The 56743-nt window shown below is 64.9% G+C and carries 52 protein-coding genes (1 of these 52 cut by a window edge); 26 read left to right on the top strand and 26 right to left on the bottom strand.

Annotated elements, in window-relative coordinates:
• The 5 genes from U1R88_RS25785 to U1R88_RS25765 form a co-directional block, all read left to right on the top strand.
• A protein-coding gene (locus U1R88_RS25785) for a glutamate-5-semialdehyde dehydrogenase (protein WP_322433831.1) crosses the window boundary here: on the top strand, positions 1–379 show its end. 911 nt of this gene lie to the left of the window's left edge; the window shows 379 of its 1290 coding nt (coding positions 912–1290); its start codon lies off the left edge, out of view; it ends in the stop codon at positions 377–379.
• 93 nt (positions 380–472) lie between these two features.
• Positions 473–994: a transcriptional repressor gene (locus tag U1R88_RS25780; RefSeq protein ID WP_068294352.1), complete on the top strand. Its 522-nt coding sequence runs from the start codon at positions 473–475 to the stop codon at positions 992–994.
• Positions 995–1106: 112 nt separating this feature from the next.
• On the top strand, positions 1107–1850 hold the full coding sequence (locus tag U1R88_RS25775; protein ID WP_322433830.1) for a hypothetical protein: 744 nt from the start codon (positions 1107–1109) through the stop codon (positions 1848–1850).
• 80 nt (positions 1851–1930) lie between these two features.
• Positions 1931–2518: a hypothetical protein gene (locus tag U1R88_RS25770; protein WP_322433829.1), complete on the top strand. Its 588-nt coding sequence runs from the start codon at positions 1931–1933 to the stop codon at positions 2516–2518.
• Positions 2519–2700: 182 nt separating this feature from the next.
• The gene (locus tag U1R88_RS25765) at positions 2701–3624 is read left to right on the top strand and encodes a MerR family transcriptional regulator (protein WP_322433828.1); all 924 of its coding nucleotides are present in this window, start codon (positions 2701–2703) and stop codon (positions 3622–3624) included.
• A gap of 13 nt (positions 3625–3637) precedes the next feature.
• Here the strand turns inward: U1R88_RS25765 and U1R88_RS25760 are convergent, their stop codons facing one another.
• Positions 3638–4543: a LysR family transcriptional regulator gene (locus tag U1R88_RS25760; RefSeq protein WP_322433827.1), complete on the bottom strand. Its 906-nt coding sequence runs from the start codon at positions 4541–4543 to the stop codon at positions 3638–3640.
• Positions 4544–4633: 90 nt separating this feature from the next.
• Here U1R88_RS25760 and U1R88_RS25755 point away from each other — a divergent pair, with 90 nt between their 5' ends.
• The gene (locus tag U1R88_RS25755) at positions 4634–5410 is read left to right on the top strand and encodes an SDR family oxidoreductase (protein ID WP_322433826.1); all 777 of its coding nucleotides are present in this window, start codon (positions 4634–4636) and stop codon (positions 5408–5410) included.
• The gene (locus U1R88_RS25750; RefSeq protein ID WP_322433825.1) at positions 5403–5810 is read left to right on the top strand and encodes a GlcG/HbpS family heme-binding protein; all 408 of its coding nucleotides are present in this window, start codon (positions 5403–5405) and stop codon (positions 5808–5810) included. The genes U1R88_RS25755 and U1R88_RS25750 overlap by 8 nt, the downstream gene beginning before the upstream one ends.
• A gap of 42 nt (positions 5811–5852) precedes the next feature.
• Here the strand turns inward: U1R88_RS25750 and U1R88_RS25745 are convergent, their stop codons facing one another.
• A complete protein-coding gene (locus U1R88_RS25745; RefSeq protein WP_322433824.1) occupies positions 5853–6953 on the bottom strand; it encodes an FUSC family protein in 1101 nt (366 codons plus the stop codon).
• A 146-nt stretch (positions 6954–7099) separates the two neighbouring features.
• Between U1R88_RS25745 and ispG the strand changes: the two genes are divergently transcribed.
• The 3 genes from ispG (at position 7100) to U1R88_RS25730 (ending at position 11037) form a co-directional block, all read left to right on the top strand.
• Positions 7100–8353: a flavodoxin-dependent (E)-4-hydroxy-3-methylbut-2-enyl-diphosphate synthase gene (ispG, locus tag U1R88_RS25740; RefSeq protein WP_068299368.1), complete on the top strand. Its 1254-nt coding sequence runs from the start codon at positions 7100–7102 to the stop codon at positions 8351–8353.
• Between the two features lie 429 nt (positions 8354–8782).
• Positions 8783–9781 (top strand): LysR substrate-binding domain-containing protein, encoded by a 999-nt coding sequence (locus tag U1R88_RS25735; protein WP_322433823.1) that lies wholly within the window; start codon positions 8783–8785, stop codon positions 9779–9781.
• A gap of 374 nt (positions 9782–10155) precedes the next feature.
• Entirely contained in the window at positions 10156–11037 is an 882-nt protein-coding gene (locus tag U1R88_RS25730) for a LysR substrate-binding domain-containing protein (RefSeq protein ID WP_322433822.1), read from the top strand.
• 15 nt (positions 11038–11052) lie between these two features.
• On the opposite strand, the gene U1R88_RS25725 is transcribed toward U1R88_RS25730, so the two are convergent.
• Positions 11053–11808: an RluA family pseudouridine synthase gene (locus U1R88_RS25725; protein WP_322433821.1), complete on the bottom strand. Its 756-nt coding sequence runs from the start codon at positions 11806–11808 to the stop codon at positions 11053–11055.
• Between the two features lie 203 nt (positions 11809–12011).
• On the opposite strand from U1R88_RS25725, the gene ftsY reads away from it, so the two are divergent.
• From ftsY to U1R88_RS25705, 4 genes are all read left to right on the top strand, one after another.
• Complete coding sequence (ftsY, locus tag U1R88_RS25720; RefSeq protein WP_322433820.1) at positions 12012–13283, top strand: signal recognition particle-docking protein FtsY; 1272 nt, start codon at positions 12012–12014, stop codon at positions 13281–13283.
• A gap of 3 nt (positions 13284–13286) precedes the next feature.
• Positions 13287–13958: a septation protein A gene (locus U1R88_RS25715; protein WP_322433819.1), complete on the top strand. Its 672-nt coding sequence runs from the start codon at positions 13287–13289 to the stop codon at positions 13956–13958.
• A gap of 7 nt (positions 13959–13965) precedes the next feature.
• On the top strand, positions 13966–14766 hold the full coding sequence (locus U1R88_RS25710) for a metallophosphoesterase (protein ID WP_322433818.1): 801 nt from the start codon (positions 13966–13968) through the stop codon (positions 14764–14766).
• 146 nt (positions 14767–14912) lie between these two features.
• Positions 14913–15665: an arginase family protein gene (locus tag U1R88_RS25705; RefSeq protein ID WP_322433817.1), complete on the top strand. Its 753-nt coding sequence runs from the start codon at positions 14913–14915 to the stop codon at positions 15663–15665.
• Positions 15666–15792: 127 nt separating this feature from the next.
• Here U1R88_RS25705 and U1R88_RS25700 read toward each other — a convergent pair whose 3' ends face one another.
• Together U1R88_RS25700 and U1R88_RS25695 are read right to left on the bottom strand one after the other, a co-directional pair.
• Positions 15793–16575 (bottom strand): transporter substrate-binding domain-containing protein, encoded by a 783-nt coding sequence (locus U1R88_RS25700; protein ID WP_322433816.1) that lies wholly within the window; start codon positions 16573–16575, stop codon positions 15793–15795.
• 96 nt (positions 16576–16671) lie between these two features.
• Positions 16672–17751, bottom strand: coding sequence for a DUF2125 domain-containing protein (locus U1R88_RS25695; protein ID WP_322433815.1), 1080 nt, complete (start codon positions 17749–17751; stop codon positions 16672–16674).
• A 254-nt stretch (positions 17752–18005) separates the two neighbouring features.
• On the opposite strand from U1R88_RS25695, the gene U1R88_RS25690 reads away from it, so the two are divergent.
• Positions 18006–18290 carry a BolA family protein gene (locus U1R88_RS25690; RefSeq protein WP_068299014.1) on the top strand — a complete coding sequence of 95 codons (285 nt, stop codon included), beginning with the start codon at positions 18006–18008 and terminating at the stop codon, positions 18288–18290.
• 10 nt (positions 18291–18300) lie between these two features.
• On the opposite strand, the gene U1R88_RS25685 is transcribed toward U1R88_RS25690, so the two are convergent.
• From U1R88_RS25685 to U1R88_RS25675, 3 genes are all read right to left on the bottom strand, one after another.
• Positions 18301–19866, bottom strand: coding sequence for a peptidoglycan L,D-endopeptidase MepK (locus U1R88_RS25685; protein WP_322433814.1), 1566 nt, complete (start codon positions 19864–19866; stop codon positions 18301–18303).
• A 345-nt stretch (positions 19867–20211) separates the two neighbouring features.
• Positions 20212–22218 carry a L,D-transpeptidase scaffold domain-containing protein gene (locus U1R88_RS25680; protein WP_322433813.1) on the bottom strand — a complete coding sequence of 669 codons (2007 nt, stop codon included), beginning with the start codon at positions 22216–22218 and terminating at the stop codon, positions 20212–20214.
• Between the two features lie 165 nt (positions 22219–22383).
• The gene (locus U1R88_RS25675; protein WP_322433812.1) at positions 22384–23901 is read right to left on the bottom strand and encodes a sigma-54-dependent transcriptional regulator; all 1518 of its coding nucleotides are present in this window, start codon (positions 23899–23901) and stop codon (positions 22384–22386) included.
• A gap of 426 nt (positions 23902–24327) precedes the next feature.
• Between U1R88_RS25675 and U1R88_RS25670 the strand changes: the two genes are divergently transcribed.
• Positions 24328–26205: a M3 family oligoendopeptidase gene (locus U1R88_RS25670; RefSeq protein ID WP_322433811.1), complete on the top strand. Its 1878-nt coding sequence runs from the start codon at positions 24328–24330 to the stop codon at positions 26203–26205.
• 21 nt (positions 26206–26226) lie between these two features.
• Here U1R88_RS25670 and U1R88_RS25665 read toward each other — a convergent pair whose 3' ends face one another.
• Positions 26227–26613 (bottom strand): RidA family protein, encoded by a 387-nt coding sequence (locus U1R88_RS25665; RefSeq protein WP_322433810.1) that lies wholly within the window; start codon positions 26611–26613, stop codon positions 26227–26229.
• Between the two features lie 67 nt (positions 26614–26680).
• On the opposite strand from U1R88_RS25665, the gene U1R88_RS25660 reads away from it, so the two are divergent.
• The 3 genes from U1R88_RS25660 (at position 26681) to U1R88_RS25650 (ending at position 28978) form a co-directional block, all read left to right on the top strand.
• On the top strand, positions 26681–27211 hold the full coding sequence (locus U1R88_RS25660) for an Lrp/AsnC family transcriptional regulator (protein WP_322433809.1): 531 nt from the start codon (positions 26681–26683) through the stop codon (positions 27209–27211).
• Between the two features lie 81 nt (positions 27212–27292).
• Entirely contained in the window at positions 27293–27976 is a 684-nt protein-coding gene (locus tag U1R88_RS25655; protein WP_322433808.1) for a lysophospholipid acyltransferase family protein, read from the top strand.
• A gap of 138 nt (positions 27977–28114) precedes the next feature.
• Positions 28115–28978 (top strand): DMT family transporter, encoded by an 864-nt coding sequence (locus tag U1R88_RS25650; protein ID WP_322433807.1) that lies wholly within the window; start codon positions 28115–28117, stop codon positions 28976–28978.
• Here U1R88_RS25650 and U1R88_RS25645 read toward each other — a convergent pair.
• Positions 28962–29870: a DMT family transporter gene (locus U1R88_RS25645; protein ID WP_322433806.1), complete on the bottom strand. Its 909-nt coding sequence runs from the start codon at positions 29868–29870 to the stop codon at positions 28962–28964. The genes U1R88_RS25650 and U1R88_RS25645 overlap by 17 nt on opposite strands.
• A gap of 120 nt (positions 29871–29990) precedes the next feature.
• Here U1R88_RS25645 and U1R88_RS25640 point away from each other — a divergent pair, with 120 nt between their 5' ends.
• Positions 29991–30425 (top strand): Lrp/AsnC family transcriptional regulator, encoded by a 435-nt coding sequence (locus U1R88_RS25640; protein ID WP_322433805.1) that lies wholly within the window; start codon positions 29991–29993, stop codon positions 30423–30425.
• Between the two features lie 23 nt (positions 30426–30448).
• Here the strand turns inward: U1R88_RS25640 and U1R88_RS25635 are convergent, their stop codons facing one another.
• From U1R88_RS25635 to acnA, 3 genes are all read right to left on the bottom strand, one after another.
• Positions 30449–30721 (bottom strand): hypothetical protein, encoded by a 273-nt coding sequence (locus tag U1R88_RS25635; protein ID WP_322433804.1) that lies wholly within the window; start codon positions 30719–30721, stop codon positions 30449–30451.
• 273 nt (positions 30722–30994) lie between these two features.
• The gene (locus U1R88_RS25630; RefSeq protein WP_311935778.1) at positions 30995–31663 is read right to left on the bottom strand and encodes a carbonic anhydrase; all 669 of its coding nucleotides are present in this window, start codon (positions 31661–31663) and stop codon (positions 30995–30997) included.
• A gap of 161 nt (positions 31664–31824) precedes the next feature.
• Positions 31825–34506 (bottom strand): aconitate hydratase AcnA, encoded by a 2682-nt coding sequence (gene acnA / locus U1R88_RS25625; RefSeq protein ID WP_322433803.1) that lies wholly within the window; start codon positions 34504–34506, stop codon positions 31825–31827.
• A gap of 384 nt (positions 34507–34890) precedes the next feature.
• Between acnA and U1R88_RS25620 the strand changes: the two genes are divergently transcribed.
• Positions 34891–35178, top strand: a complete 288-nt coding sequence (locus U1R88_RS25620) for a hypothetical protein (RefSeq protein ID WP_322433802.1) — start codon at positions 34891–34893, stop codon at positions 35176–35178.
• Between the two features lie 40 nt (positions 35179–35218).
• Here the strand turns inward: U1R88_RS25620 and U1R88_RS25615 are convergent, their stop codons facing one another.
• Positions 35219–36121, bottom strand: a complete 903-nt coding sequence (locus U1R88_RS25615) for a LysR family transcriptional regulator (protein ID WP_322433801.1) — start codon at positions 36119–36121, stop codon at positions 35219–35221.
• A 112-nt stretch (positions 36122–36233) separates the two neighbouring features.
• Here U1R88_RS25615 and U1R88_RS25610 point away from each other — a divergent pair, with 112 nt between their 5' ends.
• Positions 36234–36956 (top strand): SDR family NAD(P)-dependent oxidoreductase, encoded by a 723-nt coding sequence (locus U1R88_RS25610; protein ID WP_322433800.1) that lies wholly within the window; start codon positions 36234–36236, stop codon positions 36954–36956.
• Positions 36950–37447: a RidA family protein gene (locus U1R88_RS25605; RefSeq protein ID WP_322433799.1), complete on the top strand. Its 498-nt coding sequence runs from the start codon at positions 36950–36952 to the stop codon at positions 37445–37447. Before U1R88_RS25610 ends, U1R88_RS25605 begins: the two co-directional genes overlap by 7 nt.
• 108 nt (positions 37448–37555) lie before the next feature.
• On the opposite strand, the gene U1R88_RS25600 is transcribed toward U1R88_RS25605, so the two are convergent.
• The 7 genes from U1R88_RS25600 to U1R88_RS25570 all read right to left on the bottom strand — a co-directional run bounded on the left by U1R88_RS25600 (position 37556) and on the right by U1R88_RS25570 (position 43616).
• Positions 37556–38950 (bottom strand): amidohydrolase family protein, encoded by a 1395-nt coding sequence (locus U1R88_RS25600; RefSeq protein WP_322433798.1) that lies wholly within the window; start codon positions 38948–38950, stop codon positions 37556–37558.
• Positions 38951–39139: 189 nt separating this feature from the next.
• Entirely contained in the window at positions 39140–39997 is an 858-nt protein-coding gene (locus U1R88_RS25595) for a LysR family transcriptional regulator (protein ID WP_322433797.1), read from the bottom strand.
• Positions 39998–40150: 153 nt separating this feature from the next.
• Positions 40151–40660: an iron response transcriptional regulator IrrA gene (gene irrA, locus U1R88_RS25590; protein WP_082980194.1), complete on the bottom strand. Its 510-nt coding sequence runs from the start codon at positions 40658–40660 to the stop codon at positions 40151–40153.
• Positions 40661–40775: 115 nt separating this feature from the next.
• The gene (locus tag U1R88_RS25585) at positions 40776–41963 is read right to left on the bottom strand and encodes a lytic murein transglycosylase (protein ID WP_322433796.1); all 1188 of its coding nucleotides are present in this window, start codon (positions 41961–41963) and stop codon (positions 40776–40778) included.
• 143 nt (positions 41964–42106) lie between these two features.
• Positions 42107–42691, bottom strand: coding sequence for a cob(I)yrinic acid a,c-diamide adenosyltransferase (locus U1R88_RS25580; RefSeq protein WP_322433795.1), 585 nt, complete (start codon positions 42689–42691; stop codon positions 42107–42109).
• 298 nt (positions 42692–42989) lie between these two features.
• Complete coding sequence (locus U1R88_RS25575; protein WP_322433794.1) at positions 42990–43319, bottom strand: hypothetical protein; 330 nt, start codon at positions 43317–43319, stop codon at positions 42990–42992.
• A 105-nt stretch (positions 43320–43424) separates the two neighbouring features.
• Positions 43425–43616, bottom strand: coding sequence for a twin transmembrane helix small protein (locus U1R88_RS25570; RefSeq protein ID WP_322433793.1), 192 nt, complete (start codon positions 43614–43616; stop codon positions 43425–43427).
• Positions 43617–43814: 198 nt separating this feature from the next.
• Here U1R88_RS25570 and U1R88_RS25565 point away from each other — a divergent pair, with 198 nt between their 5' ends.
• Together U1R88_RS25565 and eda are read left to right on the top strand one after the other, a co-directional pair.
• A complete protein-coding gene (locus U1R88_RS25565) occupies positions 43815–44753 on the top strand; it encodes a PfkB family carbohydrate kinase (RefSeq protein ID WP_322433792.1) in 939 nt (312 codons plus the stop codon).
• Between the two features lie 106 nt (positions 44754–44859).
• Complete coding sequence (gene eda, locus U1R88_RS25560; protein ID WP_322433791.1) at positions 44860–45501, top strand: bifunctional 4-hydroxy-2-oxoglutarate aldolase/2-dehydro-3-deoxy-phosphogluconate aldolase; 642 nt, start codon at positions 44860–44862, stop codon at positions 45499–45501.
• A 118-nt stretch (positions 45502–45619) separates the two neighbouring features.
• On the opposite strand, the gene U1R88_RS25555 is transcribed toward eda, so the two are convergent.
• Complete coding sequence (locus tag U1R88_RS25555; RefSeq protein ID WP_322433790.1) at positions 45620–46393, bottom strand: transporter substrate-binding domain-containing protein; 774 nt, start codon at positions 46391–46393, stop codon at positions 45620–45622.
• A 124-nt stretch (positions 46394–46517) separates the two neighbouring features.
• Positions 46518–49568, bottom strand: a complete 3051-nt coding sequence (locus U1R88_RS25550; RefSeq protein WP_322433789.1) for an aminotransferase class III-fold pyridoxal phosphate-dependent enzyme — start codon at positions 49566–49568, stop codon at positions 46518–46520.
• A 138-nt stretch (positions 49569–49706) separates the two neighbouring features.
• On the opposite strand from U1R88_RS25550, the gene U1R88_RS25545 reads away from it, so the two are divergent.
• A complete protein-coding gene (locus U1R88_RS25545; protein ID WP_322433788.1) occupies positions 49707–50144 on the top strand; it encodes an Lrp/AsnC family transcriptional regulator in 438 nt (145 codons plus the stop codon).
• Between the two features lie 106 nt (positions 50145–50250).
• On the opposite strand, the gene U1R88_RS25540 is transcribed toward U1R88_RS25545, so the two are convergent.
• From U1R88_RS25540 to U1R88_RS25530, 3 genes are all read right to left on the bottom strand, one after another.
• On the bottom strand, positions 50251–51360 hold the full coding sequence (locus U1R88_RS25540) for a DNA translocase FtsK (protein WP_322433787.1): 1110 nt from the start codon (positions 51358–51360) through the stop codon (positions 50251–50253).
• A gap of 211 nt (positions 51361–51571) precedes the next feature.
• Entirely contained in the window at positions 51572–54367 is a 2796-nt protein-coding gene (locus U1R88_RS25535; RefSeq protein ID WP_322433786.1) for a DNA translocase FtsK, read from the bottom strand.
• Positions 54368–54782: 415 nt separating this feature from the next.
• Complete coding sequence (locus U1R88_RS25530; RefSeq protein WP_322433785.1) at positions 54783–56327, bottom strand: OpgD/OpgG family glucan biosynthesis protein; 1545 nt, start codon at positions 56325–56327, stop codon at positions 54783–54785.
• Positions 56328–56743: the final 416 nt, after the last annotated feature.

The following is a 56743-nucleotide window of genomic DNA, read 5'->3' as shown; positions in this document are numbered from 1 at the left end:
GCGCACCCTCTCCGTCGATCCCCATGTGAAGCCGGCCGATGACACCGACTGGGCCACCGAATATCTCGATGCCATCATCTCGGTGAAGGTGGTCTCAGGCCTCGACGCGGCGCTCGCCCATATCGAGCGCTACGGTTCACACCATACCGATGCCATCGTCACCGACGACGAGGCCGCCGCCCAGCGCTTCCTCGCCGAGGTCGATTCGGCCATCGTGCTGCACAATGCCTCCACCCAGTTCGCCGACGGCGGCGAATTCGGCTTCGGCGGCGAAATCGGCATCGCCACCGGCCGCATGCATGCCCGCGGCCCGGTCGGCGCCGAGCAGCTCTGCTCGTTCAAATACCGGGTGAAGGGCCAGGGCACGGTGCGGCCTTAATCCGGGATCGCGGGCATCTCAGGGAATGACTGTATTCCCCCGGAAGCTGGCAAAACCGGCCTGCCATTGCTACATATCGGGCGAGAGGTTTCCATGGCCCACCGCCACGCCCACGATCACGAGCCAGCCCCGGTCTTCGCCGAGCCGGGCCATGACCACAGCCATTGCAGTTCGACTGTGCTGGCGCGGGCGGAGAGTCTTTCGGCCGAGCGCGGCGTCCGGCTGACCCAGATCCGCCGGCAGGTACTGGAAGCGCTGGCCGCCACCCATCAGCCAATCGGCGCCTATGAGCTGATCGAAAAGCTCGAGGATGGCGAGGGCAAGCGTCCGGCTCCGATCACGGTCTACCGCGCTCTCGATTTCCTGCTCGAACAGGGCTTTGCCCATCGCATCGAAAGCCGCAACGCCTTCATCGCCTGCGCCCATGACCACAAGGATGGCAGCGTGGTGATGTTCCTGATCTGCGAGAGCTGCGGCACCGTGGGCGAAGCGGAATCCGATGCCGTGGGCAAGGCCCTCGCGACCGCCGCCGGCGCCATCGGCTTTACCCCGCGCGGCCAGGTTATCGAGCTCGCCGGCATCTGCCGCCACTGCCGGGCCAAGGCGGCGGGCTGAGGCGCGACATCCGGCCTCCCCAGCAGGCCCCTGCCCGCATAAGACCCTGTACCCTCTTGCAAAATCCTCGTCGGCAAGTGCATCTTCGGCGGACTGGCGGCATAAGGGTGTCATGGCTGTGCGCATGGGGTTCGGCCTGGTGGGCTGCGGGGTCACGCCGTTCAACGGTGGACCAGAACCATTGGTCAAGTTTGACCTCTCCCGCAGCCGGACCGTGCTTCTCCTCCTGCTTTTCACCCTGATCATCGACGTCCTGGCAACATATGCCCTTGCGGCACAAACCGTGTCGGCCGCGGGACCGCGAGAAACCGTGACGCAGGCCATTCGGGCCTGCTGGCCCCAGGCGCAACCTGTCGACAAACCTCTATGGATCAAGCTGTCCTTGAAGGTCGACGGCAGCCTCGCCGGCAAGCCGCAAGTGATCGATCCGATGGGTGCGGTCGCGGACGGCGCCGCCGAAGGCCTTGTCCTGCGCGCCATCCAGCATTGCGCGCCTTTCAAAGGTCTCAAGGCCTTCAAGGCCAATTTCCGCGACTGGCGCGAGACCACGGTCGAGATTGCGCCGACCGCACGAACCGTTGCTGCCGCTGCCGGCCCGACGGTCCCAGTCGCCACCCCCGCCGCCACGACGGATGCCGGCGTCGAACCCGGCCTGGTCGCCTCGGCGGCGATCGCCGTCATGCTCATCTTCCAGATGCTCTCCGACGCCGGCTTTGCCTTCCAAAGCTGGCGCCGGCATCGCCAGGCCGGCCAGCCCGGCCCCTGGCAAACCGCCCAGGCCCTGCCGTCCCGGCCCGTCAAGCACCTTTCCCGGCCGCTCGATCCGGTGAGCGACCCCAAGAACTGGCGGGAATGACATCGCCCATCGCACGACGATCTCAGTAGCATCCTCAAGCGTTCCGACTTCATCGTCATCGCCTTGAAAGGTCGCCCCTCATGCCTCGCCGTGCCGCATCGGCCTTGCTGCTGGCCCTCACCCTTGTCTTTGGTACCGCGACCGCCCCTGCATCGGCGAAGGACAAGAACCCGTCATTCGGCAGCTTCGGTATCTTTGCCGAAAACGCATGGGGCAGCTTTCGCTTGTGGTTGTCGGCGGATGGCGACAGCTTTATTCAAAAGTACCGACTGGGAACCTACAGAAGCGCCACCGGAACGTCCCAGGGGAACGACGCGCTCTATGTGCGCTATCGCTTTCATCTCTCTCCCGATGAAGTGGCTCGGTTCAGCGCCTTTTTGAGGCAAACCCCGCCTTGGCGCACGGATTGCCGAGAAAAGAACATCGTCTACGATGCCACCACCACGACGATCTGGCAGCAACAGGGTGGAAAATTGCACGCGGTCTGCCAACCTCCAGAGCCGCTGCATCGCAGCGCGGCCTTCTGGGCGGTGTACAAATTCGCCGACAAGCTCGACGGTGCCGGGCCCTCGATCGAGATCTATCGGGGCGGTGTCGACGAATGGTCTCCTCCCGGCTTCCCGACGGATACCGAAATCCGCCAGGCCATGCGGAATAGAGGCGGGTGAGGACAGGAACCCGATGCACTCAAGCATTCTGACGTAGCCGCACAACCGGCGTTGCCGCTTGTCGCGACGGCCGCGTTCCCTTTCCTGCAAGCACGACGTTTCCAGGAGCGGACGAGACGTCCGCGCACCCGGAATCATGGCCGCTTGACTCTCCACTTGGCGGAGCCCGTACAACTCGCCCCATGAGCGAGAAAACCTACACCATCGGCGAGCTCTCCAGGCTGAGCGGCATCGCCGTCCGGCGCATCCGCTTCTATTCCGACAAGGGACTCCTCCCGCCCGCCGCACGGGCCGAGAGCGGGTACCGCGTCTATTCGGAGGCGGACCGGGCCAGGCTCGATCTCATCCTCGCTCTGCGCGATGCCGGCGTGAAGCTCGGCGACATCGCGCGCCTCATCGCCCGCCGCCTCGGCCTCACCGACGTCCTGGCTCTGCGCCTGGAAGCCATCGAGGCCGAGATTTCCGCCAAGCGCCGCATCGCCGCCGCCTTGCGCGCCACGCTGAAGCTCGCCGATCCCACCCCGCAAGATTTGAGGAGACTGTGGACCGTGACCGCCCTTTCCCAGAACCAGTTCCGCACGACCATCGAGAATTTCTATGACGAGGTCGGCGCCGGCGCCCGGATGGATCCGGCCTGGCGCGCCAGGATGATCGAGGCCTCCACCCCGGATCTGCCCGACGATCCCAGCCCCGAACAGATCGACGCCTGGACGGAGCTCAACGGCATCCTGACCGACAAGGCCTATATCGGCGAGATGCGGGCCAGCATGCAGCAATTGTGGCATGACGGCTTCGACCCTGCCGCCTATCGCCAGATTTCAGACGAGACCTTCGCCGAGGTGCGGGAGGCGATGGCCAAGGGCATCGCGCCGAATTCGGACACCGGCAGGGCCATTGCCGAGGCATGGCTGCAGAAGTCGGCGCAGGCGATGAACAAGGAACCGGACCAGGCTTTCCTCGACTGGCAGCTCGAACAATACCGCAAGCACCATGCCCGCTCGCGGCGCTATCTGGAACTGATGGCGATCCTGCGCGGCGACCCGCCCGGCCAGCTCGCGGCCAGCGAATGGGGCTGGATCGTCGAGGCCCTGTCGAACCGGCTGTGAACCGGCCGCGCCGTCATCTTGCGCGAATGGCGGCAATCAGGGCGCGCAACCCGGCCGAAACATGGCGGTGCCCGGGATAATAGAGGCACAGGCCCGGAAAGGCCGGGCACCAGTCGTCGAGGACGCGTTCGAGACGCCCGTCGGCCAGGGCATCGATGACGAGATGGTCGGGCACGAAGGCGATGCCGATGCCCAGGATCGCCGCCTCGACCATCAGGGGCTGGTCGGTCAATGTGAGCGGACCTGTGACATTGATCGTCTCCGTCATGCCGTGACGCTCGAATTCCCAACGATAGATCGCACCGCTGTCGAAACGGAAGCGGATGCAGGCATGGCGATGCAGGTCCTGCGGCACCGCCGGCCGGCCGTGGGTCGCGAAATAACCCGGCGACGCCACCGCGGCAAAGCGCGCGGTTTCGGTGAGGCGCACCGCGATCATGTCCTGCGGCACCGCCTCGGCCAGCCGGATGCCGGCATCGAAGCCGTCGGCAACGACGTCGCTCAGCCTGCCGTCGCTGACGATGTCGAGATGGACCTGGGGATAGTCGCGCGCGAAGCGTGCCAGCACCGGCAGCAGGACGAGGCGGATCGCGCCTTCGCTGGAATTGATCCGTACCGTTCCGCTCGGCGTCTCACGGAAATCGTCGACCACCTGCAGCGCCTCGGCCATCGAGGATACCGCCGGCCGGAGCTTGGCGGCGAGACGTTCCCCCGCATCGGTAAGGGAGACACTGCGGGTCGTCCGGTTGAACAGCCGAACGTCGAGGCGCTGTTCCAGGCTCTTGACCGAATGGCTGACCGCAGAGGGCGTGACGTCGAGTTCAACCGCCGCCGCACGGAAGCTGCGATGGGCGGCAACCGAGAGGAACACGGTGAGCGCGAAGAGGTCTGCGCTCTTTAATTGATGAATATTTCTCATCTCTACATCAAGAATTGGAGAGATTGTTGCAGCAGTCAAGGCTCCGTAGGGTAGCGCCCGGATCTCGATCATCGAGAACGGAGGAAAACCATGTCCAAGAAAATCCTGATTACCGGCGCCAGCTCCGGCTTCGGCCGCGGGGCGGCGATCGAGCTCGCCCGCCAGGGGCACGCCGTCGTCGCGACCGCCGAATCCTGGCCCCTGGTGCGCAGCCTGCGCGCCGACGCCGCGGGTGCCGGCGTCAAGCTCGAAGTCATCAAACTGAACCTTCTCGACGACATCGATATCGCGCATGCCGCGGGCTACGACCCCGACATCCTCGTGCTCAATGCCGGCTTGATGGAAAGCGGCTCCGTCGTCGACATCCCGATGCAACGCGTGCGCGAGTCGTTCGAGATCAACGTCTTCGGCCATCTCAAGCTGGCGCAGGCCATCGTGCCGAAGATGGTGGCGCGCAAATCCGGCAAGGTGGTGTGGACCTCCTCGATGGGCGGCATCCTCGTCATTCCCTTCGTCGGCATCTATTGCGCCACCAAGCACGCCATCGAGGCCATCGCCGGTTCGATGAGGGCCGAATTGGCGCCCTTCGGCGTCAAGGTCGCCACCGTGAATCCGGGCGTGTTCGGCACCGGTTTCAACGACACCGGCGCGGAGAGCCACACCCAATGGTATGAGGCCGGCCGCGCCGTCGTGCCCATGCCGGACTTCACCGGCGCCCTCGCGGACCAGAACGATCCGCAGGAGATGATCGATGCCATGGTCGAGATCATTCCGGCCGAGGAACATCTCTATCGCACCATGCGTCCCCTCGACACCATCAAGGCCGCCAGGCAGTGGCAGGAGACGGAGTGGACCCAGAATGCCTGAAATCACGCTCGACCATGCCCATCATATCCTGGCTCGGGGCCGTGCCGCCGCGAAGGAGGCCGGCATGAAGGCGGTCTTCGCGATCCTCGACAAGGGCGCGAACCTGGTGGCTTTCTCCCGCATGGACGGCGCCTGGCTGGCATCGAACGAGCTTGCCCTTGCCAAGGCGCGCACCTCGGTGATGTTCCAGGCTCCCACCGAAACCCTGAATGCACCGTTGCAGATCGGCCAGCCGGTTGCGCATTTCGACCACATCCACACTGGTGGCCTGCTCCTCATGGGAGGCGGCGTACCTCTGTTCGACGCCGAGGGAGCCTTGATCGGCGGGCTGGGGGTGTCCGGTGGCAGCCCCGAACAGGACGCTGCTCTTGCCCGGGTGGCATCGGCGCGACCAAGCTGACGCCAACGCACCGGTGCCTGCCTGCTAAGCAGGGCCGGCGCCCTATTCCCGCGCCAGGTCGGAGCTGCGCTCGACCAGGTCCTTGATGTCCTGGCCGAGTTGCTCGAAGCCGAAGCGCAGGGCGTAGAGGCGGCCGACCTCCTCGCTCTGCAGTTCGCGCAGCACGCCGGCACCGCGCAGCTTGTCCATGGCGGCGACATAGGCGGACAGGCTGGCATCGAAGCCCGCGGCATCCGGCCCGAGAAAGCCGCGCCGCAGGGCTTCGGCGATGCCGCGCAGCAGGCCGACGGTGGCATCCCGCATCGCCTCCAGAGGCTCGGTCAGGGTCGGCGCCACCCGCTCCGGCAAGGCGCGCGCACAGACGCGGGCAATGATGACGAGATCGTGCCGGACCCGGTAGAGCGTGCGCGCCATCGGCTCGGGATCGATGGCATGGCTGAGATGGGCGCTGCGCTCGCGCACCGTCTCCTCCACCGCCGCATCGATCTGGCGCAGGGCGGCGCGGATGTGCTTGTTGATGCCGGCCAGCTCCGGCCGGCCCTTGCCGTCGAGGAGGCTGCCGGTCAGGGCAAGCAGGAGCTCGGCGTTGAGATCGGCCACGCGCGCGGCCGCAGCGGCAAGCGCGCCCTGCGCCCGCGCCGGCAGCACGAAGAGGGCGACGCCGACCCCGACGATAATGCCGAGCGCAATCTCCGCCACGCGCTCGGCCGCATAGGCATAGGGCGGCAACAGCGTGCCTCCCGCCGGAATCAGCACGATCAGCGCGGTGATGGGCGCCACCCGGAAGCTCGGTCTGAGAGCCGAAGCCACCGCCATCGGCGCCACGGCGGTCAATACCGCCAGGCCGAGCGCGACATTGCCCTCATAGTGCGGCAGCACCACCGACACCACCGCGCCCCACAGAGCCCCGAGCAGCGTGCCGGCCATCCGGTCCATCGCCGCCTTGACCGAGCCGCCGAGGCTTGCCTGCATGACGATGATGGAGGTGATCACCGCCCAGCTCGACTGGGAAAGATCCACCAGCTTGACCGCGACGAAAGTCAGGCCCGCCGCCACCGTGACGCGCACGGCCAGGGCCAGTTCCATGCGCTTGGCCGCGAACCATTTGAACAGGCGTGCCGTGGCACCAGCGCCGATCATCATCAACCCATCACATCATTTGCAAGATGCGATGGTAGAAAGGTTCGGGCGGAGCGCAACCTCTGCGTTTTCCAATCCACGGTGTGCCGAACCTTGACGTGCCTGCCGGTGAGGTCCATGTCATCCCCAAACGAAACCAGCGGTGCCCGATGATCCCGTCCTATGCGCGCTTTGGCCTGATGTCCCGTCGCCCTACCGTCCCCGTCGATGTCGGTGGCGTCCTGGTCGGCGGCGGCGCGCCCATCGTGGTGCAGTCGATGACCAATACCGACACCGCCGATATCGACGGCACCGTGCGGCAGGTCGCGGCGCTGGCCCGAGCCGGCTCCGAAATGGTGCGCATCACGGTCGATCGCGACGAAGCCGCCGCGGCGGTGCCGCGCATCAAGGAAAGGCTGATGCGCATCGGCGTGACCACGCCGATCATCGGGGATTTCCATTATATCGGCCACAAGCTGCTGGCCGACCATCCCGCCTGTGCGCAGGCGCTCGACAAATATCGCATCAATCCCGGCAATGTCGGCTTCAAGGACAAGCGCGACCGCCAGTTCGGTGCCATCATCGAGATGGCGATGCGCCATGACAAGCCGGTGCGCATCGGTGCGAACTGGGGCTCGCTCGACCAGGAACTGCTCACCCACCTGATGGACGCGAACGCCAGGAGCGAAGCGCCGGTCGATGCCCGCACCGTGACCTGGGAAGCGCTGGTGCAATCGGCCCTGCTCTCCGCAGACCGCGCGGTGGAGATGGGCCTGCCCAAGTCCCGCATCATCATCTCGGCCAAGGTCTCGGCGGTGCAGGATCTCATCGCCGTCTACAATGAGATGGCCAGCCGTTCCGACTATGCCCTCCATCTCGGCCTCACCGAGGCCGGCATGGGCTCGAAAGGCATCGTCGCCTCGGCCGCCGCGCTCTCGCCGCTGCTACAGGCCGGCATCGGCGATACCATCCGCGTCTCGCTCACGCCCGAACCCGGCGGCGACCGCACCCAGGAGGTCAAGGTCTCCCAGGAGATCCTGCAGGTGATGGGCATCCGCACCTTCGTGCCGCTGGTGGCCGCCTGCCCCGGCTGCGGACGCACCACGTCCACTGTGTTCCAGGAACTCGCCCAGAGCATCCAGGGCTTCATCGTCGACTCGATGCCTGACTGGAAGACGCGCTACCCGGGCGTCGAGACGCTGAAGGTCGCGGTGATGGGCTGCATCGTCAACGGCCCCGGCGAGAGCAAGCATGCCGATATCGGCATCTCGCTCCCCGGCACCGGTGAGACGCCGACGGCGCCGGTGTTCATCGACGGCCAGAAGGCCGCGACCTTGCGTGGCCCCGGCATCGCCGACGAATTCAAGCAGATGGTGATCGATTATATCGAGAACCGCTACGGGGTCAGGCCGGCGGCGGAGTAATCGCTGGGAGCGCGGACGTCCTCGTCCGCTCTTCCTTTCCTGCGGCCGCAGCGTTTCCAAGAGCGGACGAGGACGTCCGCGCTCCCAGGCTTACCGGTACCGGTCGATCAGGTCCCGCCCCGACGATGCGACCTCCCTCCCGTCGTCCCGACCAGTGCTGCCATCGAGCACGCCGATATCCCGCAACAGATGATCCGAGAGATCGTAGAGACCGACGAAACGGGGCCGTACGAACGTCTCGCTTCGCTTTGCCGGGCGCTCTCTATCCGCTTGGCTGCAATAAGACTGCCCTATGCGATTGAATTGAACGGCCGTCATGGCCAAATCTCCTGTGCGGCAATTAGCAATATCTGACAGAGATATTCCCATTCCGTGCGGGGTGTGGCTAATTGAAGCTCGATTTGGAGCCATAAAACAGGCTTATCGCAAATGCCCCTTCCGCTTCCGCCCCTCACCGCCATCCGGGTGTTCGAAGCCGTGGCGCGGCACCAGAGCTTCACGCGTGCCGCCAACGAACTCGGCATGACCCAGGCCGCCGTCTCCTATCAAATCAAGCTGCTGGAAGAGCGCTTCGGCGCACCGCTTTTCCTGCGTCGCCCGAAACAGGTCGAGCTCACGGAAGCCGGCCAGCGCCTGGCACCGGCGGTGAGCGAAGCCTTCTCCCTGCTCGCCCAAGCCTATGCCTCGGCGCGCGGCGATGCGGAGGGGGTGCTCACGGTCACGGCCTCGATCACCTTCGCTACGACCTGGCTGGCCCGCCATGTCGGCGCCTTCCAGATCCGCTACCCTTCCCTGGCCGTGCGGATCGACGCCATCAATCAAGCGGTCGACTTTGCGCGCAGCGACATCGATCTCGCCATCCGCCATGGCGACGGCAACTGGCCGGGTTTGTGCAGCCACCGCCTGCTGTCGGGTGAGTATTCCCCCATGCTCAGCCCGAAGCTCGCCGCCACCATCGGCGGCGTGAAGCAGCCAGCCGATCTCCTGCGCCTGCCACTGCTCGATCCTGGCGACACGTGGTGGGACGATTGGTTCGATCTCGTCAAGGTCGCCCGCCTTCCCAGGGCCCCGGCACGCGGCGAAGTGCGGGCCACGCCGGCGATCACGCGCGGGCAGGATCGCTTCGGCGGCGTCCATCGCGGCCCAGTGGAGATCCCGTGCATCGGCTCGCAGGCCTTCGTCGGAACCGCTGCGCTGGACGGCCAGGGCGTCGCCATCCTCTCCTGCGCCCTGTGGGCCCAGGACCTGGCGGAAGGGAGGCTGATCCAACCGTTCCATCAGGTCGCCGGCGAACATTCCTTCTACCTGGTCTATCCCGAAGCCCGCCGCAACCTGCCGAAGATCCGCGTCTTCCGCGACTGGATCCTGGAGGAGGTCGGCAGAACCGCCAGCATCGGCAACCGTGGCGAAGAGGCCATGGCCTCATAAGACCATCGGGAAGCCGGCCCCCTTCCGTGCTTCTCTATCGATAGCGATCGATCAGATCGCGAGCGCTGGCTGCAGGCTCGGGCCGATCGCCCTTCGCATGGCCATCGATAACCCCGATATCCCGCAGCAGGTGATCGGGGAGCTCGCGTAGCGCCACCTTCCGCAAGGCCGCCCGACCAGCCGGCTGCGTTTCATCATGCACCGCATCGGCCCTGTATGAATAAGCTTGCCCTATAGGTTCAATCCGCGCCACTATCATGGCTAAATCTCCAGATCGGCCTCGCTTTTGGCCGTTTCAACTGCAGATTTTTCATGAATTTCGGACGCTGACGAATTGAAGCTCAAGCAGTGCCCATAAAGAGAGCTGATGCATCGTGAGCACTGTGCTGCCGCCGCTGGCCGCCATCCGGGTCTTCGAGGCCGTGGCGCGGCATCTGAGCTTCACGCGCGCAGCGGCCGAACTCGGCATGACCCAGGCTGCCGTCTCCTACCAGATCAAGCTCCTGGAAGAGCGCTTCGGCGGTCCGCTCTTCCTGCGCAAGCCGCGCCAGATCGAGCTCAGCGCGGCCGGCCAGCGCCTGGCACCGGCGATTACGGACGCCTTCGCCCTGATGACGGAAGCCTATGCGGCGGCGCGTGGCGGCATCGAGGGGGTGCTGACCGTCTGCGCCCGGGTAAGCTTCGCTACAAGTTGGCTGGCGCGCCATATCGGCGCTTTCCAGCTCGCCCATCCCGCACTGGCGGTGCGCATCGAGGCGACCGACCGCGCCATCGACTTCACGCGCGAAGAAACCGACATCGCGGTCTTCTTCGGCACCGGCGACTGGCCCGGCCTGCAGGCGCATCATTTGCTGCATGCCGATTTCACCCCGATGCTGAATCGCGACCTCGCCGCTCGCCTGGGACCGGCCTGCATACCCGCCGATCTGCTAAAACTGCCGATCCTCGATCCGGGCGATCGTTGGTGGGGCGAATGGTTCCGGGCTGCCGGCGCCAGCTACGAGATGCCGGCGAATGCCTACAATCTCAGCACCCAGGCCATGATCAGCGTGGCGGCCAAGGCCGGCCAGGGGGTCGCCATTCTCTCGACCGCCCTCTATGACGACGACCTCGCCGAGGGACGCCTGATCCAGCCTTTCGACCTCGTGCTGCCGAGCGACCGGGCCTTCTACCTCGTCTATCCCCAAACGCGCCGCAACCAGCCCAAGATCCGCGCCTTCCGCGACTGGATCCTGGCGGAGCTGGCGGGCGGGTAAGAAGGGTGGTTGCGCCTATTTCGGCCTGAGACCGCGGCGGCGCACCGGCTCGACTGCCGGCTTCACCAGTTCGAGTGGTGTCGGGCTGACAGGTCCCTGATAGCCGAGGGTCGCAAGGTGCTCGCCCATATGGTCCGGCGGCGCTGCTTCCGCCGTGACGGCCGGCTTCTTGGGCAGGATCGGGACGCTTACGCCCCGGGCGTGCAGATGCAGGACAGGACCGCCCTCGCGCGGCGCGCTGCCATAGATCGGATCGCCGACGATCGGAAAGCCGGAGGCTGCGCAATGCAGGCGCAGCTGATGGGTACGGCCGGTGCGCGGCTTCAGCTCCAACCAGGCAAGGCCTTCGGCCCGCCCCAGCACACGGAAATCGGTCTGCGCCGGCAAGCCATCCTCGGCCGGCTTCATCCACCAGCCTCGCTCGGGCGAACGCCGGGCGATCGGCATGTCGATCAGGCCGCTGTCCTCCGCTGGGCCACCCTCGACCACCGCCCAATAGGTCTTCTCGACGCCACCCTTGGCGAAGAGGTCGTTGAGGGTGCGCAGGGGCCTGGCATGCCGCCCGAGCACCAGGCAGCCGGACGTATCCTTGTCGAGCCGGTGCGCCAGTTCCGGATTGCGGGGCAGGCCGAAGCGCAGTTGCTCCAGCATGGCCGTGAGATTGGGCCCTCCCTTCGGCCCGGCATGCACGGGCAGGCCGGCAGGCTTGTCGAGGATCAGGATCAGGGCGTCGCGGTGGATGAGCCGCGTAGTCAAATCGAGCGATATCATCGCTTAGCGCTATCGTGATCGGGCATTGTCGGCTAGAGGTTCCTTCAACATGAGACCATTTTTCGGTGGCAGGCTGGCCACCCAAGAGCAAAACGCGTCGACGACCGAGCGCATTTTGCTCTAACTTCTTGTTTTGACGCGTCTTTGCGATTCTAGGCGATTCCGCCTGATCGCAAAACGCTTTTGGGATTCAGAACGTTTCGATGACTGAGAGCGACAAGCAAAAGCCCGGATTCTTTTCACGGCTGTTCGGGCGAGGCGCCACGACGCCCGAGACCGAAACCAGGCTTGAGACCGAGACCAGGCCCGAGCCGACCGCCGAGCAGGCGCCGCCCGTTCCCGCCGAGGAGCCGCATACTCCCGAACAGGTGGCAGACATACCGCTCGAAGCCCTGGTCGAACCTGTGCCCCTGGCCGCGGCCGAACTGATCGTTCCCCTGGCGCCTGAATCGCTCGCCCCACCGCCCCCTGCGCCGGCACCGCCTTCCACACCGGAGCCGTCTCCGGCTCCCCGCGCCAGCGAGCCGGCCCCGCCCCCCCCGCCGGCTCCCGTCGAGAAGAAATCCTGGTGGCGCCGGCTGCGCGACGGCCTGTCACGCTCCTCCAGCGCCATCAGCCGCGGCATCACCGACATCGTCACCAAGCGCAAGCTCGACGCCACCACGCTCGAGGAGCTGGAGGACGTCCTGATCCAGGCCGATCTCGGCGTCGATGTCTCCACCCGCATCGCCGCCGCGATCGGCAAGGGACGCTTCGATCGCCAGATCTCGCCCGAGGAAGTCCACCAGGTCCTGGCCAGCGAGGTCGAGACCATCCTCACCCCCGTGGCCAAGCCCCTGGAAATCGACCGTTCCCGCAAGCCCTTCGTGCTCCTGATGGTCGGTGTCAACGGCTCGGGCAAGACCACCACCATCGGCAAGCTCGCCGCCAAGTTCAGCGCCGACGGCCTCAAGGTGATGCTGGCCGCCGGCGACACCTTCCGCGCTGCCGCCATCGAGCAGCTCAAGGTCTGGGCCGAGCGCACCCGCTCGCCGATCGTGGCGCGTGAGCAGGGCGCTGATTCCGCCGGCCTTGCCTTCGACGCCCTCAAGGCGGCCCAGGAAAACGGCTCGGACGTGCTCCTGATCGACACTGCCGGGCGACTGCAGAACAAGGCGCAGCTGATGGACGAGCTCGCCAAGGTGGTTCGCGTCATCAAGAAGATCGACGAGAGCGCACCGCATGCGGTGCTGCTGGTGCTCGACGCCACCGTCGGCCAGAACGCCATCTCGCAGACCGAGATCTTCGGCAAGACAGCCGGCGTCACCGGCCTGGTGATGACCAAGCTCGACGGCACGGCGCGCGGCGGCATCCTAGTGGCGCTGGCCGACAAGTTCGGCCTACCGGTGCACTATATCGGCGTCGGCGAGGGCATCGACGACCTCGAACCCTTCTCCGCCCGGGACTTCTCCCGCGCCATTGCCGGGATGGAGTGAGCCATGACCATTGAAGCCACCGCCAAACCGCGCCAGAAGGTCAATCCCGTCCTCAAGCTCGTCCTGGAAATGGGACCGCTGGTCCTGTTCTTCCTCGCCAACTACAAGCCGGAATTGTTCAAGCCCCTGGTCGAGCGCTTCATGGCGCCGGCCCTGTTCGAGGGGCCGAGCGGCAACATCTTCACGGCCACCGCCGTGTTCATCCCGGCCACGGTGATCGCGCTCATCGCCGGCCTCGTGCTCACCCGGCACATTCCGGTGATGCCGCTGGTCTCTGGCATCTTCGTGCTGGTCTTCGGCATCCTGACGCTCTGGCTGCAGGACAAGACCTTCATCAAGCTGAAGCCGACCATCGTCAACACGCTGTTCGGCCTGATCCTCTTGGGCGGGCTGGCCTTCGGCAAGCCCCTGATCCGCATCGTCCTCGACGCCGCCTTCGACCTCAAGCCCGAAGGCTGGCGCAAGCTCACCCTGAACTGGGGCCTGTTCTTCCTGTTCCTGGCGGTGCTCAACGAGATCGTCTGGCGCAATTTCTCGGATAATTTCTGGACCAATTTCAAGGTCTTCGGCACCATGCCGATCACGCTGATCTTCGCCGCCACCCAAGTGCCGATCCTGATGAAATATGAGGTGAAGCCAGACAGCCCGGACGCAACCGAGCAAAACAAGACCTAGGTCGATCATGCGTCTTTGGGTCTTGTCGGATCTCCACGTCGATAACAGCCCCTATACGCTTGCTCCAACACCGATCGGGGCCGATGCCGTCATCATTGCCGGCGATGTCTGCAACCGCCTGCATGACCGGGCCCTGCCTTGGCTCGCGCAGCATGTCCTGCCCCGTGGCCTGCCGTTGATCTATGTCCCCGGCAATCACGACTTCTATCGGGAGAACGTGGAAACGGAACTGCGCAAGGCCCGCGATCGGGCGCGGCTGGAAGGCATTCACCTGCTCGCTGAAGGGGAGACTCTCACCGCCGGCGGGGTGCGCTTCATCGGCGCCACGCTGTGGACCGACTATGCTGTCGGCGGCAGCTCCTTCCTGGGGCAGGTCGCGGCCGGCATGCAGATGAACGACCACAAGCTGATCCGGACAGGGCCCAACTATCGGCGCTGGCAGACCAGGGACGCCTTGCTCAGCCATGGCCGCCACCGTTCCGCGATTGCCAACACCCTCGCCCAGCCTTTCGACGGGCCCAGCGTCGTGATCAGCCACCATGCGCCGCATCCCCATTCGCTATGGAACAATGCAGTCACCGAGCCGATCGACGCCGCCTATGCCAGCGACCTGACGTCCCTGATCGCCGAATACAGGCCTCGGCTGTGGGTCCATGGCCATATTCACGCAAGCCGTGACTATCGCGTGCACGAAACCCGCATCGTCAGCAATCCGCGGGGCAATATCTATGCCTATCGCAGGGGCAAGCAATCCATCATCGAGGTGGAGAACCCTGACCATGATCCGAGCCTGACCGTCGAAGTTTGAGCCAAAGCAACGCTGCCGGCCTTGAAACTGGACGAATACGCCCGATACGATGGCAGACCCGCCTCCAATCCGGGATGACAACAGTGACCAGACAGTTTGCATATACGGTATTTCAAGGCCGGGCCGGCGATCACAACGATCTGGCCATGCCGGGAGCCCAGGCGATCGGCGAAGCCTTGGCGCGGCGGACGGGCATCGCGCCTTTCGTGGTCGGCAGGCCGGAACCTGCCCTGAATACCGGCTGGCGCGAGGAACTGGACGTCGCGCTGCCGGCACTTAAACAGCTGCAGGCCCGCTTCGACGACGTGCTGGCGAGCGGGGCCGTTTCCATTGCGGCGACCAGCCGCTGCGCGGTCTCGCTTGCGACACTGCCGGCCGTTGCCAGGCATCGTCCCGATGCCTGCATCGTCTGGTTCGATGCCCATGGCGATCTCAATACGCCGGAGGCCTCGACATCGGGCTTTCTTGGCGGTCTCGCCATTTCCGGTCCCGCCGGACTGTGGGACTCGGGTCTGGGAGCGGGCTTGAGCCTCGACCAGCTCGTTCTCGTGGGCCAGCGCGATCTCGACCCCTTCGAGCAGGATTTGATCGACAGGCGCGGCATTCCGCTCGTTGAGGCACGCGGCGACCTGGCCGCCGAATTGCGCAAGGCAATTGCCGGCCGTCCAGTCTATGTGCATCTGGATTGCGACGTGCTGAATCCGGGCGTCGTGCCGACCGACTATGCCTGCGAAGGCGGCCTGTCGCTCGCCAATCTCCGTGCCTGCTGCGAGGTGATCGCCGAGCAGGCCTTCGTAGGCATCGAGATCGCCGAGTTTCAATATGCCTGGGAATCGGGAGGGGAAGCCTTTTCCCCAGACCCGCTCCTCGATGCCCTGGCGCCGATCCTGGCGCAGTAACCCGATCCGGCCTATCGGGACACCCGGCCGCAGAAAGACTGCCCTGCCATCCCCTTTGCGCCGCCTGCGGCGGCCCCGGGAATGACAGCTCCCTTTTGCCGGCATACGTCAAACATTGTGCGGCCTGCTACTTGAACCACTTGTCGTAGATCTTCTGGTAGGCCCCCGTCTCGATCGATTGGTGCAGCCACTGATCGACGAACCCCTTCAGACCGATGTCGCGCTGCAGCCAATAGGCCTTCTCGGCAAAATTGAAGGGCTTGTCGGGGTGCACGGCGCACAGCACGCCCGGATGCAGCTTTTCCTGATAGAGGGTCTCGGAGGCATCGGTCATCATCAGGTCGGCCCGCCCCGCAGCCACCTCGTCGAAGATCTTGGTGTTGTCGGGAAAGATCACGATCTTGGCCTGCTTCAGGCTGGCGCGGGCGAATTTCTCGTTGGTACCGCCCGGATTGGCGACCACCGTCACCCCCGGCTTGTCGATATCCTGAAGCGTCTGGAACTTGCCCTTGTCGGCGCAGCGGGCGATCGGCGTCTTGCCTTCGCGCATATAGGGGCTGGAGAACAGGCCCTTCTTCTGGCGATCGAAGGTCACCGATACGCCGCCCATGGCGACGTCGAACTTGCCGGCCTCGAAATCCGCCGACAGGTTGGACCAAGTCGTCGGCACGATCTCCAGCTTCACCCCCAGCGTCTCCGCAAGGCTCTTGGCCTGATCGATGTCGAAGCCGGAGAACTCGCCGCTGGCGGGGTCCTTGTAGCTGAAGGGACGATAGTCGCCGGTGGACCCTACCCTGAGCACGCCGGCAGCCAGCACGGCATCAAGCCCCGGCGCCGACGGCGCCTCCCGTGCGATGGCGGCCGGTGCAAGGCAAAGCAGGCCGAGACAGACGACAAGCGGACGAAGCATGTGATTCCCCCAAATGGTTTGTTGCGCGCAGCATAGGGCTGCGAGCCCATCATTCAACCCATTGGGAGGGATCCGTCGTCGCCCCTGCCCTCGCCGCTATTCCGGCACGAACAGGCGCGGCAGCTTGAGGCCGGGCAGGAAGGCACCGGCGCGGACCTTGCCGTCGGCGATGGTCAGGGGCACTTCGACCGCCGCCTTGCCATCGATGTTGGTGGGCTTGCCGAGGACGGGCAGGCCGACGGTGAGGGTCGTCGCCACCATATCAGGCACCCGGCCCGATTGCTTGAGCGTCTGGGCGAGCTCCGGCACGCCGGCGAGGGCCACCGTCAGATCGCCGGAGGGAAAGCCGCTGGTTTCCAGTCCGACCGTGCCGGTCGCCTTGACGACGCTCGGGCCGCGTTCGACCTGGGCCTGGGTGATGGTCAGCGTGCCGCCGGCGGCAGCCCAGTCGCGCAGGCGCTCGGGCATCGGCATGGGCCTGAGGTCGATCTTGGTGATCAACCCGCGAAAGGTCCCCTTCATCGGCGAGGGAGCACCGAGGAAGTCATCGAGCGGCGCGATCGCCTTGGCATCGACATCGGCGGCCAGATCATAGGCACCCGGCGCGGCGTTGGTGCCCTCGGCCAGGCGGATATGGACCTCGACATTGCCTTCCTCGACGAGATTGATGGCTTGGTCACCGCGCTTGACGGTACCGCTGAGGCCCTTGATCACCACCGCGGCATTCTGCGGCCCGGAGGTCCAGATCGACATGCTGGCCTCGGCGCTCTTCCAATCGGCTGTCAGGGTTGCGCCGGCATCGCTCTTGTCGACCAGCGTCACCGGTCCCTTGGCCTGGAGCAGCACCTTGTTGGGCTGGTAGACCTGGGCCACCGCATTCACCTCGGCAAGTGCGGCACTGAAGGGCCTGTTGGCCTTGGCGCTCTCGACCGTTGCCTGGCCGCAATGCATTTCCAGGCGGAAGGGATAGCCGCCGATGGTCTGCTCGCCGCATTGGATCTGGCGTCCGAGCTCGGCCTGCTTGGTCAGGAAACGGTCCCATTCGGCTTCGAGCCGCGTGGAGGCGTACCACCAGAAGCCCGACCAGGCGATCGCGATCAGGGCGAACAGAATGGTCGGCAGATAGATGCGGCGGGAGGAGCGGCGCGGTGCGGGATTGATCAGGTCGGTCGGCACGAAAAGGTCTCGCTAGAGCGTTTTGCGATTTGACGGGATCACCACGAATCGCAAAGACACGTTGAAACAAAGAGCTAGAGCAAATGAGCCTTCACACTTGAACGCGTTTTTGCTCTAGGATTGGCCAGGTCACCGATAGATGCATCGGCCTCTTGAATCAGCCTTGTTTTAGCGCAGGAATAACGTGATTCGAGACGAGGCCCCTCTATCGCGGAGAATTGGGCCGAAGTCAGGGCAATAGGAAACCTGCGAACGTGACATCATCCATTCAAGATCTGATCGAAACCAGTCTCCAGTCGGCACTCGCACCCGACCGTCTGATCGTGCTGGACGAATCGGCTGCCCATGCCGGCCATGCCGGCCATCGCGAGGGCGGCGAGAGCCATTTCCGGGTGAGGATCGTCTCACCGCATTTCAGCGGACGCAGCCGTGTCGATCGCCATCGCCTGGTCAACGAAGCCCTGAAGCCTGCCTTCGCGCGCGGCGTTCATGCCCTGGCGATCGAAGCCAGCGCACCGGGCGAACCGGTGCGCTGGTAAAAGCTCAGGCCTAGTTGGAGGCGATCGAGCCGGTGAAGATATCCGGCATCGGCGCGAAGCTGGCGACGCGCAGGGGCTTCACCGCGGCGCCGGTGAACTTGTCGGCCCGCAGATCCTGATAGGCGGCCACGCCGAAGCGCACCACCACCGTCTTGGCAGGCGCGGCGATCAGCGATGCCGTGGTGCGCAGGTCCGGCTTGACCAAGGTCGCCTGCTGCTTGTTGCGGGCAGCGGAAACCGGTGCCGACAGCGAAGCAAAGTTCTGCTTCTCGAAGCGCGTCGCGATCAAAGCCGGCCGTGGCGGCCGGGCCGTGTTGGTCACGGGCGCCGGATCGGCGAAGCCGAGGGCACGCTGCGACTGGCGGTTGGCACTACGCTTCATGAAGCCTTCGCTGCCCTGCGAAAGATCTGCGAAGATCGGAGGCTTGGGATCGAGCACCGGCCGCGTCGCCGGCACCGCCGGCGGGGCATCCAGGGAAGCGAGCTGTACGGGAGCCGCCTGGCTCTCTTCGGCTGCCGTGCCCGGACGCAGCGGCGGCAACGGCACATTGGCAGCCATCTCGCCACCCGCACCAGTCGCTCCGGTCTGCCAGATCATGCGCGGACCGGTATCGGCGGAGGCGAGTTGCGCGGTCGCAGCATCGGCAGCCTGTGCGGCGTCGATGTCGTTGGGACGGCGCTCGGGCAGCGGCACGGGAGCCATGCGACGCGGCGATGTCGCCAGTTCATCGGCCATCGCCATCTGCTGCATCGCCGGAGGAGCCACTGGGGCCGCCGGCTGCGGCGCCACGGCCGGTATGCGGGCACTGCTGCGCGTCGTCGGCGCATAGGCCTGGGCCACTTCGACCGGCGGGGCGCTGGTGGTCGTATTGCTGCGCGAGCCGAACAGCGCCGCGAAGAAGCCGCCGCCACTGGTCTCGGCGACATCATCCTCGCCGGCGCCACCGCCAGCCGAGCCGCCATTGCGGCGAATTTCGTTCATCGCCAGCTGATAGCCGGGCATCGGGCGCCCGTCCGAGGGTACCAGCACCGTCTTGCCATCGGGGAAGACGGAAGCGAGTTCGCTGCGCGACATGCGCGGCCACATGCGCACGCCGCCGGAATCCATATGGACGAAGGGCGAGCCGGACGAGGGATAGTAACCCACGCCGCCACGCTGCAGGCGCAGGCCGGCGACCCGCAGCTTCGACAGCGACACGCCGGGGATGAAATAATCGATCGCCTTGCCGAGCGTGTGCTGGCTGAATTTGGCGACGCCGCGCGAACGCCGGCGCAGCATGCCGTTGGTGCCGGGCGAGCGATAGCCGCAGACGATGTTGATCGGCTGGGAAGCGCCAACCTGGCGATAGACCAGCCACAGCGTATCAAGCGTGCGCGGATCCATGCGCACGGCCTGGTTCTGGCGCCAGTCGCGCATGAACCAGTCGATCTTTTTCAGCGCGGCGGAATCATAGGAGCCGTTGCGCTTATAGGTGATGTTGATGGTCTCGCCCGTATGCAGGTGGCGCATATAGAGCGAGCGGGTATCGCCATTGGCAATCGCGTCCTGCGTCGGCCCGACCAGAACCGTCGTCATCACGGTGGATGCGAGGGAAATGGCCAGAATGCGACCGGTACGCGAAACTTTGATCCGGGGCAAAAGGCTGAGTGGGTTCTGCACGATTAGCACTCTCGGCAAATAGGCGAAGGAACCAGAGCCGAGCGTATTTCCACAAATGGGACGCTCGGCACCAGGTCCGGATTGCCGGAGTCTTGCCGAGATTGGTTAAAGCACCGTTGATGCACCGTTCGACCCCTAATATCTAGCCGTTGAAACCGGCCTTGGGAGTGGCCTTTTGCTTGGGAAACGTGGCAAAAAGACGAACGCGGGTTGGCGAACGCCAACCCTTACCAAACATGGTAAATCGTTGCATAACAGATTTCAGCCGGGAAGGCCAAGCGCCGAAATCACCTTCCGGTCATATCCGTAGATGTCGTTGAGGCGCTGCAATTCGCCGTCACCGTCCACATAGGCGGTGAAATAGGCGATGTGGACCGGAATTTTCCTCTCCAAATCAATGCGCTGTTCGTTCCCGCCCTGCAGGCCGCGGACGCTGTCCTCGGTCCAGCCATTGCCCATCACCAGCTCGGCAAATTTATAGGGGTTATCCACACGCACGCAGCCATGGCTGAAGGCCCGTTCGTCACGCGAGAACAGGTTGCGCTGCGGCGTGTCGTGCAGATAGACCGAGAAATTGTTCGGGAACATGAACTTGATGAAGCCGAGCGCATTGCGTTCGCCCGGCGGCTGGCGCACCTGCATCTGGCCGCCGACATAGCTCACCTCGTAGCCCCGGCGCTCGAGATAGCCGGGGTCCTGGGCGAGCTTGGGCATATATTCCTTCTTGATGATCGACTGCGGCACGTTCCAGGACGGATTGACCACCACGAAGCTCATCTGGTCGGAGAAGATCGGGGTCGGCGTGTTGGCCTTGCCGACCACCACGCGCGCCTCATAGCTCAGCACACCGTCCTTAGTGAACCAGACCTTGTATTCGGGCACGTTCACGAAGACGTTGGTCAGTCCCATGTCGTGCGGCAGCCAACGCCAGCGCTCCATATTGGCGATGATCTCGCTCTCGGTATTGACGCGCGGCTGGCGCAGGGCCGCATTGAGGGCGACCACCGTGGCGGGCCCCAGCGTACCGCTGGCCTTGAGATTGCGGGCGGCCTGGAAATCGCGCACCGCCGCCTGCAAGGCATCGTCATAGACATCGCTGTCGGCATCGCTGGCCGTCAGGCCGAGGCGCGTGCGCAGCACCGCCACGCGGGTGTCCGTCATGCCCACCTTCAGCGTGGGACCAGCAGGAACCTCCGGCAGGGTGGCTTCGGCGGCAGCGGCATTGGCGGCCCTGACGTCGGCCAGCTTCTGCTTCAGCGCCAGATATTGCGGTGAGGCCGGATTGTAGCCGTCAAGCACCACGACGGGATCGGAGGCGATCGCCACCGAAGCGAGCGCCGCCACCGGGTCGGGCATGTTGGGAGCCTTGGCGATGTCGCGGCTGATCTGCCTGGTGTCGACCCGGCCCGAGGAAGCCTGGCGGACATAGGTAAGGATAGCAGCGCTCAGCGCGATCTCGGCATCCGCCTGGGCATCGGCGCTCGCGCCGCTCAGGGCGTCGAGCCCGGCAACGCGGAAGGCCGAGGCGTCAAGGCCATCCTCGCCGGCGCGGTTCATGCGATCGACCAGGGCCTTGGCCACGGGCGTGAGCGCACCATTGTCGATCCAGAGCGGCGCCGCGCCGCGCAGCGCGTAGAAATCGCTGATGGCCTGCGCGTCGGTGCCGCGCTTGGCGACGTAATCGGCAAGCCTGGCAGCGAGGTTCATGGTGACGGCGGCAGGAGCAACCGATGGCCCGGGAGCAGGCGTGCTGGCCTCAGCCGGCGGCACGGGCTCAGCCTTGGGCTCGACCCTGGGGGCCTGCGTCTCAGCCGGAACGGCGGCGGGGATTTCCGGGGTCGGTGCCGCGCTGGGAGCGGGTTGCCCGGCGGGCGAAGCGGCAGCCACGGACTGGGCGCCCGTCGGCGCGGCCTCGTCCTTGGGGGCCGTTGCGGAGATCGAGGACGGCGTATCCGGGGCCACCGCCGTCTCGGTCGGCTTCGGCGCCATTTCGACGGGAGCCGGCACCGGAACGGGGCCAACCGGCGCAGGTGCAAGGGTCGCGGTCGAAGCCGGTGCGGAGTCCGGCTTGACATGCTGCACGCTCACCCGCTCCTGCGGCGAAGCGGCGGCGGGCGCCGTCTGCGGCACCGCCGGGGCGAAGGCGCTCTGCTTTTCACCGGCACTCAGGCCAGGAACCGACGGCGCGACAGGCGCGGCAGCATCGGGCGTTTGGCTGGTGGGCGTACCGCTGTCTTGGGCATAGGCCGGGAGCAATGTGGCGCTCAAGCTCAAAGCCAGAGCGACCGAACTCAACAAATTAGCGCGGTAACTCATAAGATTCCTCAATCTCCGGCGCCCAATGTCCCAACGCCGCCTGCAATTGTGTCGATAGTGACAAGTACCATGCCAGATTCAAGACAAATTCTGGTGTGCAAACGATCACATAACCGTTCACGCCGCCTGGTGAGACTCGCCCGTTTCTCCGGCTCTCACGCCGATCGACGCTTCGTCAAGCCCAAGTTCCTTGAGCTTGCGATAAAGCGTGGATCGTCCGATGCCGAGCTTGCGCGCGACCTCGGTCATCTGCCCGCGATGATGGCGGATGGCGAATTTCAGCATGTCCGTTTCCAGTGATTCCAGCGTGCGGACATCCCCTCGCGCATCGAGCATGGTCATGGTGTGGGGTTCGCGCACCGTGATGATCTCGCGCAGCGGCGCCCCGGTGATCATGGCCGGGCCGGTGTGGACCGGCTTGGGCGGCAACAGCGGTGCGGAGGGGATGCGCACGTCGAACCCATCCACGCGGGCGGCGATCTGCGGCAGGTCCGGCACGCCGATCTCGTCGCCTTCGGTAAGGATCACGGCACGATACATCGCATTTTCGAGCTGGCGCACATTGCCGGGCCAGTCATAGGCCGCGAGCAGCGCCTGAGCCTCGGCGCTGATGCTGCGCACCGCCTTGCCTTCCTCGGCCCCGAAGCGGGCGAGAAAATGCCAGGCAAGGTCGGTGATATCCTCACGCCTCACCCGCAGCGCCGGCAGCATGATCGGGAAGACATGGAGACGATAATAGAGATCTTCGCGAAACTGCCCTGCCTTGACCAGATCGATCAGGTTGCGGCTGGTGGAGGAGATCAGGCGGAAATCCGTACGCACAGCCCGCCGGGCACCGAGCGGTTCGATCTCGCCGCTACGCAGCGCGTCGAGCAGCTTGACCTGCAGCGTGGGCGACAATTCGCCGACATTGTCGAGGAAGAGCGTGCCACCATGGGCCTCCGCCAGCTTGCCGGCCTGCTTGTCGACGGCGCCGGCTGCGTTCTTGTCCTGACCGAACAGAATACGTTCGGCTTCGGCCTCCGGCAGAGTACCGCAATTGACGGCCACGAAGGGGCGGCCGCGACGTTCGCCGCCACCATGGATCGCCTGCGCCACCATCTGCTTGCCGGTACCCGTCTCACCCTCGATCAGCACGGGAATGGTCGACCCCGCCGCTTTCTCGGCCAGGCGAACCACCCGCTCCATTTCGGGGCCGCGGGCGACCAGATCCTTGAGGCCGAGCTGGCCCGTGACGCGCTTGGCGAGCACGGCTACTTCGCGTTCCAGAGCGCGATGCTTGAGAGCATTGCGGATCGAGGCTTGCAGGCGCTCGGCGCCGACGGGCTTGACCACGAAATCGGCTGCGCCCGCCTTCATCGCCGAGATCACGGCATCGATCGAGCCGTGGGCCGTCTGCACGATCACCGGAACCTGCAGGCCGCGGGCCCGCATGCGACCGAGCACGCCCATGCCGTCGAGATCAGGCATCACCAGATCCAGGACGAGAAGATCGACCTTGCCGCCTTCGAGTTCGCGCAGCGCCGCTTCGCCACTGTCCACGAGGCGGGCATGATAGCCAAAACGCCTCACCATGGCCTCGAGAAGCCGGCATTGCACCGGATCATCGTCGGCGATCAGAACAGTCGAGCCCATCAATCCCCCGTCCCATTTCATCCGACGCAGCGATCGGATGCCGATCCCTGCGGAAACCCGGCATCACCGCGCCAGCACGAGGCCGCCCTCCGGAGAGGCGCCACGATTTCACCCGGGCGAAGCGCCCTGTGTGCCGTTTCGGATCATCTAGGAGGAGAAGCGTGAAGGACTGCTTAACGACGTTTCATCAAAGTCACATTCCGCTGAGATGGTTGAAACCGCAGCCGCGAACGGCGATATGTGTGACCATCATGGGGCCGCATCGCCGGCCCGGCTTTGTTGCAAACACCGAGTGTCAGCTTCCGGCTGACGTCTTGTCTGCCGGCGAATGCCTGGTTTTCAAGCTGCGAGCCGGAGGCTGACACGCTGGAATGCCGTTCGAAAGACAACCGCAATCGTAGTGCCAAGCGGTCTCAAGGAGTTTTCATGGCCGGCCAATCTTTTTCCGCATCCTCCGGTTCCTCCGCATCCGAGGCATCCAAGGCTGATTCGCCGGAGACCAGGGCCGACCGAAAGGGCAGCGAACTCGGCCGACTGCCGGAATGGAATCTTGCCGATCTCTACCCGGGCCTCGATTCGCCCGAGATTACCGCCGATCTCGACAGAGGCCTGACCGACTGTCTGGCCTTCGAGGAGGCCCATAAGGGCAAGCTCGCCGAGATTCTGGCCGGCAAGGAGGGCGCCCACCGTCTCGCAGCCATCATCAAGACCTATGAGGGCCTCGAGGACAGGCTCGGGCGAATCGCCTCCTTCGCTGGCCTCGTCTATGCCGGCGACACCACGGATCCCGTCCGCGCCAAATTCTATGGCGACGTGCAGGACAAGCTGACCACGGCGTCCTCGCACCTCCTGTTCTTCACGCTGGAGCTCAACCGCATCGACGACACGGCCTTGGCCGAGGCGGTCAAGGACGGGGCGCTCTCTCATTGGAAGCCCTGGCTCGACGATATCCGCATCGAGAAGCCCTACCAGCTCGAGGATCGCGTCGAGCAATTGTTCCACGACAAGTCGGTCACCGGGCGTGGCGCCTGGAACCGCCTGTTCGACGAGACGATCTCGGGCCTGCGCTTCCGGGTGGAGGATAGTCAGGAACTGACGCTGGAGCCGACGCTGAACCTGCTTCAGGACCCCTCCCCGGCCAAGCGCGAGAAAGCCGCTTATGCCCTCGCCCGCACCTTCAAGGACAATCTCAGGCTGTTCACCCTGATCACCAACACGCTGGCCAAGGACAAGGAGATCTCCGACCGCTGGCGCGGCTTCGAGGATGTCGCCGATTCCAGGCATCTGTCGAACCGGGTCGAACGCGAGGTGGTGGACGCCCTGGTCTCGGCGGTGCAGGAAGCCTATCCGCGCCTATCGCATCGCTACTATCGCCTCAAGGCGAAGTGGTTCGGGCTCGACCAGCTCAACCATTGGGATCGCAATGCGCCGCTGCCCAAGGTGGAGAGCACGCCGATCAAGTGGGAAGATGCGCGCGGCACCGTGCTGGAGGCCTATGCCGGCTTCTCGCCGCGCATGGCCGGCATCGCCCAGCGTTTCTTCGACGAGAACTGGATCGACGCGCCCGTCCGTCCGGGCAAGGCCCCTGGCGCCTTCGCCCACCCGACCGTGCCCTCGGCCCATCCCTATGTGCTGCTCAACTACCAGGGCAAGACGCGCGACGTGATGACGCTGGCCCACGAGCTCGGCCACGGCGTCCACCAGGTGCTGGCGGGCCATAACGGTGCCCTGATGGCGCCGACGCCGCTGACCCTGGCCGAAACAGCCTCGGTGTTCGGTGAGATGCTGACTTTCCGCGCCTTGCTGGCGCAGGCCTCAAGCCCGGCACAGAAGAAGGCTATGCTCTCCGCCAAGGTGGAGGACATGATCAACACGGTGGTGCGCCAGATCGCCTTCTATTCCTTCGAGCGCAAGGTACATGTCGAGCGCCGCCAGGGCGAGTTGACCGCCGATCGCCTCGGCGAAATCTGGCTGTCGGTCCAGGAGGAAAGCCTCGGGCCGGCCATCAAGATCGGGCCGGGCTATGAGACCTTCTGGACCTATATCCCGCACTTCATCCATTCGCCGTTCTACGTCTATGCCTATGCTTTCGGCGATTGCCTGGTAAACTCACTCTATGCCGTCTATGAGAAGGCGCATGATGGCTTTGCCGAACGCTATCTCGCGATGCTTGCAGCCGGCGGCACCAAGCACCATTCCGAGTTGCTCGCCCCCTTCGGCCTCGACGCGCGCGATCCCGCCTTCTGGCAGATCGGGCTCAATCTGATCGAGAGCATGACCGTGGAGCTCGAAGGGATGGAGTGAAGCGGGCGGGACCGCAACCCCTTATCCCGCGGCGATCGCCTCCAGCTCCACCAGCCAACCCGGTTCGAGCGTCCCGACCACGATGGCCGTGGTCGGGATGCGGCGGCTGCCGAGAGCCTTGAGCCGCGCCGCCTGATTGGCTTCGACATAAGCTGCGTCGCGCAAATAGCTGGTGACGCGCACCAGATTGTCCACGCCCATGCCGGCCTCGGCGAGGATGCGCCGGATATTGGACCACACACAGTCGAGCTGCTCCGCCAGGCTGGTGGGCGCCCTCCCCGCCGGATCGAGCCCCATGGTGCCGCTGAAGAAAAGCAGGCGCTGAGGCTTCACCACTTCCATAGCATGAACATAGTCTGATGTGGCGGCATAGATACCATTGCTGGGATTTCGTACTATCATCTGCATGTTCCGGCCTCTCGTTTCCACGTCAACCTGCTCAGAAACATCTTCGCCAGAAAGAGATTTTTGCCGAATGAAATCAAAAACGAAGGATGTTCGGCCCGGCAGCCGGGCTGAGCGCCAACTCGACGATTTCGACCGAAAGATCTTAACCGCCCTGAGCGCCGATGCCCGCCAGACCTATGCCGAAATCGGCCAGAGCGCGGGGCTATCCGCGCCGGCCGTGCATGAACGTGTCAAGCGGCTGCGCGAATCCGGTGTGCTCAAGGGCTCGACGGCCGTTATCGACGCCCAGGCCATCGGCAAGCCCTTCCTGGCCTTCGTGCATGTCGACACAGAGGGCTGGGGCAAGAGCGAGCGCATGATGACGCTGCGCCGTTTCCCCGAGGTGGAGGAAATGCATTCGGTGGCCGGCGATACCGGCGTGGTGATGAAGGTCCGCACCCGAAACGCCCGGGCCATGGAGCATTTCCTCTCCCAGCTTTATGTCCTGCCGGGCGTCAGGGGCACCAAGAGCTATGTGGTGCTCTCCACCTATCTGGAGCGGGCGATCCAGCCCGCCGCCACCGAAGATTGGCCCGACATCCCGCTGCCACAGAGCTAGGTTCGGCATCCCGCGTCAGCCTGCCCGCAATGCCCGCGCAATCCGCCCTCCCTAGGTTGCGCCCGCATTCGGGAGCCGACGATGATCCGCAGGAAGCAATGGGCCGCCAAGGCGGCCGGCTATGGGCTGCACGCCTATATCAGTGGCGTGATGCGTACCACGCGCTTCGCCCCTGAGCCGGGCGAGCTGCCTCCCTGGGAGCGGACGGAGGGTTCCTTCATCGCACTGACCTGGCATGGCCAGCAGATGCTGAGCGTCGCAGCCTTGCGCGGCGCGCCGCGAACCAGCGTGCTGGTCTCGCTGCATTTCGACGGCACGGTGATCGCCACGGCGCTGGCGCGGGCCGGCTACGGCACCATTCGCGGCTCCGGCACCCAGACCCGCGCCAAGATCCGGGGCAAATGCGGCATCTCCGCCTTCCTGGCGATGCGCCAGGCGCTGGAAACCGGCACCAATGTGCTGATGACGGCCGACGTGCCCAAAGTCGCGCGTGTCGCCGGCAAGGGCGCGGTGCAACTGGCCCGTGCCACCGGCCGGCCGATCTTCCTGTTCGCGGCGGTGACCAGCGCCCGCATCGACCTCGACAACTGGGACAAAGCCAGCCTGGTCTTGCCCTTCGGGCGCGGCTGCGTGCTCTGGTCGGAAGCCCTCACCGTAGCCGGCAATGCCGATGCAGCGGAGATCGACGCGGTCAGCCGCCGCATCACGACCGGGCTCGATGACCTGCATGCCGAAGCCCATCGGCGACTACGTTCCGGGACCTGACGGCGCCAATGCGCGTTTTGGCTGGATATTGCCGCGCTTTGGCGTGGCTCTGCGTTCCGAGGAGGCAAGGGCCGCAGCTAAGAGGGACGAAGCCTGAAGGATGTACGTTCCCCTCACGGCCGAACAGCGGATGCAAACATGGCAATTCTTCTCGGCCTGGCGGCCGCCCTGTGCTGGGGCGGCACGGATTTTCTCGGCGGTGCGGCGGCGCGAGCGCTCGGGGTGCGCCGGTCCCTGTTCTTCAGCCAGGCCATCGGCTTTGCCGGCCTGTCGCTGCTGGTCCTGTTCCTGCCCGCCATCCACGGCCATATGGCGTCGGCCCTGCCGGAGGCCTGGCTGTGGGGCCTCGCCGCCGCCCTCTGCAATTTCCTGGGCATGCTGGCCCTGCTGTCGGCCCTGGCCCGCGGCAAAGCCGCCCTGGTGGCGCCCCTCACCGCCACCTATGGCGTGATCACCACCTTGCTCTCGCTGGCGACCGGCGAGGTGTTGGGCTGGTGGGCCCTGGCGGGCCTGGCGCTCTGTTTCATCGGGGTGCCCTGTACGGTCTATGCCCCGGACGACGGCGGGGCCCCGGCGAGTTCGAGGGCTTCGCTGCGCCTGGCGCTGGCGGCGGCCCTGTTCTTCGGCGTCGGCTTCTGGCTGCAAGGGCACCTGGCCCTGCCCGGGCTCGGCACCACCGCGACGCTGTGGCTGCTCTATGCCACCAATTTGGTCTGTCTTGCCGGCATGCTCGCGGCGCGGCCGGCCGAATTCCGGCCACCGCCTTCATCGCTCTGGCTCCTCATCACCGCCATCGGCCTGCTCAGCCTGTGCGGCTTCGGCACGTTGGCCTTGGGGGCGCTTACCGGGGCCGTTGCGGTGGTCACCGTGCTGAGCACGCTGTCCGGTGCCGTCACCGCCGCCCTCGGCGTGGTGCTGCGCGGCGAAAGGCTGTCGCCTCTGCAATGGTTCGGCATCGCCGACGCCCTTCTTGGCGTCCTCCTGCTCAGGATCGGGGGCTAGCCGGTGTCCCCGGCACCGCTGCCTCGTTCCGGCGCAAGGGCGACCAGCCGAGCGTCATGCCGGCGGCCGCGATCAGGATGGCACCGGCGCCGATCATCTGCAGCCAGTCCAGGCGGTGGCCGAAGGCGACGAGGTCGACCAGGATCGCCACCACCGGATAGATGAAGGAGAGCGCGCCGGTGAGGCTGGTCGGCAGCTTCTGGATGGCGCCGTAGAGCAGGATATACATCAGCCCGGTATGGACGATGCCGAGCGTGCCCAGGATGGCCCAGGTCTGTTCGCCGGCGGGTGGATGGGATAGGCTGGCGAGCGGGGCCAGCATCAGGGTGCCCACGATCACCTGGATCAGCGCGATCAGGTGTGGCGGCACGCCCTTGAGCTTCTTGGCGACCAGAGCGGCGATGGCATAGAAGAAGGCGGCGCCGAGCGCCAGGCCGATGCCGACCAGATAATCGGTCCCGGCAGCCCCGCTTTTGGCCTGCACGATGCCGAGCATGCCGGCGAAGGCGAGGCCGAGCCAGAACAGCTTTGAGGCGGTCAGCTTCTCGGCGAAGAACAGCACGCCGAAGCCCACCAGCATGAAGGGCTGGGTGTTGTACACGGCGGTGGCGATCGAGATCGAGGCGCGCGGATAGGCGGCAAACAACATCAGCCAGTTCGCCACGATGGCGATGCCGCCGACCACGGCGAGGCCGATCTGACGCGCTGTGATAACGTCGCGCCTGAAAAGGCCGAGCCCCAGGCAGATCAAGGCGAGCGTGCCCGCCCCGAACAGGCAGCGCCAGAACACCACGTCGATGACGGGCTGGCCGGACAGGATGACGAACCAGCCGATCGTGCCGGATATGATCATGGCCGCTGTCATCTCGGCCGTTCCGCGGAGCTTGTCCATGGCATTCACCTCTCAAAGGAGGCTGAATTCTATTCGGGTGTCGCGCAATTTTACATGGATAGGATAAGGCTAGATATGGCATAATCCTAAATTACGAAGGAAAAATCGCGGATTTTCATCATGCTTGATGAAGTGGACAAGGGCATCGTCGACATCCTGGTCGAGAACGCCCGCATCTCCCTGAAGGAACTGGCGGGCCGGGTGAACCTGTCCTCCCCCTCGACCTCGGAACGTCTCAGGCGCCTGGAGGAGCGCGGCGTGATCCGCGCCTTCACCGTGGACGTCGATCCGCAGGCTCTCGGCTATACGCTGCAAGCGATCGTGCGTATCCGCCCTTTGCCCGGCCAACTGCCCCGGGTGCAGCGGCTGATCGAGGAAATCCCGGAATTCTCAGAATGCGACAAGGTCACGGGCGACGACTGCTTCGTCGCCCGGTTGCATCTGCGCTCGATCGAACAGCTCGACGAGATCCTCGACCGCCTCATCGACAAGGCCGAGACCAACACCGCCATCGTCAAGTCGCAGCCGGTGAAGCGCCGCCTGCCGCCGTTGTGAGGGGGCGCTTCGCCGAGACCAGATCAGCGCAGGAACAACAACGCCCCCATTGCCACCAGCAGCAGCCAGGCGATGCCGTCCCATTCCGTCAGCGAGGAAGATGGCGCCCGGCGACGTGCACTGAATGCGGCCATCGCCTGCAGCACGGCGAACAGGGAGAGCAGTGCGGCGAAGGTCGGGCCAAAGGCCTTCGATCCGCAGGCTGCCAGCAAGGCGGCGAAGAGGACTTCGGCAGCAAAGACGTGAATGGTTACCCTGGAGACGATGTCCAGTTTTCTCGGAACTGAATGCGACATGGTGAAAGTGGTTCTGAAAATGCCTTGTTCTCACGCCGGCCCACGAAAGCATTCGGTCGGACGAGGGAAAGAAAGGACGTCATCCTACCCTGCCGCAATTGTTCGGCGGGCTGACATCGAAGGCATTTTACGAAATGGCAAGTCCATTACACAAATAAATATTGTGTATTATTTCAAGCATGGTGCGTAAGCAGGATATAAGGACACCGGCCCTGCTTTAGGCGGGCGGTGCAATATTCCGGGGTCGCAGGCGTCTCGCCTGCGACGTCCTCCTCAGTCGCAGCGCAGCAGGGAAGGCGGCGTGCCAATGTCGGCAACCACTGCCTCGAAGCGGCGGGTCTCGGGATCGCGCACCAAGAGATGGCCGGAAGCGATGCCGAAATAAGCGCCGTGGAGCTGCAATTCGCCGGCATCGACGCGGCGGCGCACGCTGCCGAAGGTCATCAAATTGGCGAGGCTCTGTTCCACGGCGGCCAAAGCAAGACGGGTGATATAGTCTTCCGACGGCGTCTCGCCGGGATCCTCGAGCGTATCAACCGCGGGGGCTATGATCGACATCCATTTGCCGATGAAGTCGCCGGAGGAGAGCGGCGCCCGCTTCTCCGCGAAGGAGCGGATGCCGCCGCAGCTGGCATGGCCCATGATGACGATATGCTTGACCTTGAGCGCCTCGACCGCGAATTCCAGTGCGGCGCTGGTGCCGTGGAACTGGCCGCCCGCTTCGTAGGGCGGCACGATATTGGCGACGTTGCGCACCACGAACAGCTCGCCCGGCCCGGCATCGAAAATCACTTCGGGCGAGACCCGCGAATCACAGCAGCCGATCACGAGCACTTCAGGGCTCTGCCCCGTGGTTCCCAACGTCTCGTAGCGCTGGCTTTCCCGGGAGAAGCGATCACCGAGGAAGGACTTGTAGCCGGCGATGAGACTGTCTGGGAACATGGGATCTCCTCGGAGCGCGGACACCCTGTCCGCTCTTGAAACGACAACGGTCGAGAAGAGAGCGGGGCGGTGATCTCAAAAGACACCACCACGCATGGATACCAGAAAAGGCGGATACCGCGACATGCAAACATGCCGTTGAGAGGTCCGCCCTCCCGGGATTATGCCGCCAGGTTGCGCAGCACGAACTGCAGGATGCCGCCGTTCTTGAAGTAGTCGAGCTCATCCAGCGTATCGATGCGGCAGAGCAGCGGCACCTTGACCACCTTGCCATCGGCGAAGGTGATCTCGGCCTCGATGGTGGCGCGCGGCTTGATCGTCTCGATACCCTCGATCGTCACCATCTCGTCGCCCTTCAGGCCCAGCGTCTGCCAGGAGGTGCCTTCGGCAAAGGTGAAGGGTACCACGCCCATGCCGACCAGGTTGGAGCGGTGGATACGCTCGAAGCTCTGGGCGATCACGGCGCGCACGCCGAGCAGCTTGGTGCCCTTGGCCGCCCAGTCACGCGAGGAACCGGTGCCGTATTCCTTGCCGGCGAACACGACCAGGGGCACGCCCTCGGCCTTGTAGCGCATGGCGACATCATAGATCGGGGCTTCCACGCCATCGGGATAATGGATGGACAGGCCGCCTTCGATACCCGGCAGCATCTGGTTCTTGATGCGGATATTGGCGAAGGTGCCGCGCATCATCACCTGGTGGTTGCCGCGGCGGGTGCCGTACTGGTTGAAGTCCACCGGGCGGACCTGATGGTCGCGCAGATATTCGCCCGCCGGGCTCGCCGCTTTGATCGAACCGGCCGGGGAGATGTGGTCGGTGGTGATCGAGTCGAGGAAGAGGCCGAGGACACGGGCCTTGTGCACATCCGTCGGCGGCACAGGCGTCTTGGTCATGCCTTCGAAATAAGGCGGGTTCTGCACATAGGTCGAACGCTCATCCCAGGCATAGGTCTGCCCTGCCGGAGCCGAGATCTTCTGCCAGTTCTCGTCGCCCTTGAAGACGTCGGCATATTTGGACTTGAACATCGCCTGGGTGACGTATTCGTCGATCACCGCCTGGATCTCGGCGCCATCGGGCCAGATGTCGGAGAGAAAGACGGGCTTGCCGTCGCTGCCGGTGCCGAGCGGCTCCAGCGTCACGTCGACCTGGAGGGAGCCGGCCAGCGCATAGGCGACCACCAGCGGGGGCGAAGCGAGGTAGTTGGCCTTGACGTCCGGATTGACGCGGCCCTCGAAGTTGCGGTTGCCCGAGAGCACGGCGGCGGCGACGATGTCACCCTTGTTGACGGCTTCCGAGATCGGCTCCGGCAGTGGGCCGGAATTGCCGATGCAGGTGGTGCAGCCGAAGCCGACCAGGTTGAAGCCGAGGGCGTCGAGATCCTTCTGCAGGCCGGACTGGCTGAGATAGGCTTCCACCACCTGCGATCCCGGTGCGAGCGAGGTCTTGACCCAGGGCTTGGACTTCAGGCCCTTGGCCGCCGCCTTGCGGGCGAGCAGGCCGGCCGCGACCAGCACCGAGGGGTTGGAGGTATTGGTGCAGGAGGTGATGGCGGCAATGGTCACCGCGCCATGGCCGATGGCATAGTCGGTGCCGGCAACGGCCTGGGCCTTGCCAGCCTCGCCGGGCTTCTTGAACTCGCCTTCCAGGGCGGCTAGGAAGCCGGCCTTGGCGTCGGAGAGCAGAACGCGGTCCTGCGGGCGCTTGGGGCCTGCGAGCGAGGGCAGCACGGTGGCGAGGTCGAGCTCGAGGATGTCGGTGAACACCGGATCGAAGCTCGCCGAGGTCCGGAACATGCCCTGTTCCTTGGAATAGGCTTCGACAAGAGCGATGCGGTCGGTTTCGCGGCCCGACTTGTCGAGATAGCGCAGCGTCTCGGCATCGACAGGGAAGAAGCCGCAGGTCGCGCCATATTCCGGTGCCATGTTGGCAATGGTGGCCTTGTCTTCCAGCGTCATGGCGTCGAGGCCCTGGCCGAAGAACTCCACGAACTTGCCGACGACGCCCTTCTTGCGCAGCATCTGGGTGACCGTAAGCACCAGGTCGGTGGCGGTGACGCCGGCCGGCAGCTTGCCGGTGAGGCGGAAGCCGATCACTTCGGGGATCAGCATCGAATTGGGCTGGCCGAGCATGGAGGCCTCGGCCTCGATGCCGCCGACGCCCCAGCCGAGCACGCCCAGGCCATTGACCATGGTGGTGTGGCTATCGGTGCCCACCAACGTGTCGGGATAGGCGACGGTGACGCCGTCCTCTTCCTTGGTCCAGACCGTCTGAGCCAGATATTCGAGATTGACCTGGTGGCAGATGCCGGTACCCGGCGGCACCACGCGGAAATTGTCGAAGGCCGACTGGCCCCATTTCAGGAAGCGGTAGCGTTCCTGGTTCTGCTCATATTCGCGGGCAACGTTGTTCTTGAAGGCGTCGTTGTTGCCGAAATAGTCGACAACGACGGAGTGGTCGATGACCAGATCGACCGGCACCAGCGGGTTGATCAGGGTGGGATCGCCACCCAGGGCCTTCATGGCGTCGCGCATGGCGGCGAGATCGACTACGGCCGGCACGCCGGTGAAGTCCTGCATCAGCACGCGGGCGGGGCGGAAGGCGATTTCGCGCTCGGCTTTGCCGCGATTGGTGAGGAAGGCGGCGATGGCTTCGATATCACCCTTGGAAACGCTGCGGCCATCCTCGAAACGCAGGAGGTTCTCGAGCAGGACCTTCATGGAGACCGGCAGGGCGGAAATGCCGGGAAGACCGTTCGCTTCCGCTGCTTTCAAGGAATAATAGGTGTAGGTCTTCGAGCCCACCTGAAGTGTCTTGCGGGCTTTGAAGCTATCGAGAGAGGCCATGGCAGGTTCCCTGAAAAAGGCCGGGGAACGCCCCCAAGCCTATGATACGTCAGCGGAATTCGCGCTCACGAGGCGGTTTGTGCGGCGCGGTATGGTGCGTTTATAGAAGGATTCCAGTCAGGCCGCTACTGCCTATTTGGCGACGTCTGCCATGCCCGGATCGCGGGGTCCGCCACCGGACGGGTAGGAGGCGGCAGCAGCAGAAAAATCGGTCCGATTTTTACTCGTTGTTAAGGCTGTCGACCGATTCCGGGGCAGAACACCGCGTTTCCTCTCTATTTCCGCGGTGTGACCATCGACACGGCACGCTGGCGCCGCAATCGGCATCTACTCCGCCAGCTTCAGCTTTCAGAACGCCGCCGAACGTTTGCTCTTGAGGATATCATGCAGCCATTTGCCCCCTTGCTCGCCAAGCTTCGCACCGAGTTCCGGCATGCCTGGTTCCCGACCCTGCTGATCTGCTCGATGGTGATCCTGCATGACCTGGCCACCGGCATCCAGCATGGCGCCCTGGTGGTGGCATTGCTGATCGCCGCCTTCGTCCTGGCGCGCCCCGCCTTGCTCCGCCAGCGCTCGCCGCTGCAGAGCTGGCGCCACAGCCTGATCTATGCCGGCACCATCCTGGTTGCGACCCTGGTCTCCCTGGGCACGCTCGACTGGCTGAAGCTCTGAAAAACCCCGCCGATGACGATCGGGCGTGCGGTAGCCGGCGTCAGCGCAGCATGATCCAAAGCGGGCTCTTCCAGGCCTTCAGGGCATCCAGGAAGACCTGCAGCTTGGCAGGCAGGAAACGCCGCGTCTGATAGACGGCGTGCACGAAGATCTCGGGCGAAGACCAATCCGGCAGGAGGCGCTCGAGTTCACCGCTCTCGATGCGCTGGTCGCAATAGGTCGAGGGCAAGAGGCCGATGCCGTGGCCCTTGTAGGTGAAGGCGCTCACGGCCTGAAAATCGCGACTAGCGATCGGCCCGGAGACCTGGACCTTCGCTTCTCTGCGACCACTGACCAGGTGCCATTCGGCTTCGTTGTTGCGCCCGTTCATCAGCACACAGCGATGGCGAGCCAGATCCTCCGGCTTGGCCGGCCTGTCACGCCCCTTGAGATAGCCCGGCGTCGCCACGACATAGCGCACGCTCTTGCCGATACGCTGGGCGATGATGCTGGAATCCTGGAGTTCCCCGAAGCGGATGGCCACGTCGACATTCTCGGCGATCAGATCGAGAAAGACATTGGTGACGACGAGATCGACCTGGATGTGCGGATAGGACGTCAGGAAGGACGAGATGAAGTCGTAGAAGGGCTGCTGTCCCATGATCACTGGCACGGAGACCCGAAGCAGGCCCTCCGGCCTTCTTTGCGCCTGGACGAGTACCCGTTCGGCATCCTGGAGTTGGCCGAGCGGTTCGCTGCATTGATGATAATAGGCGCGTCCCTGGGCCGTGAGTGTCAATTTGCGCGTCGTGCGCTGCAACAGCGTCACGCCCAATTGTTCCTCGAGCGCACTCACCTTGCGACTGACGGTGGAGACCGGCATGCCGAGTGCGTGGGCGGCACGACTGAAGCTTTCGAACTGCGCCACCTTTGCAAAAACGGCGATGTCATTGAGATCGGCCATGCGGTATTTTTGCATAAATGGAAAATTGATTCCATATATTTCCATCTAATCAAAAGACGAGTGGCGATGCAGATTCCGTCCACGAGAGCAAACCAACTCGTGGAGAACTCAAATGACAAACAAGGTCGTCATCGTCACCGGCGCATCACAGGGCATCGGTGCAGGCCTCGCCAATACCTTCCTGGATCGTGGCTACGCCGTGGTCGCGACATCGCGGCGGGTTTCCGAGACGGATGAGATCGGTGCCTCCGACAGGCTCGCCCGCGTCGACGGGGACATTGCCGACCCCGCCACGGCAGAACGCGTGGTCGAAACCGCACTCGCCCGCTTCGGGCGGATCGATGCTCTGGTCAACAACGCGGGCATCTTCTTCACCAAGCCGTTCGTCGACTACACGCTGGAGGATTACCGGCGGCTCGCTGCCACCAATGTGGAAGGCTTCCTGCATCTCACCCAGGCGGTAGTGCGCCAGATGCTGGCACAAAAGAGCGGCGGCAGCATCGTCAGCATCACGACGCCCCTGGCCGACCATCCGATCGCCGGCGTCAACGCTTCGGTCGCCATGGCCACCAAAGGCGGCATCGAGGCCCTCTCCAGGAACATCGCCATGGAATATGCGAGGGACGGCATCCGCGTGAACACGGTGGCGCCCGGTGTCGTCGACACGCCGCTCCACAAGGACAGCCCGCGTGACTTCATCAATGGCTTATCACCTATGCTCGGCATTTCGGCTGTCGAGGAAATCGTCGAGGCCGTTCTCTTCCTGACCGAGGCGCCGCGCGTAACCGGGGAGGTGCTGCACGTCGATGGCGGCGCACATCTGGGCAAATGGTAAATCCACGCAACCCTCCCAGCGCAAAAGGGCCCGGCGTGGAACAGAGGCTCAAGGAGTTCAGCATTGCGCTTCCCCCGCCTCCCACGCCGTTCGGCGCCTATGTCGAGGCGGCCAGGGTCGGCCGGCTGCTCTTCCTCAGCGGAATGCTGCCGGTGATCGACCGGAAGCCGCAATTCATCGGACGCCTCGGCGGCGAACTTACCGTCGAGGAGGGCTACCAGGCGGCCGAACTGGCCGTCCGCAGCGCCCTCGCCGCCATCAGGCAGGAACTCGGTTCGCTCGACAAGGTGACCGGCGTCGCCAAACTTGGCGTCTATATCGCCACGCAAGGCGATTTCCGGGAGCATCCGAAAGTTGCCGACGGCGCCTCCGAACTTCTTCTCAAGGTCTTCGGCGCCGACATGCTGTCGGGCCGGGTCGTGCTCGGGGTCGCCAGCCTGCCTCTCGGCCTGCCGGTCGAGGTCGAACTGGTGGTCGAAGTCGCCGATTGAACCGGCTCGCAGCGGAGCGGCGCCCTCAGGTGCCGCTCGCGCCAAAGCTCGCTTGCGCCATGTCGAGAAAGGCCGACAGGAGGCAAGCGAGGTCAAGCATCACAACCATCAGGCATGCCCCACGCTGCCATAGACCATGCGGCCCTGGTGAAAGGTGGCCGTGCGCGCCGGCATGCGGGCCACCGCCTCGGCCGAGCAACTGGCGGGAACCAGAGTGAACCCCGCTTCGTCGCCCACCTTCGGCCAAGCGCGCTTGCCGCTGCCGTCCAGCGGCAGCACGCCGCCGGTAGCGATCGACAGGGCGCGAGAGAGGTGGAACTCGTCCGAGCCGTCATAGAGCTGGGCGTAGAGATTGGCCTTTTCCAGCATGTCGCCGCTGCCGAAGGGCGACCAATGATCGATCACGCTGTCCGTGCCGGTCATCACGAAGACGCCCTTCTCGCTGAGCTGCGGCAGCGGCATCACAAAGCTGCCGATCGGCACCGTCGAGGCGACGGCGATACCCTGCGCGGCAAACCGGGTGGCGAGTTCGGACAGTGCCTGCGGCGAGAGCGTGCTAAGCGCGAAGGCGTGGCTGATGGTGACCTTGCCCTTGAGCGCCGGATTCTTCTCCACCGTATCGACCATGTACTCGATCGCCGCCACGCCGGCAGGGCTGATCTCATGCAGGTGGATGTCCACGCCCTTGCCGGTATCGAGAGCGATCTGGAACATGGCGTCGAGGGATTTTTCCATGGCGCCATCGACATTGGTCGGGTCGAGCCCTCCGACATAGGCGGCACCCATGGTCATCGCCTCGCGCAACAGCCCCTCGACCCTGGAATGCAACAGGCCGTGCTGGGGGAAGGCGACGATCTCGCAGGAGAAGTCCTCGCGGTGGTTCTCCAGCGCCAGCTGCACATGCTCCAGGGCCTTCAAGCCGCTGATCGGGTCGACGTTGCAATGGCCACGCGCCACCGTGCTGCCCTTGGACTGCAACAGGGCGATGAGCCCCTCGGCACGCTGCTGCGAGATGGGCAGCAGCGCGGGCAGCAATGTCTGCTCCCGCGCGATCATGTCCATGATGGTCTTGCCCTGGCGCGGGCGCGGGGCCTGCCAGGGCCCGCCATAAAAGGTCTTGTCGAGATGGATGTGCATGTCCCGCATCGCCGGCAGCATGAGCTGGCCATGTGCTTGGTAGCAGGGCAGGCCGTCTGCCAGCTCGGTGCCGGCCGCATGCAGGGCCGCGATCTTGCCGTCCTCGATCTCCAGCGTGTAGAGCGCGCTGCGGGTGCCGATCACCGTCTCGCCATCATACTCGAAACCTTCCTCGAGCCGCACGTCACGGAGATAATAGTGGCGATCGCCCAGCGTCGTGATGCCGGTTTCATCGGCCGGGCGGCTGGTGCTGGCGGTCGCAGCCACGGCACTGCCGCTGGCCGTCCCCATGACCGCCGGCGGCGTGGTAAGTGTTTCTCTGCGGCCGGGAAACGCCCTGCGGTTCGGTTGCTGGTGGTTTTCCACGGTGGTTTCCTGCCCTCGATCGGTTGCCTGTACTCCCAATTTACGGGAGGGCGGATTTCTATGGCAGCGACATTTGCCAATGCTGATCATTCGATCCGACAATGATGGGGGCTATCCACAGAGCGCGAATGAATAGCCAACTTTTCATGCACAGGGAGGGCGGAGATTTCCACGCCCAAAGACTTTGCCCTAGGCCTGCAGCCCGCAGAAGGTGATCAGCCGCTCCGCCAGGGTAATGACGGCATCGACGGCGCCATCGCGAAAATACAGCGCCAGCTCGAAATCGGTCACCGGCTGCAATCCCTCGGCCTCCCCCAATATGCGATGGCTCGGCAGCCGGCAGCCCGCAGGCAGCAGGGTGATGCCGAGGCCGGCAGCCGACGCCGCCATGAGCGCCCCCAGGCTGGCGCTGCTATAACCGACCCGCCAGCGCCGGCCGAGATCGTCGAGGGCTCGGCACAACTCCTCGCGATAGAGCCCGTTGGGCGGGAACACCGCCAGCGGCACCGGGGCCTGCTCGATGGCCGGATGGGCTAGACTGTCCAGCCATAGCAGGGGTTCGGGCCTGGCGGCGCGCGGCGGCTGGCTGCGCCGTTGCTTGACCAGGATGAGGTCGAGTTCCTCGCGGCCGTAGGCGGCATGCAGATCCGCGCTCAGGCCGCTGGTGACGTCGAGCCGTAGATGCGGGTGCTCCCGGCTGAAGACCGCGAGCAGGTCGGCGGTGGGTACGGTATAATCCTCGGGCATGCCCAGCCGGAGCACGCCATCGCGCCACAGTCCCGTCAGCGCATCATGTGCCTCCTCGTTGAGGGCGATGATGCGCCGGGCATAGCCCAATAGCTTCACCCCCTCCTCGGTGAGCTGCACCTGATGCGAGGAACGTTCGAACAGCGGCTTGCCGAGCATCTCCTCCAGGCGACGGATCTGCTGGCTGACGGTGGACTGCGACAGGGACACGCGTTCCGCCGCACGGGTGAAGCTCATGGTGTCGCACACCGACACGAAGCTGTTCAGCAGCTGCGGATTGAACATCGGATAGCGATTCATGCGCCCACCGCCGGCACCTCTCGGTTCGATCGCCCGACAATAGACCACAGCGGGCTCGATTGCTCGGAACGAAGACGTGCATGACCAAGGCATGCGCAAAAGAAAACGGCGCGGCCGAGCCGCGCCGTTTCATCAAACTCGATGGAGAATGCCTCAGTCCTTGCGGCGCAGGCGCACGATCACGTCGACGCGCGCAACTTCGTAGCCCGCCGGCACCTGCGGCATCTCGGCCATGTTGACCTCGCCGGGGATGTCGAGCACCTCATTGTCGCCTTCGACGAAATAATGATGGTGCTCATGCACATTGGTGTCGAAATAGGTCTTCGACCCGTCCACGGCGAATTCGCGCAGCAGGCCGACTTCGGTGAACTGGTGCAGCGTGTTGTAGACGGTGGCGAGCGAGACCGGCACCCGGGCCTTGGAGGCCTCGTCATGCAGCATCTCGGCGGTGATGTGCCGATCGCCCTTCTGGAACAGCAGCCAGCCCAGCGCCAGGCGCTGGCGGGTGGGCCTCAGGCCGACGTCGCGCAGCATCGAACGCACGTCATGGAACGGGCAGCCCGTGCGCTGGTGGTCGCGGGAGGAAAGCTCGCGCGAGGGCGATGCATCCGGCGTGGCCGCCTTGGCGGAACGATCGAAGTGAATGACTGTGGTCGCTGACATGGTGCGGTTCTACAACTTTTCTCGGCGACATTCTAGGGCAAGTGATGCCGCAGGCGCAATCATCATAATGGCTGATACCAACTAGCCCTTGGAAAAATGGCGCTTTTTTTTGCGATCAGCCTCGCTTCAGGGCCGTCAGGACCTTCAACCCAGGGTGACCGGTGACCGGCAGGCCGAGCCGGCGCTGCACGTCGCGGATGGCCTGGATGGTCTTGGCGCCGATCGAGCCGTCGGGCGTACCGATATCATAGCCCCTGCGTGCCAGCAGAGCCTGCAATTCCTTGCGCTGCGCCCGCGACAGGCCGGGATCATCGGTCGGCCAGGGCGTCGCAAAGGGGCTGCCGCCCCGGATGCGGTCCGACAGGTGGGCGATCGCCAGGGCATAGGATTCGGCGGCGTTGTAGGAATAGATCGCATCGAAATTGCGGAAGACCACGAAGGCCGGCCCCTGCGGCCCGGCCGGCAGCAGGATGGCGGCCCGGGCGTTACCGCCCTGCAGCGGAGCACCGTCGATGCGGGTCACGCCCATCGCGGCCCAGGAACCGAGCGGGCGCTTCTTGGTGCGGCCGGCCAGCCCCGCCTTGAAGCCGGGCGGCAGGCGCACCTCATAGCCCCAGCGCGTGCCGGGGGTCCAGCCGGAGCGGGCCAGGTAATTGGCGGTGGAAGCGAGCGCATCGGGCACGGAATCGACCACGTCGCGGCGACCGTCGCCGTCGCCGTCCACGGCCAGGCGCAGGAAGGTCGAGGGCATGAACTGGGTATTGCCGAAGGCGCCTGCCCAGGAGCCGACCAGATGATCGGGATTGACGTCGCCGCGCTGGATGATCTTCAGCGTGGCGATGAGCTCACCCTGGAAATAGGCCTGGCGGCGGCCGGCATAGCAGGACAGCGTGGCCAGCGACTGCACCAGCGGGCGTGTGCCCTTGCTCTCGCCATAGTTGGACTCGACGCCCCACACCGCCACCACCACGGCCGGGTCGACGCCGTAGCGCCGCTGCACGCCGGAGAGCACCGAGCCATATCGGGCCAGCATCTGCTTGCCGTCGGCCACGCGTTGCGCATCGACCAGCGAGGCCATGTAGTCCCAGATCGGCGTCTTGAACTCGGGCTGCTTGTTCATCGCGTCGATCACGGTCATGTCCGGCTGCAGGCCGCTGAACTGCCGGTTGATCACCGATGACGACACCCCCGCCGCACCGGCACGCGCGCCGATGGCGGAAAGGCACTGTTGGAAGGAGGCGGCCGACGCCGGCAGAGCGGAGAGGGCGAGCAGCGCAAGGGCAGGCAGGACTGTCTTTTTCATGGCCATGATCATGATTCATCAAGGTAAATGAAAGATGGCCAAACCGGCCGAAACGGGATGGGCCCGGATTAATTGCGCGCAATGATTGCGCGGACATGACGGGAAATGGCGCCAGTGCCTTCTGCCCTACGGGCGCAGGACGCTCAACGGTTCGCGCCGGGCACCCAGAGCACGTCGCCGCTGGCCTTGTGGTTGAGGTAGCGGCTCGCCACGAACAGGTGGTCGGAGAGGCGATTCACATAGGCGAGCGCCTCGGCGGAGACCAGTTCGCCCACCGATTGCGACAGCGCCACCATCACGCGCTCGGCCCGGCGGCTGACGGTACGCGCCAGATGCAGCTGGCTGGCGCAGGGCGTGCCGCCCGGCAGCACGAAGCTCTTCAGCGGCGCAAGATCGGCATTCATGGCATCGATCTCCTGCTCCAGCCGGTCGACCTGGGCCAGCACGATACGCAGCGGCTTCCAGGTGATCTCCTTCTCGCCGCCCTCGGGCGTGCACAGATCCGCGCCGAGATCGAACAGATCGTTCTGGATGCGGGCGAGCATGGCATCGATATCAGCATCCTCGCGGGCGCTATACTGGCGGGCGAGACCGATCACCGCATTGGCCTCGTCGACCGTGCCATAGGCCTCGACCCTCAGATCGGCCTTCGAACGGCGCTCACCGGTACCGAGCCCGGTCGAACCGTCATCGCCGGTACGGGTGTAGATCTTGTTGAGACGAACCATGGCGCTTGCCCCGCATTGTTTGGGTTTCGGGGATCATTGTCATTGCCGGGGCAGCGACGCAATCCAGGGGGCCGGCAAGCACGAAGGCAAATGCCTTGAGCGGCCCGGCCAGGAGAGCATCCGGCCGGGCCTTGTGCCGGCACCACGTTATCCCCAACAGGTACCGGACGGGCGGACCCTAGGGGCCGGATGTAACTCAAACGTAAACGCGGGACGGTTTATGGCACCGACGGCGCGATGCCAGTGACCGGCACAGGTCACGCGGCGGCTCGCCAGGCCGCCGCACTGCCTTATGGGATCATTGGCTCAGAGCGCCGCCGAGAAGGGCGCCGAGGGCGAACGCCGCCACGGGATACCACATGCCGTCACGGTGGCGACGATAGCCCGGCCGGTAATCGCGATAGCCGCGATAGCCGTGGTAGTAGCCGGCACCATTCGGCCTGCGATTTGGTCCCCAGCCCCTGGGATAACGGTCAGGTCCCCGGTGTTGCCCACCCCAGCTGCCGGGACGATGATCTCTCCAGTCGCGCTGGTGTTGTTCACGTGGAAAGAAATTTTGGGCCTGAGCACTTGCCAATGGGGCAGAGATTACCAATGAAGCCAATGCAATCTTCAAAAAATTCCGCATGAATCGTTCCTCGGTTAATACGCAGACCGAGGTTACGCAACGAAATCTGAATACACGATGAAGCTTATATTCAAGAAATTGTAGAACTGGGAGAATTTTCGTCACTTATTTGTGAGCGAAATAAATCGCCGCCATGATGATGATGATCGCCACGGCCTGCAACAGGACGCGCATCTGCATCAGCCGCTGGGAGCGCCAGCCATCGCCACCCTTGAGCATGTTGTGCAGGCCCAAGCCGAGCACGATGGCGACCGCCAGAATGGCGAAGGGCACGAGAATATAGAAGAACTTGGCCATCCCGCGGTTCTATGCCTTCGCTTAGCCGGCGTCGAGGCCGATATGGCATCCGGTCGAAAAAGTCGCGGCCGCCGGTGGGGCGGCGCCCTTCCACCGCCGGTGCGGGCAATGCTATGACAAATGCGATCATCCGCTCGAATACCGCGCCGCGGCCCCCTTCGTTCGATGACATTGTTTTCATCGCAGAGGGAGAGAGCGGTGCCCGAGTCAGCCGGCAAGATCGTGCATGTGGTGTGCTGCGGCGCCTCTTCCTTCGATTCGATCTTCCAGCTCGATAGCCTGCCGAGCGGTCCCGGCAAGGTCCTGCCCAGCCGGGTAACGGAGGTGGCCCATGGCATGGCCGCCAGTGCCGCTGCCGCGATCGCCCGGCTGGGCGGGCGCAGCACCCTGCTCTCGCGCGTCGGGGATGACGCGATCGGCGAGCGTGTCGTTGCCGACCTGACGGCAGCCGGCATCGACTGCCGCTTCATCCGTCGGGCCCGGGGTGCGCGCTCGCCGATCTCGACCGTGCTGGTCGACCGCCATGGCGAGAGGCTGGTGGTGCCCTATTACGATCCGGCGCTCGGCCAGGACCCGTCCTGGCTGCCGCTCGAACTGGTCGCCCGTGCCGACGCCGCGCTCGTCGACATACGCTGGCCCGAGGGTGCAGCCGCCGTGCTGAAGGCGGCGCGCGCCGCCGGCCGCCCCGCCGTGCTCGATGCCGATACCGGCCCGGCCGGCGTGACAATGGCACTTGCCGCGCTGGCGAGCCATGTCGTCTTCTCCGAACCGGCGGCGCTGGCGCTGAGCGGCACCTCCAGCCCAGGCAAGGCGCTGCGTGTGTTGGCCGGTCGTTTCGCCGGTTTCCTCGCCGTCACGGCCGGGCCGGAAGGCTGCTTCTGGCTCGACCGTGAAACGGACCGGATCGAGCAGTTGCGCCCGCCCGCGGTCGAGGCTGTCGACACGCTGGCGGCGGGCGACGTCTTCCACGGTGCCTTCACCCTCGCCATCGCCGAAGAGGCCCCCATCCCGCAGGCCATCGCCTTCGCCAATGTCGCCGCGGCCCTCAAATGCCGCAGCTTCGGCGGGCGGCTGGGCACGCCCGACCGGGCCGAGGTGGAGGCGACGCTGTCTAGAGCAAAACGCGTTCAGGCGTGAACGCCTATTTGTTCCAACTCTTTGTTCCGACGCGTCTTTGCGATTCGAGATGACTCCGTCAAATCGCAAAACGCTATAGTTTGGAAAGAACAGGTCTGGAGGAAAAATGACAAATATTGCCGAATTGCGGGCCCGCCTCGCCGAAACGCCGATCCTGCCAGTGATGGCGATCAAGGATCCAGACGAGGGTCTAAGCGATATCGACGGCCTTGTGGCAGCGGGAGCCCCCGTGGTCGAGATCCTCTTCCGCACGCCCGAGGCGCCGGCGGTGCTGAAGGCTGCCAAGGCGCGCCATCCCGGCTGCCTGTTCGGCGCCGGCACCATGCTGCTGGCGAACCATGTGCGCCAGGCCCTCGACGCCGGCGCGGACTTCACGGTCAGCCCCGGCCTCACGCCCGCGCTGCAGGCGCTGGTCGCCGCCAGCGGTCTGCCCCATATCCCCGGCGTGCAGACGGCCTCGGAGACGATGCAGGCCTGCGAATATGGCTATACGCTGATGAAATACTACCCTTCGGAGGCCTCCAACGGCCCCGCAGTGCTGGCGGATTACGCCAACATCTTCGAAGGCGTCGGCTTCGTCACCACGGGCGGCATCGAGACGACGCTGCTGCCGGCCTATGGCGCAGTGCGCAACATCGTCGCCGTCGGCGGCTCCTGGATGCTGCCCTCGCGCCACACGCCCGGCTCGCCCTGCCTGCTGCGGCAGGCCGAGATCTTCAAGGCGGCGCGCGCAGCGGCAGGGGGATAAGGGCAAGCGGAATTCCCGGGTGCGCGGACGTCTCGTCCGCATCTTTCTCACCCCAAGCGCGGCGTTTCCAAGAGCGGACGAGACGTCCGCGCACCCGGGAGAAACGTCCTTTTCTAGCTCACTTCGGCGGCGTGCCGACCTCGAACTTGAAGTATTTCTTGGCCATCGGCTCGAACTCGCCGCTCTTGTAGATAGCGCGGATGGCATCGTCGAAGGCGGCCTTCAGCTTGGTGTCGTCCTTGCGCATGCCGCCGCCGATGCCGGTATCGAAGCTCGGATCCTTGGGGAAATCCTTGACTTCGCAGCAGGCGCCATCCGAGCTCGTCAGGAAGCCCTGCATGCCGACGGCATCGCCGATGATCAGGTCGATGCGCCCGGCCGCCAAGTCCGAATTGGCCGTATCCTGCTGGCTGTAGACCTTCAGCGTCGCCTCGGGATGGGCCTTCTCGATATAGGCGGCATGGATGGTGCTTACCTGCGCGCCGACGCTCTTGCCGGAGAGGCCGCCGGAGCCGAAGTCGAACTTGTCGTCCTTGTTGCCGATGAAGACGGACGGTGTGTTGTAGATCGGAATGGTGAAGGCGATCTGTTTCTGGCGCTCCGGCGTGATCGACATCGAGCCCCAGATCACATCGATCTTGCCGGCCTGGAGCGCCGGCATCATGCCGTCCCAGGCCATCGGCGTGATCACGCAGTCGAGCTTGGCGGTCTTGCACACGGCCTTGGCGTAATCGAGCGCAAAGCCTTCCCACTCGCCCGCGGCGTTCTTGAAGGCGATCGGCGGGTAAGGCTCGGCGGCGATGCCGACCTTCACCGGATCGGCTTGGGCCACAGCGGTGGTAGCGAGCAGTGACGCCCCGACGAGCAGTGTCGCAAATATCCTGGTCTTCATGGTTGGTTTCCTCTCTGGTTTTCTCCGAATGCATTCGAGGCATCCGGGTCGTTTGATGTCGGAAGACGGTGACAAAAGCCTTCTCCCGCAAGGGGAGAAGGCAAGTCGCGTCTTAATCATTGCCCTATCGCAGCCCGCTCACCTCCTCGAAGGTCCCCTCCAGGACCTCCATGAGGAGATCGGCATCGGCCTTGGCGAAGATCATCGGCGGGCGCAGCTTGAGGACGTTGTCATGCGGCCCCTCGGTGCCCATCAGCACGCCGCGCCGGCGGGCGCCGTTGTTGACGGCCCGGGCGAACTCGGTGGCCGGCTGCTTGGTCTTGCGGTCGGTGACGAGCTCGATGCCGAGGAAGAGCCCCTGCCCGCGCACATCGCCGATGATGTCGTAGCGCTCCTGCAGCTTGCGGAAGCGGGTGAGGAGATAGTCACCCATGGCGAGGGCATTGGCGCGCAGGCCATCGCGCTCGATCACGTCGAGCACCGCGAGACCGACGGCGCAGGAGACCGGATTGCCACCGAAAGTGTTGAAATATTCCATGCCGTTGTTGAAGGAGGCGGCGACCTCCTTGGTGGTCACCACCGCGGCCATCGGATGGCCGTTGCCGATCGGCTTGCCCATGGTGACGATGTCGGGCACCACGTCCTGCAATTCGAAGGCCCACCAATGGCTGCCGACCCGCCCGAAGCCGACCTGCACCTCGTCGGCGACGCACAGGCCCCCGGCCGCACGCACCATGGCGTAGACTTCCTTCAGATAGCCTTCCGGCAGGAACACCTGCCCGGCGACGCTGGGGATGGATTCGGCCATGAACAGGCCGGGCGCCCTGCCCTGCCGCTTCATTTCAGTGATCTGATCGGCCACGCTCTCAGCATAGCGGCTGGCGATCTCCCCCACCGGCCAGTCCGCCGGGGCGCGATAGCTGTCGGGGATGGCGGCCTCGAAGACATGCGCCTTGCGGCCCTCGCCACCCTTGCGTTTGTACTTGTAGGGGCTGAGGTCGATCAGGGCCTGGGTGGTGCCGTGATAGGCCCAGTCCAGCACGATCGCCTCGTCCCGGCCGGTATGGGTGCGGGCCATGCGCAGCATCAGGCTGTTGGCCTCACTGCCGGTGCAGGCGAAGCTCGCCACCGTCAGATCGCCGGGCAGCGTGGCGGTGAGCCGTTCGGCATACTCGACGATATTGTCGTGCAGATAGCGCGTATTGGTGTTGAGGATCCCCGCCTGCCGCGCCAGCGCTTCCACCACCTCAGGATGGACGTGGCCGAGATGGCAGACATTGTTGAAACAGTCGAGATAGGCCCGGCCGCGATCGTCGATCAGCCAGACGCCCTCCCCGCGCACGAACTTGATCGGCTCCTGGTAGGAAATCGAGAGGTTGGGCAGCAAAGCGCGCTTGCGTTCGGCCACGATCGCTTCGCGGCTGCGGCCGCTTTGATGGAAAGTCTCGGGCGGCATGCCGGCGAATTCGGCCGGATCGGGAAAAAGCTCCGCCCACACTGGCAGATAGGGCGCTTCCCCGACGCCGAGAATCTCGGTGGCGGTGAGTCCGGTCGCCGTCGACAGCTGCAGGTGCAGATGCGGCGCCCAGCCGCCATTCTCGGTCGGAGCGCCCATCTCGCCGACGAGATCGCCGGCTTGCAGGCGATCGCCCGGCTTCAGGCGCCCGACAGCCTCATGCGCCAGATGGCCCCAAAGGCTGACGAAGGGCGGGCAGCCCGCGGGAGCGTGCTCGAGCTTGATCAGGCAGCCATAGCCGAGCGCCTCGGTCTCGATCACGACTTCCTTCACTGTGGCCGCCAGCGGCGTAAACAGCCTGGTACCGGCAGGCAGGAAGAGATCGAGGCCGAGATGGCGCGTGCGGCGCGTGCCCGCCACCAGGCGGGATTCGAACATCGGGCTGGTATAGACGGTGCGCTCCTCGCCCCAGGGGCCGATGCCGAGATCGATGCCCTCGCCCGCGCAATGTTCGTCCCACCAGGCTGTGGCCTTTTCCGGATCCTCGGCGGCCGAGGCCACCGTCATCGGATTGGCCGGGTCGCCATAGGGCACCAGCCCCTTGCGCATCCGCGCCGGATGCTGCGACAGGACCGGGCGAAAGCCCTTGGCCTCAGCCCGGATCCAGCCGATGGCGGCCCGGGATCCCGGCACGGCGTCGAAGCCGCAGGCCTGGCGCAGGATCGCGGTGGCGAAGACCGGATTGATGGCATCGAGCCGCTGCAGCAGCGTCCAGGCAGGGGCTTCGCTGACGGCGAGATAGGGATTGTCTGCGACCTTGTCGTGGCGCTGGGCCGACATCGTCACGCTGGTGACGAGGCGCAGGGCGATCAGGTCGAAGAGAACGTCGACCTCCTGCTCCTGCAGCGGATAGGCGGCGTGGAAGCCGGCGACGATGGCCGCGGCCGCCCCGATGGGATCGGCGAGGTCGAGAATCGAATAGGCGCAGGCGACGGCGAGTTCCGCGATCAGCAGGGAATGCAGCGCATCGCCGAAATCGATCAGGCCGGCGACACGGCCCGAGCCGTCGGCAGCGACCAGCACGTTCCAGTCATTGGCGTCGTTGTGGATGACGGCGGCGCGCAGGGCCGGCAGGCGCGGCGCCACATGGGCGTCGAAACGGTCGAGGAAGCGGGTGAGCAGTGCCCGTTTTTCCGGATCGGCGACGAAATGAAGGCGCTGGCGCGCCTCTCCGGCCGTGCGGATGTCCCATTCGAAGCTACGGAGCGCGCCGGGATGGATAAACCCCTGCATGGCGCGATCGAGCTCGCCGAGCACGCGGCCGAGATCGGCGAGGGTTTCGAGCGTGCGCTCGGCCTTGGCCAGCGGCTCGCCGATCTGCCATTCGACCATGCGCGCCCGGAACGGCCCGCCTTCCACCTGCACCTCGGCGAGGGCCTTTCCACCCCGGCTGCGCTTGAGCCGCGGCACCGACAGACCGGGTGCATGCGCCGCGAGATGATCGAGCAAGGCGGTCTGGAAATCGCTCTGCTCCTGGGGCTCGCTGGCATTGACGATCTTGAGCACGAAGCCCGGTTCGCCGGGAACCTCGATGCGGAAATTCTGGTCGCGCTCGCTGGCGAGCGGGCTGACTGCGCCTTCGACGCCAAAAACATCCCGCGCGATCGCTTGAGCCTCGGCTGGAGACAGGGAGGGTGCGGGATGGGTCAGATCGGTCATGGAACAAGCTTTTCGGCGAGGCTACGATAGCGCCAAGCTTCACCCGGACCGTGCGCCGGGGCATCCGTTTATCGGCCGGTTCGGCCGGACGTTTGCCGGCTTTGACCGGCAATTCGTCGGCGACTAAGAAGGGCGGCGATGAAGGACCTCGACGATAAAGACCGCGCCATTCTCAGCATCCTGACGCGCGATGCCAAGATTCCGCTGAAAACCCTGGCGGGCCGTATCGGGCTGTCACGCAGCGCCACCAGCGAGCGCGTGCTGATGCTGGAACGCGCCGGCATCATCCGCGGCTATCGCGCCGATGTTGGCACGCTCGAAGACGGCGCGGTCGGCGCCTTCCTGATGATCAACCTGGTGCGCACGCCCGCCCCGCGCGTGCTCGACCAGCTCGCCGCCTATCCCGAGGTCAGGCGCGTCTCCTCAATCGGCGGCCAGCTCGACCTGGTGGTCGAAGTCGAGGCTCCCTCCATTGGCCGCCTCAACACCATCCGCGACAGCGTCGCCCTGCTCGAAGAAGTCGACGACCTCACCACCGCCATCGTGCTGCGGCGGGATATCGACCGGATGGGGTGAGCGTTTTTGGGTGCCAGGGCGTCTCGTGCGGTCTGGGTGCTACGCCTTGAATTCTGCACGTCAGGGAATGCGAAGAGCGGGCAAGATGCCCGGGCACGCCGAGGCTCTATTTCTCGTCCTCCCCGCCGCTGCGAATGTCGCGGCTGCAGGCCAGGACCTCGCGCTTGCCGGCGTGGTTGGCGGCGTCAACGATGCCTTCCTTCTTCATGCGCGTCACGATCATGGTGGCGCGATTGTAGCCGATGCCGAGCTCGCGTTGGAGGACGGAGGCCGAGCATCTCATCTCGCGCATCACCACCTCAAGGGCTTGATCGTAGATGTCTCCACCTTCGTCAAACGCGATGTCCTCCTCTTCCCCGTCGTCCTCCTCGCCAGCCAGTATTGCCTTGAGATACAGGGGCTGGCCTTGCGCTTTGAGATGACAGATAGCTTGTTCGACCTCCTCTTCGGAGATGAACGCCCCCTGTAGACGCGCGCGAAGTCCAGCGATCTTTAGCAATGCATCGCCCTGACCCATGAGTTGTTCGGCGCCCGACTCGCCTAGAACGACGCAACTGTCGGTTCTGGTGGTTAGTTGAAAACACAAACGGGTCGGGAAGCTCTCCCTGATCGCGTCGGTGATGACATCTGCAGATGGACGCTGCGTCGCCACAACCAGATGGATGCCAGCCAAGGCGCCCATCTGGGTCAGACACACGATAGGCTCGTTGAAACGCCGACCTTCTACGATCATCAGATCGGCTATTTCCTCAATGACGATGACAATATGGTGCATCGGCATAAGGTCCACCGCCTCATCGTTCGACGCTGCTACATACTGGTTGTAGCTGCCGATGTCGCGCACCCCAAGCTTGGCCATCTTGGTGTTGCGTTCCTCCATCTCGCGCGTTGCCCAGTTGAGCGCGCGAACCGCCTCCTTCATGTCGCTGATGACGGGAGCTAGCAAATGGGGGATGCCATCATAATCGCAAAACTGCATCATCATGTAATCGATCATGATCATGCGGCATTCTTCCGGGTTCAACCGGCAAAGCAGCGACATGATCACGGCGTCGATGGCGGTCGACTTGCCCGATCCGGTGGTGCCGGCAATGAGCAGATTCGACGCGGCCGCGAGCGATAAGATCAGCGGCGCTCCGTCAACCGTCCTGCCCAGTGCCAGCGGCAGCTTGGATGGCGAACTCGTGAATTCCCGCGAGGCCAGCAATTCGCGCAAATATACTGTTTCGCTCCTGGTATCGGGCGGTTCCTTGCCCGTATCCGACACAAGCTCGTTGCACGGTCCAGCCAACCGGGAAAGCGATGATCGCAAAGCCCCGCATTGCTCATAGGGACCATCCACCATCCACTCGCTTGTCACCTAGCTATCTCCAAGCACCGCATATCGAAGTGCAGAAAATCCTGTCGGTTGGCCGCGCCGCCCTTCCCTATTCCTCATCCTCCTGGCTTTCCTCCTCGCCATTCCTGACGTCGCGGCTGTAGACCAGGATCTCGCGCTTGCCGGCATGGTTGGCCGGGCCGACGATGCCTTCCTTTTCCATGCGCTCGACCAGCGAGGCGGCGCGGTTGTAGCCGATCTGCAGGCGGCGCTGGATGTAGGAGGTCGAGCACTTCTTGTCGCGCATCACCACCTTGAGCGCCTGGTCGTAGAGGTCGCCGCCATCCTCGGAACCCATCGCCGTCTTGTCGAACACGGCGCCGTCGGCGGCCTCGTCGTCCCCGCCCTCGTCCTCATCCGCCGTGATGGCGTCGAGATAATCGGGCCGGCCCTGGGCTTTGAGATGGGTGACCACCTTCTCCACCTCCTCGTCGGAGACGAAGGGGCCGTGCACGCGCGAGATGCGCCCGCCGCCGGCCATGTGCAGCATGTCGCCCTGGCCGAGTAGCTGCTCGGCGCCCTGCTCGCCCAGGATGGTGCGGCTGTCGATCTTGGTGGTGAGCTGGAAGGAGATGCGGGTGGGGAAGTTGGCCTTGATCGTGCCGGTGATGACGTCGACCGAGGGACGCTGCGTCGCCATGATCAGATGGATGCCGGCGGCACGCGCCATCTGGGCCAGGCGCTGGATCGGCCCTTCGACGTTCTTGCCTTCCTGGATCATCAGATCGGCCATTTCGTCGACGATGATGACGATGTAGGGCACCGGCGAGAGGTCCATCTCCTCCTGCTCGTAGAGGGCCTGGCCGGTCTCCTTGTCGAAGCCGGTCTGCACGGTGCGCATCACCGTCTCGCCCTTGGCCATGGCCTCGGCGGCACGCTGGTTGTAGCCGTCGATGTTGCGCACGCCGAGCTTGGCCATCTTCTTGTAGCGCTCTTCCATCTCGCGCACCGCCCATTTGAGCGCGAGCACTACCTTCTTCATGTCGGTGACGACGGGCGCCAGCAGGTGCGGGATGCCGTCATAGATGGAGAGTTCGAGCATCTTGGGATCGACCATGATCATGCGGCACTCCTCCGGCCTCAGCCGGTAGAGCAGCGACAGGATCATGGTGTTGATGGCGACCGACTTGCCCGAGCCGGTGGTGCCGGCGACGAGCAGATGCGGCATCTTTTCGAGCTGCGCCATCACCGGCTCGCCGCCGATGGTCTTGCCCAGCGCCAGCGCCAGCTTGAACTTCGACTTCTCGAAATCCTCCGAGGCCAACAATTCGCGGAAATACACCATTTCGCGCTTGGAATTGGGCAGCTCGATACCGATGACATTGCGGCCGGGTACCACGGCGACGCGGGCCGAAAGCGCCGACATCGAGCGGGCGATGTCGTCGGCGAGGCCAATGACGCGGGCCGCCTTGATACCGGCGGCGGGCTCCAGTTCGTAAAGCGTCACCACCGGACCGGGGCGCACATTGATGATCTCGCCGCGCACGCCGAAATCTTCCAGCACGCCTTCGAGCAGGCGGGCATTCTGTTCGAGCGCCTCCTGCGAGACGCCGATGCCAGCCTGCTTGCGCGGCTCGCTCAACAGAGAGAGCGGCGGCAGTTCGTAGCGGTGCTCGAAAGGGAAATCCGGCTCACTCTCGCGCAGGAGGCGCTTGCCCGGTTTCACAGCCGCGCTCGGCTGGGCCACCCGGGTCGTCGTGATGGCAGGCTCGACCCGACGCGCAGCCTCCTCGGCGCTGATCAGCGGCCGGCGCGGCGGCGGCATCGGCGGCAGTTCGTCCTCGTCGTCATAGGGCGCATAGGCCGGCTGGCTGCCGGAATATTGATCGATCGCCTCGGGCAGTCGATCGTCCAGTTCCTGGCCGTCGAGTGACACGGCCTCATGCGGACGCCGGGCATCGGCGCGCGGAGCGGTGCGCGGCGTGAAGGCCGGCTCGCGGCGGGCCGGCCCGGGCTCGGTCTGCGCGGAGACGGGGCGGGCGATGAGGTGGGCGGCCGCCTTGACGCGGGCAAAGAGATCGGAAATGCCGCCGGGCCGGTACATCGGTGGTTCGCGGCCGTCGCGTTCGTAGCGCTGGCGTTCGATCCGGCTTGGCGTGACCTTGACGCGCTTGCGGAAGAGCGCGCTCTTGGCCATCAGCCCCCAATGCATCAGGGCGCCGAGCACGGCGGAACGCTCGTCCTCCTCGTCCTCCTCCTCGCTCATGCGGCGCGGCTGGCCGCGGATGCGCATCGGCATCTCAGGCGCCGGACGCTCCTCTTCCCGATATTGGAAGAAGAAGCCGGAGGCGATGGCCAGGGTGAAAAAAGCACCGAAACCAAGTGCCAGCGTCAGCACGGCCTGGCCGATCACCGACTTGCCGGCGAAGAACAGCGGCGTGAACAGATAGAAGACCCAGTCGCCGACCGCGCCGCCCAGGCCCGTGGGCAGCGGCCAATGCGCGGTGACCGGCAGGCCCGACAGACAGCCGGCCGCCAGGAGAACGCCCACGGCGAGGCAGATCAGGCGCATGCGCTGCGAATCGAAGGCCTTGTGCGCCAGCAGGCGCCAGCCCAGGAAGGCGAGCGGCGCCAGCAGCGCAATCGAGGCGATGCCGAACATCTGGGTAAGGAAGTCGGCGGTAACGGCACCGGAAAAGCCGAGCCAGTTGCGGATCGGCAGGGCACCGCCGACATGGTTGTAGCTGGCATCCTGCACCGACCAGGTCGCCAATGCGATGGCGGCCAGGCCCGTGAAGCCGATCAGCGCCATGCCGAGCAGTTCGTTCAGCCTGCGCGTCAGCATGCTCTTCAGTTCGTCGGGAAGAGCGTAGCTTTGTGCAAAGCCGCGTCGCATGGTCCGCATTGCCGTAAACCTCAAAGTTGCAAGGTGCGGCAATCCGGATCGGATCGAGACGTCCTTTCGGAAATCTGACGGGAACGCAACACCAATAGCCCAGGCTCACGCTAGGCAAGGCGGGTTAAGGGCCGGTTTATGGCAGACGAGAGCCGATTTCCGGGTGCGTGGCCGTGTTTTCCGCGGTTTGCCTCCTATGCGCAGCGTTTCCAAGAGGCGGACGAGACGTCCGCGCACCCGGGACATGGCCTCGTCTTCGCAGCTTCGGGATCGGAAGTTACGGGGATGGTTTATGCCCCGTAAATTCGGCGCGCTTCCCCTGGAGCGCGGACATCCTGTCCGCTCTTGGACACGCCGCGCGGTGAAGAAGAGGCGGACATCGCGACATGCGGGCATGTCGCTGAGATGTCCATGCTCCAATCCCTCACACCGGCTGGGCCGAGTCGAGCCGGTAGGTCCAGGTCTCCGTCAGCGTCTCCGTGCCCAGGCGCAGGAAAGCCCTGAGGTCGATGTCCTCGCCGGGCGGCGGCTCGGCGTCGAAACTCGCCCGCACCCCATTGATGGCCGGATTGGCCACCACCGAGGGAGCGGACACCGAACCGTTCGAGCCCCAGATCACCAGTTCGATCTTGCTGACGTCGAGGGCGACATCCTTCAGCCGGTCGCCGACGAAATCGATCAGGAAGCGGGTGACGCTGGGCTTGCCGGCAGTGGTGGCTGCGGCGTTGTGGGTTTCGAACGTGGCATAGGCCTGGCCGCCCTGATGCAGCGGACCAGCAACGGCATGGATGACATAGGAAATCTGCGTCTCGCTGCCCGCCTTGGGCTGGATGTCCGGCACCCAGGTGGCAACGACATTGTCGTCGGTCTCGGCGTTTGAATGCAGTTCCACCAGCACCACGCGCCCTTGTCCGAGCCGGCTCTTCATCTCGACCCAATAGCCGGGGCGCTTGTCGTAGAGAGCCTCCAGATCCTGATAGCTGCCGAAGGCGCGGTCGCGCTGGAGGAGACCAAAACCCTTGATGTCCTTGGAAAAGAAATTGGCGACGGAATTGCGCGTGGGGTTGCGCAACGGGCGCCACAGCCATTCCCCGCCTTCGGACTGGATGGCCAGGCCGTCGGAATCATGCACTTCGGGACGGAAGTCCCGCGGGCGATTGAGGGTATTCTCGCCATAGAGGAACATCGAGGTCAGCGGCGCCAGGCCCATCTCTTTGAGGTCCTTGCGCGCGAAGAGCGTGGCCTGCACCGCGACATCATCACCCGTGCCCGGCTCGAACGCGAAACGATAGGCGCCGGTGACGGAGGGGCCGTCGAGCAGGGCATGCACGGCGATGCTGCCCTGGCCGGCCTGCGGTGTCTCGACCCAGAATTCGACGAAATCGGGAAATTCCTCGCCCGGGCCGCCCGACCCCAGCGAGAGCCCGCGCGCCGAGAGGCCGTAATGCTGCCCCTTGCCGAGGAAGCGGAAATAGCTGGCCCCCAGGAAGGCGGCGAGCTCGTCCATCTTACCGCTGTGATTGAGCGGATAGAGCAAGCGTATGCCGGCAAAGCCCAGCGAGGTCGGCAGGCCCTGCGGCGGGCCCCTGTCGCCGAAATCGAACAAATCGGGCGAATAGAACAGCGGCTTGACGGCGCCGTCGGCCACCAGATTCACCTTGGCCTGGTGCTTGAAGATGCTGCCGCGATGGAAGAGCTGCAGGCCGAAATTCGAGCCGCCGTCGCGCAGCAGGGTACGATCGGTGCGGAAATTGATGCGACGGAAATCGTCATAGCTGAGCTGGCTCAGGCTTTCGGGCAGGGCATCGCCGGGACCAACATAGGGCTTGGCCGCCAGTTCTCTCGCCTTGGCGATCACCGTCTCCGGGCCGAAGGTGTCCGTGGCCGCGAGGGCACCACCCCATCCGGTCGCCAGGCTCGCACAGGCCGTTCCGGCCAGTTGCAGGGCGGCACGTCTGGTCAGATCCATGTCAAAGCATTCCCATTTCAAGGCCGGAACACCAGCGAAGGCATTCGCGTCCGCAATTTTACGTTGCGGCAATTGGGCCCTGCCATAATGGCTGGAATTTGTTGCAAAAATGACGTGGCGGGGGTGCTGTTCCCCGCGGATCACAGGCATTCTTTGCCGAATGGGGCGCAGAGATGCGGTGTGCCGATCTTCAGAGCGGCATGTCCAACCTTCCCGAAAACGCTGTCAATTGCAGCGGGTTTTTTCTACCCTTCCAGGACACCCCGACGATCCCTGGGAAATGCGCAGCCTGAGACGGGTTTCCCTAACCGCAAGGACCCCGATTCATGTCTCAGACCGGCCGCCCATCCTTTCTCAGGAGCTTCCTCGCCACCGAGGCTGCCGGCGGCATCATCCTGATGGCGGTGGCGGCGCTC

This window comes from Labrys sedimenti, from assembly GCF_034424805.1.
Lineage (GTDB): Bacteria > Pseudomonadota > Alphaproteobacteria > Rhizobiales > Labraceae > Labrys > Labrys sedimenti.
The sequence above is the reverse complement of the archived record's forward strand: the minus strand, read 5'-3'. Positions and strand labels throughout refer to the sequence as shown.

Bases quoted from the DNA above. Each gene is read 5' to 3' on its own strand.
- U1R88_RS25580 (WP_322433795.1), bottom strand. From the start codon at position 42,691: ATGGTTCGTCTCAACAAGATCTACACCCGTACCGGCGATGACGGTTCG.
- U1R88_RS25755 (WP_322433826.1), top strand. From the start codon at position 4,634: ATGTCCAAGAAAATCCTGATTACCGGCGCCAGCTCCGGCTTCGGCCGC.
- U1R88_RS25640 (WP_322433805.1), top strand. From the start codon at position 29,991: ATGCTTGATGAAGTGGACAAGGGCATCGTCGACATCCTGGTCGAGAAC.
- U1R88_RS25555 (WP_322433790.1), bottom strand. From the start codon at position 46,393: ATGAAGACCAGGATATTTGCGACACTGCTCGTCGGGGCGTCACTGCTC.
- U1R88_RS25620 (WP_322433802.1), top strand. From the start codon at position 34,891: ATGCAGCCATTTGCCCCCTTGCTCGCCAAGCTTCGCACCGAGTTCCGG.
- U1R88_RS25570 (WP_322433793.1), bottom strand. From the start codon at position 43,616: ATGGCCAAGTTCTTCTATATTCTCGTGCCCTTCGCCATTCTGGCGGTC.
- acnA (WP_322433803.1), bottom strand. From the start codon at position 34,506: ATGGCCTCTCTCGATAGCTTCAAAGCCCGCAAGACACTTCAGGTGGGC.
- U1R88_RS25550 (WP_322433789.1), bottom strand. From the start codon at position 49,568: ATGACCGATCTGACCCATCCCGCACCCTCCCTGTCTCCAGCCGAGGCT.
- U1R88_RS25615 (WP_322433801.1), bottom strand. From the start codon at position 36,121: ATGGCCGATCTCAATGACATCGCCGTTTTTGCAAAGGTGGCGCAGTTC.
- U1R88_RS25775 (WP_322433830.1), top strand. From the start codon at position 1,107: ATGGCTGTGCGCATGGGGTTCGGCCTGGTGGGCTGCGGGGTCACGCCG.
- U1R88_RS25545 (WP_322433788.1), top strand. From the start codon at position 49,707: ATGAAGGACCTCGACGATAAAGACCGCGCCATTCTCAGCATCCTGACG.
- U1R88_RS25585 (WP_322433796.1), bottom strand. From the start codon at position 41,963: ATGAAAAAGACAGTCCTGCCTGCCCTTGCGCTGCTCGCCCTCTCCGCT.
- U1R88_RS25660 (WP_322433809.1), top strand. From the start codon at position 26,681: ATGAAATCAAAAACGAAGGATGTTCGGCCCGGCAGCCGGGCTGAGCGC.
- U1R88_RS25670 (WP_322433811.1), top strand. From the start codon at position 24,328: ATGGCCGGCCAATCTTTTTCCGCATCCTCCGGTTCCTCCGCATCCGAG.
- U1R88_RS25575 (WP_322433794.1), bottom strand. From the start codon at position 43,319: ATGCGGAATTTTTTGAAGATTGCATTGGCTTCATTGGTAATCTCTGCC.
- U1R88_RS25725 (WP_322433821.1), bottom strand. From the start codon at position 11,808: ATGATATCGCTCGATTTGACTACGCGGCTCATCCACCGCGACGCCCTG.
- ispG (WP_068299368.1), top strand. From the start codon at position 7,100: ATGATCCCGTCCTATGCGCGCTTTGGCCTGATGTCCCGTCGCCCTACC.
- U1R88_RS25605 (WP_322433799.1), top strand. From the start codon at position 36,950: ATGGTAAATCCACGCAACCCTCCCAGCGCAAAAGGGCCCGGCGTGGAA.
- U1R88_RS25685 (WP_322433814.1), bottom strand. From the start codon at position 19,866: ATGACGACGGTTCTGGTCGGGCCGACGCAGGACGCGATTGCCAATGGC.
- U1R88_RS25610 (WP_322433800.1), top strand. From the start codon at position 36,234: ATGACAAACAAGGTCGTCATCGTCACCGGCGCATCACAGGGCATCGGT.
- U1R88_RS25650 (WP_322433807.1), top strand. From the start codon at position 28,115: ATGGCAATTCTTCTCGGCCTGGCGGCCGCCCTGTGCTGGGGCGGCACG.
- U1R88_RS25705 (WP_322433817.1), top strand. From the start codon at position 14,913: ATGCCGGGAGCCCAGGCGATCGGCGAAGCCTTGGCGCGGCGGACGGGC.
- U1R88_RS25635 (WP_322433804.1), bottom strand. From the start codon at position 30,721: ATGTCGCATTCAGTTCCGAGAAAACTGGACATCGTCTCCAGGGTAACC.
- U1R88_RS25630 (WP_311935778.1), bottom strand. From the start codon at position 31,663: ATGTTCCCAGACAGTCTCATCGCCGGCTACAAGTCCTTCCTCGGTGAT.
- U1R88_RS25535 (WP_322433786.1), bottom strand. From the start codon at position 54,367: ATGCGGACCATGCGACGCGGCTTTGCACAAAGCTACGCTCTTCCCGAC.
- U1R88_RS25760 (WP_322433827.1), bottom strand. From the start codon at position 4,543: ATGAGAAATATTCATCAATTAAAGAGCGCAGACCTCTTCGCGCTCACC.
- U1R88_RS25745 (WP_322433824.1), bottom strand. From the start codon at position 6,953: ATGATGATCGGCGCTGGTGCCACGGCACGCCTGTTCAAATGGTTCGCG.
- U1R88_RS25735 (WP_322433823.1), top strand. From the start codon at position 8,783: ATGCCCCTTCCGCTTCCGCCCCTCACCGCCATCCGGGTGTTCGAAGCC.
- U1R88_RS25530 (WP_322433785.1), bottom strand. From the start codon at position 56,327: ATGGATCTGACCAGACGTGCCGCCCTGCAACTGGCCGGAACGGCCTGT.
- eda (WP_322433791.1), top strand. From the start codon at position 44,860: ATGACAAATATTGCCGAATTGCGGGCCCGCCTCGCCGAAACGCCGATC.
- U1R88_RS25770 (WP_322433829.1), top strand. From the start codon at position 1,931: ATGCCTCGCCGTGCCGCATCGGCCTTGCTGCTGGCCCTCACCCTTGTC.
- ftsY (WP_322433820.1), top strand. From the start codon at position 12,012: ATGACTGAGAGCGACAAGCAAAAGCCCGGATTCTTTTCACGGCTGTTC.
- U1R88_RS25765 (WP_322433828.1), top strand. From the start codon at position 2,701: ATGAGCGAGAAAACCTACACCATCGGCGAGCTCTCCAGGCTGAGCGGC.
- U1R88_RS25710 (WP_322433818.1), top strand. From the start codon at position 13,966: ATGCGTCTTTGGGTCTTGTCGGATCTCCACGTCGATAACAGCCCCTAT.
- U1R88_RS25655 (WP_322433808.1), top strand. From the start codon at position 27,293: ATGATCCGCAGGAAGCAATGGGCCGCCAAGGCGGCCGGCTATGGGCTG.
- U1R88_RS25665 (WP_322433810.1), bottom strand. From the start codon at position 26,613: ATGCAGATGATAGTACGAAATCCCAGCAATGGTATCTATGCCGCCACA.
- U1R88_RS25595 (WP_322433797.1), bottom strand. From the start codon at position 39,997: ATGAATCGCTATCCGATGTTCAATCCGCAGCTGCTGAACAGCTTCGTG.
- U1R88_RS25675 (WP_322433812.1), bottom strand. From the start codon at position 23,901: ATGGGCTCGACTGTTCTGATCGCCGACGATGATCCGGTGCAATGCCGG.
- irrA (WP_082980194.1), bottom strand. From the start codon at position 40,660: ATGTCAGCGACCACAGTCATTCACTTCGATCGTTCCGCCAAGGCGGCC.
- U1R88_RS25750 (WP_322433825.1), top strand. From the start codon at position 5,403: ATGCCTGAAATCACGCTCGACCATGCCCATCATATCCTGGCTCGGGGC.
- U1R88_RS25700 (WP_322433816.1), bottom strand. From the start codon at position 16,575: ATGCTTCGTCCGCTTGTCGTCTGTCTCGGCCTGCTTTGCCTTGCACCG.
- U1R88_RS25645 (WP_322433806.1), bottom strand. From the start codon at position 29,870: ATGGACAAGCTCCGCGGAACGGCCGAGATGACAGCGGCCATGATCATA.
- U1R88_RS25780 (WP_068294352.1), top strand. From the start codon at position 473: ATGGCCCACCGCCACGCCCACGATCACGAGCCAGCCCCGGTCTTCGCC.
- U1R88_RS25715 (WP_322433819.1), top strand. From the start codon at position 13,287: ATGACCATTGAAGCCACCGCCAAACCGCGCCAGAAGGTCAATCCCGTC.